Annotated in this window: 48 protein-coding genes, 3 tRNA genes and 1 other RNA gene (1 of these 52 running past the window's edge); 29 read left to right on the top strand and 23 right to left on the bottom strand. The window is 64.6% G+C overall.

Going from position 1 to position 57501, the window contains the following annotated elements; genetic code table 11:
* Window positions 1–143 precede the first annotated feature (143 nt).
* The 4 genes from OKA11_RS05905 to OKA11_RS05920 form a co-directional block, all read right to left on the bottom strand.
* Window positions 144–220 (bottom strand) — tRNA-Pro (locus tag OKA11_RS05905).
* Window positions 221–399: 179 nt separating this feature from the next.
* Window positions 400–475: transfer RNA gene (locus tag OKA11_RS05910), tRNA-Ile, on the bottom strand.
* A 45-nt stretch (window positions 476–520) separates the two neighbouring features.
* Window positions 521–1543, bottom strand: a complete 1023-nt coding sequence (locus OKA11_RS05915) for a polysaccharide deacetylase family protein (RefSeq protein WP_267219285.1) — start codon at window positions 1541–1543, stop codon at window positions 521–523.
* Window positions 1544–1588: 45 nt separating this feature from the next.
* On the bottom strand, window positions 1589–3511 hold the full coding sequence (locus OKA11_RS05920; protein ID WP_267219286.1) for a histidine kinase: 1923 nt from the start codon (window positions 3509–3511) through the stop codon (window positions 1589–1591).
* Window positions 3512–3925: 414 nt separating this feature from the next.
* Here OKA11_RS05920 and OKA11_RS05925 point away from each other — a divergent pair, with 414 nt between their 5' ends.
* The gene (locus tag OKA11_RS05925; RefSeq protein WP_142634555.1) at window positions 3926–4393 is read left to right on the top strand and encodes an Lrp/AsnC family transcriptional regulator; all 468 of its coding nucleotides are present in this window, start codon (window positions 3926–3928) and stop codon (window positions 4391–4393) included.
* Window positions 4394–4513: 120 nt separating this feature from the next.
* Here OKA11_RS05925 and aroQ read toward each other — a convergent pair whose 3' ends face one another.
* The 3 genes from aroQ to OKA11_RS05940 form a co-directional block, all read right to left on the bottom strand.
* Complete coding sequence (aroQ, locus tag OKA11_RS05930) at window positions 4514–4951, bottom strand: type II 3-dehydroquinate dehydratase (RefSeq protein ID WP_267219287.1); 438 nt, start codon at window positions 4949–4951, stop codon at window positions 4514–4516.
* 224 nt (window positions 4952–5175) lie between these two features.
* The gene (locus tag OKA11_RS05935; protein ID WP_267219288.1) at window positions 5176–5589 is read right to left on the bottom strand and encodes a holin family protein; all 414 of its coding nucleotides are present in this window, start codon (window positions 5587–5589) and stop codon (window positions 5176–5178) included.
* A 194-nt stretch (window positions 5590–5783) separates the two neighbouring features.
* Window positions 5784–5860: transfer RNA gene (locus OKA11_RS05940), tRNA-Pro, on the bottom strand.
* Window positions 5861–6202: 342 nt separating this feature from the next.
* Here OKA11_RS05940 and yajC point away from each other — a divergent pair.
* From yajC to secF, 3 genes are read left to right on the top strand one after another with little or no spacing between them, the layout of a single operon-like run.
* On the top strand, window positions 6203–6538 hold the full coding sequence (gene yajC, locus OKA11_RS05945) for a preprotein translocase subunit YajC (protein WP_142634549.1): 336 nt from the start codon (window positions 6203–6205) through the stop codon (window positions 6536–6538).
* Window positions 6539–6592: 54 nt separating this feature from the next.
* Window positions 6593–8209, top strand: a complete 1617-nt coding sequence (secD, locus tag OKA11_RS05950) for a protein translocase subunit SecD (RefSeq protein WP_267219289.1) — start codon at window positions 6593–6595, stop codon at window positions 8207–8209.
* Between the two features lie 13 nt (window positions 8210–8222).
* Window positions 8223–9209 (top strand): protein translocase subunit SecF, encoded by a 987-nt coding sequence (gene secF, locus OKA11_RS05955; RefSeq protein WP_267219290.1) that lies wholly within the window; start codon window positions 8223–8225, stop codon window positions 9207–9209.
* A gap of 108 nt (window positions 9210–9317) precedes the next feature.
* Here secF and OKA11_RS05960 read toward each other — a convergent pair whose 3' ends face one another.
* Complete coding sequence (locus tag OKA11_RS05960; RefSeq protein ID WP_267219291.1) at window positions 9318–11162, bottom strand: DUF885 domain-containing protein; 1845 nt, start codon at window positions 11160–11162, stop codon at window positions 9318–9320.
* Between the two features lie 115 nt (window positions 11163–11277).
* Window positions 11278–11748: a DUF6456 domain-containing protein gene (locus tag OKA11_RS05965; protein WP_267219292.1), complete on the bottom strand. Its 471-nt coding sequence runs from the start codon at window positions 11746–11748 to the stop codon at window positions 11278–11280.
* Between the two features lie 89 nt (window positions 11749–11837).
* Between OKA11_RS05965 and OKA11_RS05970 the strand changes: the two genes are divergently transcribed.
* Both OKA11_RS05970 and OKA11_RS05975 read left to right on the top strand, forming a co-directional pair.
* Window positions 11838–12410: a helix-turn-helix domain-containing protein gene (locus OKA11_RS05970; RefSeq protein WP_267219293.1), complete on the top strand. Its 573-nt coding sequence runs from the start codon at window positions 11838–11840 to the stop codon at window positions 12408–12410.
* Between the two features lie 23 nt (window positions 12411–12433).
* Window positions 12434–13624 (top strand): glycosyltransferase, encoded by a 1191-nt coding sequence (locus OKA11_RS05975; RefSeq protein WP_267219294.1) that lies wholly within the window; start codon window positions 12434–12436, stop codon window positions 13622–13624.
* A 49-nt stretch (window positions 13625–13673) separates the two neighbouring features.
* Here OKA11_RS05975 and OKA11_RS05980 read toward each other — a convergent pair whose 3' ends face one another.
* Window positions 13674–15455, bottom strand: a complete 1782-nt coding sequence (locus tag OKA11_RS05980; protein WP_267219295.1) for an ABC-F family ATP-binding cassette domain-containing protein — start codon at window positions 15453–15455, stop codon at window positions 13674–13676.
* A 199-nt stretch (window positions 15456–15654) separates the two neighbouring features.
* Here OKA11_RS05980 and OKA11_RS05985 point away from each other — a divergent pair, with 199 nt between their 5' ends.
* The 4 genes from OKA11_RS05985 to OKA11_RS06000 all read left to right on the top strand — a co-directional run bounded on the left by OKA11_RS05985 (window position 15655) and on the right by OKA11_RS06000 (window position 18689).
* Window positions 15655–15951 (top strand): PepSY domain-containing protein, encoded by a 297-nt coding sequence (locus tag OKA11_RS05985; protein WP_242526103.1) that lies wholly within the window; start codon window positions 15655–15657, stop codon window positions 15949–15951.
* A gap of 231 nt (window positions 15952–16182) precedes the next feature.
* Window positions 16183–16860 (top strand): response regulator, encoded by a 678-nt coding sequence (locus OKA11_RS05990; protein WP_142634532.1) that lies wholly within the window; start codon window positions 16183–16185, stop codon window positions 16858–16860.
* Between the two features lie 7 nt (window positions 16861–16867).
* Window positions 16868–18283, top strand: coding sequence for a sensor histidine kinase (locus OKA11_RS05995; protein WP_379489418.1), 1416 nt, complete (start codon window positions 16868–16870; stop codon window positions 18281–18283).
* A 202-nt stretch (window positions 18284–18485) separates the two neighbouring features.
* The gene (locus tag OKA11_RS06000) at window positions 18486–18689 is read left to right on the top strand and encodes a hypothetical protein (RefSeq protein ID WP_142634528.1); all 204 of its coding nucleotides are present in this window, start codon (window positions 18486–18488) and stop codon (window positions 18687–18689) included.
* Between the two features lie 65 nt (window positions 18690–18754).
* On the opposite strand, the gene OKA11_RS06005 is transcribed toward OKA11_RS06000, so the two are convergent.
* Window positions 18755–19054, bottom strand: a complete 300-nt coding sequence (locus OKA11_RS06005) for a chorismate mutase (protein ID WP_207078316.1) — start codon at window positions 19052–19054, stop codon at window positions 18755–18757.
* A gap of 152 nt (window positions 19055–19206) precedes the next feature.
* Here OKA11_RS06005 and OKA11_RS06010 point away from each other — a divergent pair, with 152 nt between their 5' ends.
* From OKA11_RS06010 to OKA11_RS06020, 3 genes are all read left to right on the top strand, one after another.
* Window positions 19207–20223 (top strand): polyprenyl synthetase family protein, encoded by a 1017-nt coding sequence (locus tag OKA11_RS06010; protein WP_142634524.1) that lies wholly within the window; start codon window positions 19207–19209, stop codon window positions 20221–20223.
* A 370-nt stretch (window positions 20224–20593) separates the two neighbouring features.
* The gene (locus OKA11_RS06015) at window positions 20594–21694 is read left to right on the top strand and encodes a linear amide C-N hydrolase (RefSeq protein ID WP_267219296.1); all 1101 of its coding nucleotides are present in this window, start codon (window positions 20594–20596) and stop codon (window positions 21692–21694) included.
* Window positions 21695–21789: 95 nt separating this feature from the next.
* Window positions 21790–22551: an energy transducer TonB gene (locus OKA11_RS06020; protein ID WP_267219297.1), complete on the top strand. Its 762-nt coding sequence runs from the start codon at window positions 21790–21792 to the stop codon at window positions 22549–22551.
* An 18-nt stretch (window positions 22552–22569) separates the two neighbouring features.
* Here OKA11_RS06020 and OKA11_RS06025 read toward each other — a convergent pair whose 3' ends face one another.
* Complete coding sequence (locus tag OKA11_RS06025) at window positions 22570–24522, bottom strand: putative bifunctional diguanylate cyclase/phosphodiesterase (protein ID WP_267219298.1); 1953 nt, start codon at window positions 24520–24522, stop codon at window positions 22570–22572.
* Between the two features lie 147 nt (window positions 24523–24669).
* On the opposite strand from OKA11_RS06025, the gene hrpB reads away from it, so the two are divergent.
* The 5 genes from hrpB (at window position 24670) to OKA11_RS06050 (ending at window position 30211) form a co-directional block, all read left to right on the top strand.
* A complete protein-coding gene (gene hrpB / locus OKA11_RS06030) occupies window positions 24670–27123 on the top strand; it encodes an ATP-dependent helicase HrpB (RefSeq protein ID WP_267219299.1) in 2454 nt (817 codons plus the stop codon).
* A 45-nt stretch (window positions 27124–27168) separates the two neighbouring features.
* Entirely contained in the window at window positions 27169–27447 is a 279-nt protein-coding gene (locus OKA11_RS06035; protein ID WP_267219300.1) for an ETC complex I subunit, read from the top strand.
* 254 nt (window positions 27448–27701) lie between these two features.
* Window positions 27702–27796: signal recognition particle sRNA small type (gene ffs / locus OKA11_RS06040), an RNA gene on the top strand.
* Window positions 27797–27924: 128 nt separating this feature from the next.
* Window positions 27925–29874 (top strand): DNA polymerase III subunit gamma/tau, encoded by a 1950-nt coding sequence (locus OKA11_RS06045; protein WP_267219301.1) that lies wholly within the window; start codon window positions 27925–27927, stop codon window positions 29872–29874.
* A gap of 1 nt (window position 29875) precedes the next feature.
* Window positions 29876–30211 (top strand): YbaB/EbfC family nucleoid-associated protein, encoded by a 336-nt coding sequence (locus tag OKA11_RS06050; RefSeq protein ID WP_142634514.1) that lies wholly within the window; start codon window positions 29876–29878, stop codon window positions 30209–30211.
* A 207-nt stretch (window positions 30212–30418) separates the two neighbouring features.
* Here OKA11_RS06050 and OKA11_RS06055 read toward each other — a convergent pair whose 3' ends face one another.
* Entirely contained in the window at window positions 30419–30946 is a 528-nt protein-coding gene (locus OKA11_RS06055; protein WP_267219302.1) for a GtrA family protein, read from the bottom strand.
* 223 nt (window positions 30947–31169) lie between these two features.
* Here OKA11_RS06055 and lon point away from each other — a divergent pair, with 223 nt between their 5' ends.
* The 8 genes from lon to OKA11_RS06095 all read left to right on the top strand — a co-directional run bounded on the left by lon (window position 31170) and on the right by OKA11_RS06095 (window position 41637).
* Window positions 31170–33584: an endopeptidase La gene (gene lon, locus OKA11_RS06060; protein WP_142634510.1), complete on the top strand. Its 2415-nt coding sequence runs from the start codon at window positions 31170–31172 to the stop codon at window positions 33582–33584.
* 199 nt (window positions 33585–33783) lie between these two features.
* Entirely contained in the window at window positions 33784–34932 is a 1149-nt protein-coding gene (locus tag OKA11_RS06065; RefSeq protein WP_267219303.1) for a GGDEF domain-containing protein, read from the top strand.
* A 98-nt stretch (window positions 34933–35030) separates the two neighbouring features.
* Entirely contained in the window at window positions 35031–36446 is a 1416-nt protein-coding gene (locus tag OKA11_RS06070; protein WP_267219304.1) for a DUF418 domain-containing protein, read from the top strand.
* Window positions 36447–36614: 168 nt separating this feature from the next.
* Window positions 36615–37640, top strand: coding sequence for an aspartate-semialdehyde dehydrogenase (locus tag OKA11_RS06075; protein ID WP_267219305.1), 1026 nt, complete (start codon window positions 36615–36617; stop codon window positions 37638–37640).
* A gap of 151 nt (window positions 37641–37791) precedes the next feature.
* Window positions 37792–38355, top strand: a complete 564-nt coding sequence (locus OKA11_RS06080) for a DedA family protein (protein WP_267219306.1) — start codon at window positions 37792–37794, stop codon at window positions 38353–38355.
* 68 nt (window positions 38356–38423) lie between these two features.
* Window positions 38424–38870 (top strand): GFA family protein, encoded by a 447-nt coding sequence (locus OKA11_RS06085; RefSeq protein WP_267219307.1) that lies wholly within the window; start codon window positions 38424–38426, stop codon window positions 38868–38870.
* 94 nt (window positions 38871–38964) lie between these two features.
* On the top strand, window positions 38965–39663 hold the full coding sequence (locus OKA11_RS06090) for an alpha/beta fold hydrolase (RefSeq protein ID WP_379489419.1): 699 nt from the start codon (window positions 38965–38967) through the stop codon (window positions 39661–39663).
* A gap of 135 nt (window positions 39664–39798) precedes the next feature.
* Complete coding sequence (locus tag OKA11_RS06095) at window positions 39799–41637, top strand: M2 family metallopeptidase (protein WP_267219309.1); 1839 nt, start codon at window positions 39799–39801, stop codon at window positions 41635–41637.
* Between the two features lie 66 nt (window positions 41638–41703).
* Here OKA11_RS06095 and OKA11_RS06100 read toward each other — a convergent pair whose 3' ends face one another.
* From OKA11_RS06100 to OKA11_RS06130, 7 genes are all read right to left on the bottom strand, one after another.
* Window positions 41704–42105: an RlpA-like double-psi beta-barrel domain-containing protein gene (locus OKA11_RS06100; RefSeq protein ID WP_142634501.1), complete on the bottom strand. Its 402-nt coding sequence runs from the start codon at window positions 42103–42105 to the stop codon at window positions 41704–41706.
* A gap of 172 nt (window positions 42106–42277) precedes the next feature.
* Window positions 42278–45115 carry a TonB-dependent receptor gene (locus OKA11_RS06105; protein ID WP_267219310.1) on the bottom strand — a complete coding sequence of 946 codons (2838 nt, stop codon included), beginning with the start codon at window positions 45113–45115 and terminating at the stop codon, window positions 42278–42280.
* Between the two features lie 454 nt (window positions 45116–45569).
* Window positions 45570–47000 (bottom strand): AMP nucleosidase, encoded by a 1431-nt coding sequence (locus OKA11_RS06110; RefSeq protein WP_267219311.1) that lies wholly within the window; start codon window positions 46998–47000, stop codon window positions 45570–45572.
* A gap of 278 nt (window positions 47001–47278) precedes the next feature.
* Window positions 47279–47875, bottom strand: coding sequence for a 50S ribosomal protein L9 (rplI, locus tag OKA11_RS06115; protein WP_207078329.1), 597 nt, complete (start codon window positions 47873–47875; stop codon window positions 47279–47281).
* Between the two features lie 14 nt (window positions 47876–47889).
* Window positions 47890–48114: a 30S ribosomal protein S18 gene (rpsR, locus tag OKA11_RS06120; RefSeq protein WP_142634493.1), complete on the bottom strand. Its 225-nt coding sequence runs from the start codon at window positions 48112–48114 to the stop codon at window positions 47890–47892.
* A gap of 5 nt (window positions 48115–48119) precedes the next feature.
* Window positions 48120–48482, bottom strand: a complete 363-nt coding sequence (gene rpsF / locus OKA11_RS06125) for a 30S ribosomal protein S6 (protein ID WP_142634491.1) — start codon at window positions 48480–48482, stop codon at window positions 48120–48122.
* Between the two features lie 161 nt (window positions 48483–48643).
* Complete coding sequence (locus OKA11_RS06130) at window positions 48644–51466, bottom strand: DUF3857 domain-containing protein (RefSeq protein WP_267219312.1); 2823 nt, start codon at window positions 51464–51466, stop codon at window positions 48644–48646.
* Between the two features lie 111 nt (window positions 51467–51577).
* Between OKA11_RS06130 and OKA11_RS06135 the strand changes: the two genes are divergently transcribed.
* Window positions 51578–52522 carry a cupin-like domain-containing protein gene (locus OKA11_RS06135; protein WP_288805274.1) on the top strand — a complete coding sequence of 315 codons (945 nt, stop codon included), beginning with the start codon at window positions 51578–51580 and terminating at the stop codon, window positions 52520–52522.
* Window positions 52523–52525: 3 nt separating this feature from the next.
* On the opposite strand, the gene OKA11_RS06140 is transcribed toward OKA11_RS06135, so the two are convergent.
* Window positions 52526–53761 carry a polyhydroxyalkanoate depolymerase gene (locus OKA11_RS06140; RefSeq protein ID WP_267219314.1) on the bottom strand — a complete coding sequence of 412 codons (1236 nt, stop codon included), beginning with the start codon at window positions 53759–53761 and terminating at the stop codon, window positions 52526–52528.
* Between the two features lie 125 nt (window positions 53762–53886).
* On the opposite strand from OKA11_RS06140, the gene OKA11_RS06145 reads away from it, so the two are divergent.
* Window positions 53887–54570: a glutathione S-transferase gene (locus OKA11_RS06145; RefSeq protein ID WP_267219315.1), complete on the top strand. Its 684-nt coding sequence runs from the start codon at window positions 53887–53889 to the stop codon at window positions 54568–54570.
* 82 nt (window positions 54571–54652) lie between these two features.
* Here the strand turns inward: OKA11_RS06145 and OKA11_RS06150 are convergent, their stop codons facing one another.
* Window positions 54653–55477: a flagellin N-terminal helical domain-containing protein gene (locus OKA11_RS06150; protein WP_267219316.1), complete on the bottom strand. Its 825-nt coding sequence runs from the start codon at window positions 55475–55477 to the stop codon at window positions 54653–54655.
* Window positions 55478–55728: 251 nt separating this feature from the next.
* On the opposite strand from OKA11_RS06150, the gene OKA11_RS06155 reads away from it, so the two are divergent.
* Window positions 55729–56676 (top strand): DUF808 domain-containing protein, encoded by a 948-nt coding sequence (locus OKA11_RS06155; RefSeq protein ID WP_267219317.1) that lies wholly within the window; start codon window positions 55729–55731, stop codon window positions 56674–56676.
* A 57-nt stretch (window positions 56677–56733) separates the two neighbouring features.
* Here OKA11_RS06155 and OKA11_RS06160 read toward each other — a convergent pair whose 3' ends face one another.
* A protein-coding gene (locus tag OKA11_RS06160) for a DUF6976 family protein (RefSeq protein WP_267219318.1) crosses the window boundary here: on the bottom strand, window positions 56734–57501 show its 3' portion. Its footprint extends 252 nt past the window's final position; the window shows 768 of its 1020 coding nt (coding positions 253–1020); the start codon falls outside the window, past its right edge — the gene reads right to left on this strand; it ends in the stop codon at window positions 56734–56736.

Below are 57501 nucleotides of genomic sequence, written 5' to 3' on the forward strand. Positions count from 1 at the left end.
TCGATCCCGGCGGCACAGAGCAGGGGCTCTGCGTTCGCTCACTGCATGCAGTCGCTGCAAAGCTGAGCAGAAAGGAAGCGTAACTGCGCGCGCCCTTGCCCGACCTGCGAGGCCGGACTGCAAAATCAGCGAAATGGGAAAAGTGGTCGGGGAGACAGGATTCGAACCTGCGACATCCTGCTCCCAAAGCAGGCGCGCTACCGGGCTGCGCCACTCCCCGACGCACGAGAGCCCTTAGGTTCCGCGCCTTTCCCGCGCAAGCCCCTTTTCCACCGTTTGGTGCACTCGGAAAATTTGCCGCGATCGAGGAAGGGGCGCGTCTGCCAGCCGGCTGCGCCGCGGGGCGGGTATCCGGCGCCGTATCGTTGAGGTGGCGGGTGGGCAGTTTTGACGGTGGGGTGGTAGGCCCGGCAGGATTTGAACCCGCGACCTAGCCGTTATGAGCGGCCAGCTCTAACCACTGAGCTACGGGCCCCCACCGTCGCCAAGGGCATGCGATCAAGCCCTTGGCGCAAGCGCGTTAGCTTGGAGTGTCGCTCGGTGCAAGCGCCACGCTGTCCATGATTTCGGCAACGCTGGTCGGGCGGACGCCCCGGCGTTCGAGGTGGGCGAAGAGTTGCCGCCACCAGTCGTAGAGCCCTTCGAGATCCGCCTCGGTCTGGACGTAAGGGGTGTGTCCCGGGGCCAGCGAGGGGCTGTGGAAGGAGAACACCAGCAGCGGCAAGCCATCGTCGAGCGCGATGTCGACACCGCGCAGCGCTTCCTCGGTGCTGATGCCTTCCGGGGTCAGGGCGATGCGCTCCAGCAGCCCCGCGCGGGCCAGCACCCCGCGCATCTGCGGCGTGCGCCAGAGATGGGGATAGATCACGTTGCCCATCTGCCGCAGCGGTCCCCAGTAGACGGTGGTCAGCGGCAGTTCGAGCAGGCGGCGCTGCGCGTCGATCCAGTAGGGCTTCAGCGGATGCTCGCGATAGTTGGGGCCGCCGGTGCTGCTGTAGTCGAACCGGGCGCGCACCGACGAGTCGATGGCGATGCCGAAATCCGCGAGGATCTCCGCCGTGCGCGGGCCGAGGCCGTAGCGTCCCGCCCGATAGATGCGCGGGGGCGTGCCGAACGCCGCGACGATGCGGGCGTGAAGCCGGGCGAACTTCTCGCGCTCCAGTTCGAATGGGAGGTTCCCGGCGAAGGAGTTGAACTCGTTCACCTCCTCGTCGAACGGCGGGCTGACCCAGGGATGGAGTTGCACCCCGATTTCCGCGCGGCCGGCGGCGACAGCGTCGCCGATCGCCTTGGGCGCATGCGGCGAATCGGCGACCGGATAGTCGATCAGATAGATCGGCTTGACCCCGAATCCCTCGCAGAAGTGCTGGAACTGGCGCAGCGCCGAGACCGTCGCGGTGCTGTGACCGTCACGCCTCAGCGGGGCGTCCCAGTCGAACTCCTCCTCGGTGTCGACCGTGACGATGAAGCGCGGACCGAAACCCTCGCTAAATCGCGCGGTTGCATCCGGTCCGGGCGGAATCAGGATATTGGGCCCCGGCAAAGTGGTAATTCCCCCGATCGGGTCGCATCCGGCGGGCGACGAAGTTCAGAACATCAGATTGTTGAGGCCTTGGCTATGGCTAGCACTGGCGGCGGTCAAGCCGGGAAGCCACAGCCGGATCGTGCCGCCTTCGCGCTGCAGGCCGCCACCTGCGGCAGCGGCTTCGGCGGCAGCCAGTCGCAGCGTGAAACCAAGCCCGAACATGCCGGTGGAGAGCGCGTGTCCCCGCTCGCCCGGCGCGTTTTCGGGAAGGCCGCTTTCGTTCATCGCTGCCAGCGCGGCGGGCAGTCCGATGCTCAGCGTGATCCGGCCGTCCTGGCCGCTCCACGCGAGCGGGAGCATCTCGTCGGGCGCGGTCGAGCCGGCCAGCGCGGCGAGCAGGCGCCACAGCAGGCGTTCGGTTTCGGCGCGATCGAGCGGCAGCATCAGCACGGCGCCGCCGCCGGGCGGCTGCAGCGCGAAGCCGCTGCGGCGCGGCTGGGTCCAGGCCTTGAGACGGTTGACCGTCTCGGTCAGGACCGGGATCAGATCGCATTCGCCCGCCTCGATGTTGAGCGCGCCGGTTTCGAGCCGGACCAGCCGGTCGAGCTCCTCGAAGCCGGCAAGGATGTGCGCGCAGTCGCCGGCGATCGCCGCAGCCAGCGCGCGATATTCGTGCGGGGCGGGGCCGTAGAGCTGCTGCTGGATGATCTCGGCCGCGACCTGGATGGCGTTGGCGGGGGTGCGCAGCTCATGCAGGATCTGGCGCAGGCGATCGGCCTCGCCGTGGCCTTGCATGGCGGCGCCGACGGCGGCCAGGGCGGCGGGGCGGCGCAAGCGGCCGCAATAGCCGGTGAAGCGGCCGCTCGCCGGTTCGAAGCGGGGCACCGCATCGACCTGCCAGGTGCCCTGGACGGCCGGAGCGCCGGAAATCTCGATCTGTGCGCCGCGCAGCGGCACGCGGTGGCGAATGGAAGAGGCGATGCCGGCGGAAGTCTTGACCGCGGCGTCGGAGGCGGTGAGGTCCATCCCGATCAGCGAGGGGGCGTGAACGCCGTCAGCCCAGGAAACCCGGCCTTCGGAATCGGTGGCAAAGTCGATCGCGGCAGGAATGCGCGGCAAGCCGGCGGCGGTATCGCCCAGTGGGAGGCGCGGGGCATCGTATCCGGCATCGTTGGCGGCGTGGTGGACGCCGTTTACTTGCGCTTCGCGGGCCTTGCGGAACTCCTCGATGCGGCGGACGATGGCACCGATCCCGGCTTCGGTGTTGGTTGGCGGCGGCGGGGTGCCGAGCGAGGCGGTGGCCTGTTCGAACTCGGCAAAAGGCGCCGATGTTGCGGGAGAGGGTGTCGCGGGAAGGGGTGTTGCGGGGGGCGTGGCCGGCGAAGCGGGGGCAGGGCGCGGTGCCGGGGCCAGGGCGTGAAGGGGGGAAGGCGCGGCCGAGGGCATGCGCGGGATCGGCCGGATCATCGCCGGAGCAGGGGCGGCGGTGACGGGCGGGGCTTCTTCAGCCGGACTTTCGAGCAGCGCGTCCAGCTCAAGCGCTTCGGCAGGAGGCAGGGCGCGATCCTGCACGCCCAGTTGTTCGAGCAGGGTATCGACCCGCGCCCCCAGGTCGCTGCGGTGCCGCAGGATCCCGCGCGCGCGGACGGGGAGAACGGGAACGAGCGCGAGCCAGGCCTCCTCCGTCAACTGTGCGCAGCGCACGGCGGCGGTGGCAACGGCGGGTTCTGCTTCGGCGAGATGGGCCAGCAGGCGCGCGTTGGTCAGCGGCTGGAGCGGCTGGCTGACCAGACGGGCGCGGTCGGCGGCCGGAATCGTCCTGTCGAGCTGGGCGAGCTGCGCAAAGCCGGCTGCCACGGCCCAGGAGCGCGCATTTCCCGGCAACCGGCCGAGGATGTCGACCAGCTGCCGATACTGGATGCGCGCCAGCGCCGCGCTCGAATTCGGCAGCTGCAACACCGTTGCAAGGCGATCGTCGAAATGCATTACCGCTCCAAAATCGTCCGGCCGTGCCGCATGCGTGGTTGCGCATGAACCAATGCACTGCCGACACTCAAGACTGTCAACTATGCCTGCCCCGGTACTGTCCTAAGACAAACCACTTAAGGAGACATCACCGGGGCATCTTTTTTTCTGGCGTCCGTTCTCGCGCCCGCGCCCGTGCGCGGGGCCCGCCGGTCCTGCCTTGGGCACGCCGGGGAGCGGGCTGGTAACGCGAAATGTGCCATTCGCGAATCTCCAAATGGGCTCTTCGCGCCGGATGGTTGTTTCTAGGCGTTGCAATGCCTGACGATTACGTTATGGGATAATAAAATTACAGGGGCGCAGGCGTTTTCGAGTGTAAGTTACAGCCGTCAAGGCTGGCCCGCACGCCGGGGTGTCCCGCAAGGAAAGATTCGCATGATCAATCTCGATGAAATCGACCGTCGCCTGCTGGCGGAACTTCAGAGCGAAGGTCGAATTACCAACGTCGAACTGGCGCAGCGCGTGGGGCTGACCGCGCCGCCGTGCCTGCGACGTGTCCGCAGCCTTGAAGAATCGGGCATCATCCAGGGCTACCATGCCGACCTCGATGCCTCGAAGCTCGGCTTCACCATCACCGTCTTTGCGCTGGTCAGCCTCAAGAGCCAGGCCGAAGAATCGCTCCGCGCATTCGAGGACCACATGAAGGGTCTGCCCGAAGTGCGCGAATGCCACATGCTCAATGGCGAGATCGACTTCATCCTGAAGATCGTCAGCCGCGATCTCCAGAGCTTCCAGGAATTCCTGACCAGCAAGCTGACGCCCGCCCCGAACGTGGACAGCGTCAAGACCTCGCTGACGATCCGCACCGCCAAGAGCGTGCCCGGCGTGCCGCTGGAGGGCTGAGCTTCCCGGGATCGGGCGCGGCTCGCGTTTGTCCGGGTCCGTCGGCGAACTTTCGCCTGCAACAGCGCCGCGCCTCCATCCCGGAGGCGCGGCGCTGTTTTCATGGGGCCGATGCCGCGATCAGAGCGTCGCGGCTGCTTCCAGCGCGACCAGATAGCTCTGGGCGCCGAAGCCGGCGACGGTGCCCTTGGCGGCCATGCCGACCCACGACTTGTGGCGGAATTCCTCGCGCAGGTGCGGGTTGGAGAGGTGGACCTCGATCACCGGAACCTTGATCGAGCGGATCGCGTCGTGCAGCGCGATCGAGGTGTGCGTGTAGGCGCCGGCATTGAGCAGGACGGCGTGGGCGCCGTTGTCCTCGGCTTCGTGGAGCCAGTCGACGAGGTGGCCTTCATGGTTGGACTGGCGCAAGTCGATCTCGAAACCCAGCGTCTCGCCGCGTTCGACGAGCATGGCGCCGATATCGTCGAGCGTCTGCGATCCGTAGATGCCGGGTTCGCGCAGGCCCAGCCGGTTGAGGTTGGGGCCGTTGAGCACGTAGACCAGCTTGGCTGCCATTGTTCCGTTTATCCCTCACATCTGCGGCGCGCGGGAATGCGGCCGGGCTGAGGCCGTCTAGCGCAGGTGCGCCGCTGCTGCCAAGCGCGGGAGGGGGAGTGGGAGGGGGAGCGGGAGTGGGAGTGGGAGTGGGAGTGGGAGTGGGAGTGGGAGTGGGAGTGGGAGGCTCCCGCCAAGGCGGGCTTGCCGGGAGCCGGGCCGTCTGTCGCGGGATCGGCGCGCGATCAGCGATCGGAGCCTCTGGCCTTGCCCCACTGGCGCATCGCCGAATAGCCCAGATAGCCGGTCCCGAAGAGCGCGTAGAGCGGTTCGGGAATGCCGCTGAGATAGCCGGTCATGCTGGCGGCGATCGCATGGGCGGTCTGCGGGCTGAAAGCGCCGATCAGGCCCATCGGCAGGGACCACAGCAGCAGGACGTAGATGACGTAGAGGAAGCTCGGGCGGGCGCGGCTGGTCCAGGGGTCGGATGAACCGGCCTCCGCGACGATGGCCGAGAGGCTCGCCTGGAGCATCTGCAACTCCTGGGTATTTTCCATCCTGAGCAGTTCGAGCTTCGCGCGGTCGCGGGCTTCGGGGTCGGGGATGACCTTGTCGATGATGCGGGTGACGGGACCGAGAATCGAATCGAGCAGGGGCATGGGCAGGCACTCCGTTTCGGATTGAGGCCCGAAACCAGATAGTCAAATCGGCCGATGTAGGAAAATGCGCTCCGGCGCGCGGGCCATATGCTGCGCGCGGCGTGGGAAGCGGGAAGGGCAGGCGCTAATCGTGCCGCGCTTGGCCGATACGAAAACGCCGCCTCCTGCGCGAAGCAGGAAGCGGCGGTTTTCATTGGTCGGGACGAGAGGATTCGAACCTCCGACCCCCACACCCCCAGTGTGATGCGCTACCAGGCTGCGCTACGTCCCGACCGGAGCGCGGCCTATAGGCAGGGCTTTTCGATTGCGCAAGCATCCTTTTGCGACTTTTTGCCTGGGCCCTGACACTAGGCTGTGGATGAAATGGCAAAATGCCGCTTGCGGCGCGGGGCGTCTTGAAGTGGGGGCGAGGAATGCCATTTGCCGGTGATCCGGGGCGGCGCGCCTATCTGCCTGCGTTGCCAGCCTTACGCTTTATTGCTAACCGCGCCCATCCGATGAAATCCGGCGACGGTGTTTCGGACGGGGCGCGCTGCAAATCCGGTCCATGCGGATTTATCGACGAAGGCGCGATTCCTCGCCGGGACAAAACGACAGAAGGCCTTCCATCTCAATGCAAAGCTCGATCATCAACCTGCTTGCCGCCGCCGCGCCCGCGGGCGCTCCGCCTGCGTGGATCCAGTACCTGCCCTTCGTGGCGATGGCTGCGATCTTCTGGTTCCTCATCATGCGTCCGCAGATGAAGCAGCAGAAGGAACACCGCGCCAAGCTCGCCGACCTCAAGAAGGGCGACGAAGTGCTGACCGGCGGCGGTTTTGTCGGCAAGATCGTCAAGGTCGACGATAACTATGCCGACGTCCAGCTGGCGCAGGGCCTGGTCGTGAAGGCCGTGAAGTCGACCATCGTCGACGTCATCCCGCCCGCCGGCTCGAAGCCCGCCAACGACTGAGGCGTGGGTCGAGAAGGTCTCGATCCTGCATCCAATTGAGAGAAGCCTGAGGCTATGCTCGAATTTACCACCTGGAAGAAGGCCTGGTACTGGGCGCTGACGCTGTTCTTCTGCGCCTGCGCCCTGCCTTCGCTGGTTGCGCTGACGCCGAACGTGCGTTGGCCCAGCGCTCTTCCCGATCACAAGATCAATCTTGGCCTCGACCTTGCCGGCGGCAGCCGCCTGCTGCTCGAAGCCAATCGCGACCAGGTTACCCAGCAGCGTCTGGAAGCCATGGAAGAGTCGGTCCGTACCCGTCTCGGCCAGGCCCAGCCGACCATCGCCATCGGCGATGTCTCCAGCTCGGGCGGCAAGCTTGCCTTCACCGTGCGCGATGCCTCGCAGGTCGACGCCGCGCGTGAGGCGATCCTGCCGCTGACTTCGGGCGCAGGCCTTTCCGGCCAGCGCGACTGGGACATCACCGTGGAGGACGGCAACCGCTTTGTCCTCGTGCCGACGCAGGCCGGCATCGACCTGGCAATCAGCAGCGCGATGGAGACCGCGGTCGAAGTGGTGCGCAAGCGTATCGACGCGCTGGGCACCAAGGAGCCCGACATCCGCCGTCTCGGTGGGACCCGCATCGACGTGCAGGTGCCCGGTCTGCAGGACCCGCAGGCCCTGAAGAACCTGCTCGGCCAGACCGCCAAGCTCGAGTTCAAGATGGTCGACGAGACCGCCGTGCCGAGCGAGCTTGCCAAGGGCGCGATCCCGCCGGGCGACGAGATCGTGCCCTGGGCCGATCCCAAGGATGCGGCCGCGCAGGGCGTGCCCGTGCTGGCGGTCAAGCGGCTGGGCGGCATCAAGGGCGACGAACTGACCGACGCCAAGCAGCAGTTCGAGCAGAAGACCAACGCCGCGGTCGTCTCGATCACCTTCAACCAGCAGGGCGGCGAGAAGTTCGCCAAGCTGACCACCGACAACGTCGGCAAGCGCTTTGCGATCATCCTCGACGGCAAGGTGCTCTCGGCGCCCAGCATCCGCGAGCCGATCCTGGGCGGCGGTGCGCAGATCTCCGGCAGCTTCACCGTGCAGTCGGCGACCCAGCTGGCCATCGCACTGCGTTCGGGCGCGCTGCCGGTCGACCTCACCGTGGTCGAGGAACGCACCGTCGGTCCCGACCTTGGCGCCGATTCGATCCAGAAGGGCATCGTCGCCATGGCCGTCGGTACCGGCCTGCTGATGATCTTCATCCTCGTCACCTACGGCCGCTTCGGCGTCTACGCCAATGTCGCGCTGGTGGTGAACGTGTTGATGATCCTGGGCGTCATGGGCCTTGCCGGCACCACGCTGACGCTGCCCGGCATCGCCGGCTTCGTGCTGACCATCGGCGCCGCGGTCGACGCCAACGTGCTGATCAACGAGCGCATCCGCGAGGAACGCCACCGGGGTCGCCGCGTCGTGCAGGCGGTGGAGCTGGGATACAAGGAAGCCAGCCGCGCGATCTTCGACGCGAACCTCACCAACGTGATCGCGGCCGTGCTGATGGCAGCCTTCGGCACCGGCCCGGTGCGCGGCTTCGCGATCGTGCTGCTGATCGGTATCGCCACTTCGGTGTTCACCGCCGTGACCATGACCCGCATGTGGGTTGCCGGCTGGCTGCGCAAGGCGCGGCCGGCGGACCTGAACCTGTAAGAGGAGAGGACAGATGAAGCTCCTCAAGCTCGTTCCCGACCACACCAACATCCACTTCCTGCGCTGGCGGGTGCCGTTCTACGTCATGAGCTTCCTGCTGATGGCGGCGTCGATCGGCCTCATCGCGACCAAGGGTCTCAATCTGGGCGTCGACTTCGTCGGCGGCCAGGTGATCCGCGTGACCTTCGCGGAAGGCACCGAGGCACCGGTCGGGCCGCTGCGCACCGAGATCGAGAAGCTGGGCTACGGCGAGCCGATCATCCAGCGCTTCGGCAAGGCGAACGAGATCTCGATCCGCATGAAGCTGCCCGAAGGCGCGGACAAGAATCCCAAGCTTTCGGACGCGATGGCGGGCAAGATCACCAGCGACATCCGCTCGCACCACAGTGACGCGCGGATCGACGGGGTCGATTCGGTCTCGGGCAAGGTCTCGGGCGAACTCGGTCACAGCGCCATGCTGGCGCTCGGCCTCGCGGCCCTGGCGGTCGCCGCCTACATCTGGATCCGCTTCGAGTGGCAGTTCGGTGTCGGCGCGCTGTTCAGCCTTGTCCACGACGTGACGCTGACGCTGGGCATGTTCGCGCTGACGCAGATGGAGTTCGACCTCAACATCGTGGCCGCGTTGCTCACGCTGATCGGTTATTCGCTGAACGACACGATCGTCGTCTACGACCGTATCCGCGAGAACATGAAGAAGTATCGCAAGATGCCGATGCCCGAGCTGCTCGACCTGTCGGTCAACGAGACGCTGGCGCGTACCATCGTGACCTCGCTGTCGATGCTGATCACGCTGGTGGCGCTGCTGCTGATGGGCCCCGACGTGATCTTCGGCTTCACCTCGGCGATCGTGCTGGGCATCTTTGTCGGCACCTACAGCTCGATCTACATGGCGGCGCCGATCCTCATCTGGCTTGGCGTGAACAGCGAAAGCTTCGTCAAGACCGAGAGCGAGATCGACCGCCAGGAACGCCTCGCGCGCGAGCGCGGCGCGCGCCCCTGAGGCGTATTTCGTACACCACAATAGAAAGGGGCCGCTCCCGCGAGGGAGCGGCCCCTTTTTATTTGCTAGCCCGGGTTCAACCCCTGTCAGGTGCGTTTCAGGTGTGCCTCAGGCCTGCTTGAGGCGTTCGGCGATGCGTTCGTCCACGCGCTTGTCGAGCATCGAGAGCGGCATCACCCCTTCGGCCAGAATCGCGTGGAACCAGGGCAGGGTGAACTTGTCGCCCAGCGCCTTTTGCGACCTGGCGCGCGCGCGCATCCAGGCGGTGTGGCCCATCTTGTACGAGCAGGCCTGGCCGATCATCGTGCAGTACCGCTCGACCTCGCGCTGCGAGCGCGGGCGGGCGAAGCCGACGGTCTCGACCATGTAGTCGGTCGCCTTCTCGCGGCTCCACTTGTAGTGGTGGATGCCGGTGTCGATCACCAGTCGGGCGGCGCGGAACAGGTAGCTCTGGAGATAGCCCGCGCGTTCCAGGCCGCTATAGGCGCCGAGTTCGTCCGCCAGCTGCTCGGCATAGAGCGCCCAGCCTTCGCCATAGGCCGAGATGAAGCTGTTCTTCAGCATCATCGGCAGTTCGCCGCCGGTCTGTGCGAAGCCGCCCTGCAAGTGATGGCCGGGCACGCCTTCATGATAGGTGAGCGAGGGCAGGGTGTACTTCGGCCAGTCGGCCACGTCCTTCAGGTTGATCCAGTAGATCGCCGGACGCGAACCATCGAGCGGGGCGCGGTAGTAATAGCCGTTGGGCGCGCCGTCCTGGATCTCGGGCGGGACGCGGCGGATCTCGAGCGGCTGCTGCGGCGGATTGTCGAAGACCTGCGGCAGCCGGGTGTACATCTGCCGGATGCCCTCGTTGAGCGAAGCGATGAGATCGCTGCGCCCGGCATCGGTATTGGCGTAAAGCTGTTCGGGCCGCTTGTTGAGCGCATCGAGCCGCGCGCCGACGGGGCCGGTGGTGAGTCCGGCGGTCTTGAGAATGGCGTCGAGCTGGGCGGTCAGGTCCGCCACCTGGTCGAGGCCGATCTGGTGGACCTGTTCGGGGCTGTCGTCGGTGGTGATCGCCTGCCTCAGTGCCTCGGCATAGATCTCGTCGCCGCGCTGCAGGCGCCATGCGCCGTCACCGGCGGGCGTGGTCTGGCGCTGGGCCTTGATGAGCGCGATCTGGCGGTCGAGCGCGGGATAGACGTCCTTCTCGACGATGGCGGTAGCGCGCGCTGCCCAGTCGCCATCGATGGCCTTGGCCGCAGCGCGCTTGACCAGCGAGGTGACGAGGCCGCTTTGTGCCGCAGCTGCCCCGCGCAGCTTCTCCATCTGGCCGAGCGCGAGGTCGAGCGACCAGCCCGGTGCGACGATGCCGCGCGCGCCGTAGTCCTTCTGCTGCAGGGTCTCGTCGTCGAGCGCGGTCCTGAAGGCGGACAGGCGCGCGAGATAGGCCTCGGCGTCGTTCTTCGTCTCGATGGTGTGGCTGCTGTTGAGGAAGTCCGGCAGCGAGAAATAGGCGCCGCCCTGCTGCGAGATCAGGTAGGGCCGCTGGGCGCTGTCGATCTGGAACTTGTCCTGCGAGACCGTGCGCTGGCGCAGCTGGTAGAGCGCGAGGTCGCGGTTGCGCTTGCCGGTGGCGCTGAGCGGGGCGGCGTCGACCGCCTCGACGGCGGCGATTGCCTTGTGCCCCATCGCCAGGCTGGCGGCACGGCCCTTGGCACTATCATCGGACAGCTTGAACTTGAGCCCGGCGTACTGGCCCTTGTCGAGCCCGAGCGAGCTGGCCATCTCCGGGCTCTGCGCGAGCGATTCGTAGAACAGCGCGTCGAGCCGGGCGTAGAGCGCCTTGTCGGCGGCATTGAGCGCGGGAACGGAGGCGGACGAGGCCGTGGCGGCAGCGATCGCGCTGCGCGATGTCAACAGCCCCCAGGTCAGCGCCGTCGCTGCGCTGGCCATGAATTCTCTACGAAGCATTGTGATCTCCTGGATGCACCCCTGTCGGACGGCCCTTTCGGCCAGCCCTGCCGGATGGCGGCAAGTTGCCGTTCGTTTCCCGGGGCTGCAACAGGAGAGTCACAATCTGCGCGATCTATTTCGCGATTTTATAATAATCCGCCACCCGGTCGAGCGCGATACCGAGCACCAGTTTGCCGCTGCGGATCGGCCAGCCCAGTGCCTTTTCCGCTGCGGGCAAGGCTTCGTTGGCGCAGGCCACCCGCCACAGCACGTCGCAGAGGCTGGTTCCCGCGGCAGCGATGGCGCCGTCGAACCGGGCCTTGGCCGCCAGCTGCCGTTCGCCATCCGTGAGGCCGGCGGACCCTCCGCCATAGCGAGCCGGCTCCCATCGCATGGTCGTGCGCGGATTGAGCTGGGCGCGCTCCCAGTCGCTGCGGAGCAGTTCGCCGGCAGCGAAGCGGCGGTCGCACAAGTGGCCACGGGCGTGCAGCCAGGTGAGCGAGGATTCGGCGAGGTTCACGGTCACGCTGCGGCGCTTGCGGGCTGCGTTGCCCCGGACCGGGCCCTCGCTGGTGACTTCGCGTTCGACAAGCTGCTGTTTCATCGGGTGCCTCCTGATACCGTAGGCGCAACTTGCCAAAACGGATTGCTTGTAGGAAAGCGATAACCAGTCTGGTTATTCGAAGGCCGCCCGTGATCAACCGCATCCGTGACATCCGCCAGCAGAAGGGGCTGACATTGGCCGATGTGGCTGCTGCCTGCCGCCCGGCAACCACGGCTCAGACCATCGGCCGGCTCGAGACCGGGATGCGCACGCTTTCGCTGGGCTGGATGAACCGCATCGCTGCGGCGCTCGATGTCGCTCCGGAACTTCTGCTGCGCAGCGAAAGCCGCGAACCGGCGATGATCGTTGCGGTTCTCACCGAGGATGGCGTCGAGGCGCCGCACATGCAGCGCGAGGCCGTGCTGCCCAGCGAGCTTGCCGCCGAAGCGCCCTGGCTGGTGCTGGAGGTAGAAAGCTCCGCCGGAGACTACCGGGCAGGCGATCAGGTTTGGCTGCGCCAGCATCCGCCCGCGCATGCGGCGCGGCTGCTCAACCGCGACGTGCTGGTGCCGCGCCCGGCCGGGCGTTTCGCATTCGGCCGTCTGATCGGCTGCGAAGAGGGCGGCATCGTGCTTTCACCCCCGGCGACCGGGCGGCAGCAAGCCCGGGTGGAACATCCGCAGTGGCTGGCCGTTGCCGAAATGCTGGTCAGAAAGCTCTAACTTCTGCCGCGTAGAGGGCCTTCATGCGCATCCTGTCGATAGCCACGCTGTTTCCCAATCCCGCCAAGCCGTCCTTCGGGATCTTTGTCGGCAACCAGATGCGCGCGGTGGTCGCCGATGGCGCCGTCGATCTCACGATGGTGAGCCCGATCGGAGTGCCGCCTTGGCCGCTGTCGCGGCGTAGGCCTTATGATGCCCTTTCGGCATTGCCTGAGGAAAGTGACGCATCGGGGATCGCGGTTCAATATCCTCAGTTCACCCTGATCCCCAAGCTCGGCGGCGACAGCAATCCCGCCCGGATCGCACGAGCGGTGCTGCCGCTCGCCCGCCGTCTTCATGCCGAACAGCCTTTCGATCTGGTGGACGCCCAGTTCTTTTTCCCGGACGGGCCGGCGGCCGCTATCGTTGCGCGTGCGCTGGGGCTGCCGCTGACCATCAAGTCGCGCGGGGCGGACATCCACTATTGGGGCAAGCGACCGGCGGCCCTGACGCAGATGCTTGGCGCCGCGCACCAGGCTGTGGGATTGCTGGCGGTGAGCGAGGCGCTGCGGGCGGACATGATCGCGCTGGGCATGCCGGCAGACCGGATCACCGTGCACTATACCGGCCTTGATCGGGAGCGTTTCCATCCGGTCGAACGCGGCGCCGCGCGGGCGCTGGTCTCGGCGGTGCCGGAGCTGGGCATCTGGTCGCAGGGGCCGCTGATCGTGACGCCCGGTTCACTGATTCCCCGCAAGGGCCAGCGGCTGGTTATCGAGGCCCTGCCGCAGCTTCCCGATGTGCGCCTTGCGCTCGCCGGGGTGGGCGAGGACGAGCGGGCCTTGCGGGCGCTGGCGGAGTCGCTCGGCGTGGATGAGCGCGTGCATTTCCTCGGGCAGGTCGGGCATGACCTGCTGCCTCATCTGCTCTGCGCCGCCGATGTGCTGGTGCTGCCTTCGGCAAGCGAGGGGCTGGCCAACGTCTGGATCGAGGGGCTGGCCTGCGGCACGCCCATCGTCATCCCCGATATCGGCGGTGCCCGCGAAGTGGTGCAGGACCCCAGCGCGGGCCGCCTTGCCCAGCGCACGCCGGCGGCCATTGCCGAGGCGGTGCGCGACATTCTTGCCGATCCGCCCGGCCAGGAGCAGGTCTCGGCCAACGTGACGCGGTTCTCCTGGGGCGTCAACGCCGCGAACCTCGTGCGCTTCTGGCGTGCGGTTCTGGATGGCGATTGAGCAAGGGCCGGACGCGGACGTGCAGGACGCCCCGGCGGCGTCCTGACGCTCAGCCCTCTACCTGTTCGGCGAGTTCGAGCCAGCGTTCTTCGGCGGCATCCTTGTCGCTGCGCGCCTTTTCGATGGCGGCGCTGAGGCTGGCGAACTTCGCGGGATCGCGGGTGTAGAGCGCGGGATCGGCCAGCGCCTGCTCGTCGCGGGCGATCAGGATCTCCAACTCCTCGATCTTCTTGGGCAGCAACTCGTAGTCGCGCTGGTCCTTGTAGGAGAGCTTGCCCTTTTTCGGCGGCGGCGGCGCGGCCGCATTGGTGCTTTCCTTGGCCTTGGCTTTGCCCGCGCTGGTGCGCTCGCGGCGCTTGGCTTCCCAGTCGGCATAGCCGCCGGCGATGACGTCGATATGGCCGGAGCCGTCAAGCCCGAGCGTGACGTTGACGGTGCGGTCGAGGAAATCTCGGTCGTGGCTGACGATCAGCACGGTGCCGTTGTAGTCGGCGATCACTTCCTGCAGCAGGTCGAGTGTTTCGAGGTCGAGGTCGTTGGTCGGCTCGTCGAGCACCAGCAGGTTGGAGGTGCGGGCGAACTCGCGCGCGAACAGCAGGCGCGAACGTTCGCCGCCCGAAAGCGTGCCGACTTTCGCCTCGACCAGGCCGGGATCGAACAGGAAGTCCTTGAGGTAACCCTGGATGTGCTTGCGCACGCCGACCACGTCGATCCAGTCGCCGCCTTCGGCCAGCACGTCGCGGATGCGCAGTTCCGGGCTCATGCGGCTGCGCTGCTGGTCGATCACCGTGGCATCGAGCGTGGCGGCCCGTGTCACCGTGCCGGAATCGGGTTGCAATTCGCCCATCAGGATCTTGAGCAGGGTGGTCTTGCCCGAGCCGTTGGCGCCGACCACGCCGATGCGGTCGCCGCGCTGGATGCGCAAGTTGAAGTCCTTGATGATCGTGCGATCCGCAAACTTCTTCGTTACGTGTTCGGCCACGATGACCGACTTGGTCTTGCTGTCGTCCGCCACCACGGCCAGCTTCGCGGCGCCTTGCGGGCCCATCATCGAGGCCCGCTGGGCGCGCATTTCCCAAAGCTTGGCAAGGCGGCCCTGGTTGCGCTTGCGGCGCGCGGTGACCCCGCGTTCCAGCCAGTGGGCCTCGATCTTGAGCTTGGCGTCGAGCTTCTGCGCAGCGCGGGCTTCCTCGGCGTAGACTTCGTCTTCCCATGCCTCGTAGCCGCCGAAACCGATGTCACGGCGGCGCAGGCCGCCCCGGTCCAGCCAGAGCGTGGCGTTGGTGAGCCGGGTCAGGAAGGTCCGGTCGTGGCTGATCACCACGAAGGCGCCGTTGTACCGTTGCAGCCAGGATTCCAGCCAGTCGATCGCGGCAAGGTCGAGGTGGTTGGTCGGCTCGTCGAGCAGCAGCAGGTCCGGTTCCGAAGCAAGCGCGCGGCACAGGGCGGCGCGGCGGCGCTCACCGCCCGAGGCGCTTTTGGCCTCGCGCGAGAGGTCGATGCCGAGCTGGTCGGCAATCGCTTCCACTTCGTGCTGCTGGGGCGCGTCGTCACCATGGATCGCGAAGTCGAGCAGGGTGTCGAAACCGGTGAAGAACGGGTCCTGCTCCAGCGTAACCACGCGCATGCCCGGCTGGACCGAGCGGGTGCCCTTGTCCGCGTCGACGGTGCCCGCGATCAGCTTGAGCAAGGTGCTCTTGCCCGCACCGTTGCGGCCGATCAGCGCCAGCCGGTCGCGCGGGGCGATGTTGATGTCGAGGTCCTGGAAGAGCCAGCCGGAGCCCTGGATGAGGCCGAGGCCTTCCCAGCTGAGAATAGGTGCGATTGCCATAGCAGCGCGCCCTACAGGCAGTGGCGACGGGCGGCAAGCGGGGGTAGGGCCGTGCAGAGCGCTGCGGCTCCGGGTAACTGCGTGGGATTCCTGCAACACATTTCAGCCAGTGCCACCTTCCTGCCACATTCAGGACTTGTTCAAGCCCCGTCGCTTAGGCACCCAAGTCATTATGAAACGGCTTGTCTCCTCTCTCGCGATGACTGGCGCACTTTTCGGCGCAGCGGTCGCATTCGTCGCTCCTTCGGTCGTTGCGCAGGCTGCCGATCCCGGCGGGGATCAGGGCGAGGCACGCCGCGAGCGCAAGGCCGGCAACATCCTCTCGATCCGCCAGATCGAACAGATGGTCCTGCCGCGCATGAACGGCATGCAATATCTCGGCCCTGATTACGATCCGGCGGCGATGGCCTACCGCCTCAAGTTCATCCAGAACGGCAAGATCTTTTTTGTCGATGTCGATGCCCGGACCGGGCGCGTGATCGGACAGTCGCATTAAGCCGTCCAGTGCCCGGCCCGGATTGGCCGATGACCGCAAAATGCGTGGCAAGACGGGTGCCTGGTCCGGCCAGCCAGGCCGCTCGGGATCACAACCCGGGCCCGTGCGTTTCACCTCTGTGCGCAGCTGTTGGTCAGTCACCCTGCCTTGCTTGACGCACCGGGGCTTTCGCCCCATTTCCAACCCTGATTTCGCCGCCCGTTCCTGGGCGCCCCCGAGGGAGAGACCGAATTGCGCATCCTGATCGTCGAGGATGAACCCACGCTCGGCAACCAGCTGAAGACCACGCTCGAACAGAACGGCTATGCCGTGGACTTGTCGACCGATGGCGAGGACGGGCACTTTCTCGGCTCGACCGAAGAGTACGATGCCGTGATCCTTGACCTCGGCCTGCCTGAAATCGATGGCCTGACCGTGCTGGGCATGTGGCGCCGCGAGGGACGTACGTTCCCGGTGCTGGTGCTCACCGCCCGCGATTCCTGGTCGGACAAGGTGGCCGGGCTCGATGCCGGTGCCGACGATTATCTCGCCAAGCCGTTCCAGACCGAGGAACTGATCGCCCGTCTGCGCGCGCTGATCCGCCGCGCCTCGGGCAATACGTCCAGTGAACTGACCGCGGGCGACGTGCGTCTCGACACGCGTTCGGGCCGCGTCACGCTGGCCGGCGAACCGGTCAAGATGACCGCCCAGGAATACAAGCTGCTGTCCTACCTCATGCACCACAAGGGCAAGGTGGTCAGCCGCACCGAATTGATCGAGCATATCTACGATCAGGATTTCGACCGCGATTCGAACACGATCGAGGTCTTTGTCACGCGCATCCGCAAGAAGCTGGGCGCCGACGTCATCACCACGATCCGCGGACTTGGCTACAGTCTCGACGACCCGGCCGAGCCTGGCCGCGGCTGAGGTTTCCATGACGCAAGCGCCGACCAGCGGCGCCGCAGAACCCGCACCCGAAAAGCGCGGGGCGGGTTTTGCGCACGAACGGTCGACCGGCTCGCTGGCCCGGCGCATGATGCTGATCGCGGCAGGCTGGATCTCGATCCTCCTGCTGGTGGGCGGACTGGCGCTCGACCATGCGCTGAGCGGTATCGTCACGCGCAATTTCGACGAGCAACTGGGCTACATGCTCACCGGCATGATCGGGTCGGCCGAGATCGGCCCCGACGGCGAGGTGTTCTTCAACCGTCCGCTCGGCGACCAGCGCTTCCTCGAACCGAACTCGGGCCTCTACTGGCAGATTCGCGGCAAGGGGCACGAGGACTTCCCCTCCCGCTCGTTGTGGGATCGCAGTCTGGCAGTGCCGGACGACCACTTCGACGCGCAGTTGCACGTCTACGATTCGAACCAGTTCCCCGGTGAGCCGCTGCGCGTGATGGAGCGGTCCATCATCCTGCCGGGCAGCAATACCAAGTGGATGTTCACGGTGGCGGCGAGCCGTGCCGAGAACAACGAACAGATCAAGATGAACCGCGCGATCCTGCTCTACAGCTTCGTCGCGCTGGGCTTCGGGCTGCTGCTGATGGCGGGCATGCAGACCTGGTACGGACTGTTCCCGCTTCGCCATATCCGCCGGGCGATCCAGCGGTTGCGCACGACCGGCTCGGCGCGGGTCAGCGGCCCGCTCCCGCGCGAGGTGGAACCGCTGGTCGAGGAACTGAACGCATTGCTTGCCCATAACGAGCGGCAGGCGGAAGAGGCGCGCACCCATGCGGGCAATCTCGCCCATGCGCTCAAGACGCCGCTGACGGTCGTGATGAACGCGGCTACCGCCAAGGCGCCCGATCTGGCCGACACGGTGATTCGCGAAGCGGCGGTGATGCGCCGCCAGGTCGATCATCACCTTGCGCGGGCGAGGGCGGTGGGCCGGCGTGCGGCGGGGCAGTCGCGCGCCGACGTCTGGCCAAGCCTCGAGGCGGTCCTTCGCGCGGTCGAGCGGCTCTATGACCAGACCCGGTTCGACCTCGACGGCAATCACGATGCGGTGGTGGCGCTGGAAAAGCAGGATCTCGAGGAGATTCTGGGTAACCTTATCGAGAACGCGGCCAAGTACGGCGGCAGTAGTGTTTTTGTCACGGTCGATGCCGTGCGGGATTCGTCTCTTTGCGAAATATGGATCGAGGACGATGGCATGGGCATTCCCGAAGCCGAGAGGATCCGAATCTTCGATCGCGGCGCCCGGCTCGACACCGGCAAGCCCGGCACCGGCCTCGGTCTTGCCATCGTGCGCGACGTGGTGGAAATCTACGGCGGCACCGTGATGCTCGATGAAAGCGAGGATCTGGGCGGCCTGCTGGTCAAGCTGGCGGTGCCGCGCGCCAGCAGCTGACCCGGTCGTTTTTTGGGCCCGGCATTTCTTACCGAGGCGTGGCGGCGGGCCGGCAAGGCTTCTGCCATAGTGCCCTTCGTGGTACAGCCTGTTCAAAGGTGATCCGAAAGCGGGGGGAAGCGGTGTGCCGCGCCTTGCGGACCCCGGCATTCGTCCCCATGGCCGGCGCTTCAGATTCGCGACCTAATTCGAGGATACCCCCATGACCGATTCCATCTCCCTGACCCTGTCGCCCGACGAAGTCGAAATGCTCGTTGACGCGCTCGAAGCCGATCTTGAAGGCTACGTCGAAGCCGCCAAGGAAGCGCGCGAGGATGGCAACAAGGAAGATCTGGAAACCTTTGCCGAAGCGGCCACGCGCATCCAGGGCCTGCTGACCCGTCTGCAGGACCTCGTCGAGGGCTGAAAAGACTGAAAAGGGGGAAGGCGGTGCGCCGCCTTCTTCCTTATTTCCTGCCGGATGTCAGCGGTTCAACCCGCCTTGGCACGCTCGTGATGGCGGATCACTTCGTCGATGATGAAGCGGATGAACTTTTCGCCGAAATCGGGATCGAGGTGCGCGTCCTCGGCCAGCTTGCGCAGGCGTACGATCTGGCGTTCCTCCCGGCCCGGATCCGAGGCGGGCAGGTTCTTTTCCGCCTTGTACGTGCCCACGGCCTGGGTGATGCGAAAGCGCTCTGCCAGCATGTGGATCAGCGCGGCGTCGATATTGTCGATGCTGGAGCGGAATGCGGCCAGTACCGGATCGGAGGAGGGCGTGGTCTCGGTCATCGGATCGGTCCGCTAGCACGGCTTGCCTGCCGGTTCCAGCCCGCCTGCGGCCTTGGCGGCAATGCCTGTATGCTTCAGCAGTCCCGAAGTTTGACCGGCCGGTGGCATTGGCTCTTGCCTAAACGCCTGCGAACGCGCAATGCGCCGGAACGATGAGTGCCGATGTCATACCCCTGCGCACGCGCGGATCGCAACCTTCCCTCGCTCCCATGCTGGCGCTTACCGCGTCCGGCATGAATAGTGTCAATGCGGTCATCCTTGACCGCATGCAGAGCGAGATTCCCCTCATTCCGGCGCTGGCCGGGCACCTGATCTCGGGCGGCGGCAAGCGTATGCGCCCGATGCTCACGGTCGCCGCGGCGGAGCTGTGCGGCTATCAGGGCACACGCCATTACAAGCTGGCGGCAGCGCTTGAGTTCATTCACACCGCCACGCTGCTGCACGACGACGTTGTCGACGGTTCGGACATGCGCCGCGGCAAGGCGGCTGCCAATATTGTTTTCGGCAATCCGGCCACGGTGCTGGTCGGTGACTTCCTGTTCACCCGCGCCTTCGAGCTGATGGTCGAGGATGGCAGCATCCGCGTTCTCAAGATCCTATCGCGTGCCAGCTCGATCATCGTCGAGGGTGAGGTCGACCAGCTGACCGCCCAGCGCAAGATCGAGACGAGCGAGGAGCATTACCTCGGCATCATCGGTTCGAAGACGGCTGCGCTATTCTCGGCCGCCACCCGCATCGCGGCTGCGGTGGCTGAAAAGAGCGATGCGGAGGAGCAGGCGCTCGATACCTTCGGTCGCAATCTTGGCATCGCCTTCCAGCTTGTCGACGATGCGATCGATTACGATTCGGAAGCGTCGGAGTCCGGCAAGGACAAGGGTGATGATTTCCGCGAGGGCAAGATGACCTTGCCGGTGATCCTGGCCTATGCGCGCGGCACTGCCGAGGAGCGCAAGTTCTGGGAGGATGCCATCGCCGGTTTCCGGACCGAGGACGAGGACCTTGCCCATGCCGTCGAACTGATCAATCGCCACGGCTGCGTCGAGGCGACCCGTGAGCGGGCCCGCCTTTACGGCCAGCGGGCGATTGATGCGCTGTCGATTTTCCCGGCTGGCGCCGCGCGCGATGCGATGTGCGAAGCGGTCGAGTTTGCGATCGCGCGCCGTTACTGAAACGACCGCAGCATCGTTGCACACAATGAAAGCGCGCCGGTATCCGGCGCGCTTTTTGTTTGCCCGGAACTGTTGATGCGGCAGCCGTGGCGATGCGAAATGTCTCCACGTTGCCTAGATTTCTCGGTGTATTGGATGAAACAATCAGAATCGTGTCGTGATGGTCGATGTTCTTCCGGCGTTGAGCGACTTATTTGATCTGCATTATCGTTTTGGTTGAATAAATTGTTCGGATTGTGAAAGTATCGCGAATGGTGCTGCAGGCATGGTGCGATTGGCATCTGTTTTTGCGAACACGTTGTCGGTTTCCTGCGAAGGCGGCGACTGCTTGCGGATGGCCCTTGACCGTTCCGGCACGAGGAGAACTCACATGTTGACCCTGAAATTCGCCAAGGCGCCTTCCGCGAGACACGGTTTTCGTTTGTGTGCCTCCGTCTTGGCGCTGTCCGCGCTGCTTGCGGTGGGGGGCGCGGCCGAGGCCTGCACCCGTGCGGTCTATCTCGGCCCGAACGGCAACGTGATCACCGCAAGGTCAATGGACTGGAAGAGCGATATCCTGTCCAACTTGTGGATCCTGCCGCGCGGGATGGCGCGCAGCGGCGAAGCGGGGCCGAACTCGGCCAAGTGGACCTCGAAATACGGCAGTGTCGTTGTCAGCGGTTATGACGTCTCGACGACGGACGGAGTCAACGAAAAGGGCCTGGAGGCGAACCTGCTGTGGCTGGCCGAATCCAAGTACCCGCATTTCGATGGCAAGGGAAAGCCCGGCCTCACGATCGCCGCCTGGGCGCAATATGTGCTCGACAATTTCGCCACCGTCGATGAAGCGGTGGCCGCGCTGCGGGGTGAGCCTTTCACCATCGTAACGGACAACGTTCCGGGGGAGGACCGGCTGACGACCGTGCACCTTTCGCTCTCCGATGCGAGCGGCGACAGCGCGATCATCGAGTATATCAACGGCAAGCAGGTCATCCACCACTCGCGCGATTTTCAGGTGATGACGAATTCGCCGACCTTCGACCAGCAGCTGGCGCTCAATGCCTACTGGAAGCAGATTGGCGGTACGGTGATGCTGCCAGGTACCAATCGGGCGTCGGATCGCTTCACGCGCGCTGCTTTCTATATCAACGCGATTCCGAAGTCCGAGGATCCGGACAAGGCGCTCGCCGCTGTTTTCAGCGTTATTCGCAATGCCTCGGTGCCATATGGTATCACCACGCCAGGCGAGCCGAACATTTCCTCGACCCGTTGGCGCACGGTGTTCGATCACAAGCGTCAGCTTTATTTCTTCGAGTCCGCGCTGACGCCCAACACCTTCTGGGTCGATCTGAAGAAGATCGATTTTGCGCAGGAGACCGGCAAGGTGAAGCTGCTCGATCTCGGTCCCAATCAGGATCACACCTTTTCGGGAGAGGTGTCAGGCCAGTTTACCGACCATGCGCCGTTCCGTTTCCTCGGTCTGCCGGGCTGAGGCTGCGCCAAAAGCGCCACACTTGTGCGCTGCAATGAAATGGCAACAATGCTGCAATTGCCGCGCGCCGGTCGTGAGTCTATCCAGTGCCCGCCATGCACCCCGAATCCGAGCTGGCTGCCACGGGCTACCAGCCCGGGTCGCCGCGCCAGCGCATCGTCTCTTCCGTGCTGTCCGCGGCCATCATTCTGGCTGCGATGCTGCTTGTCATCACCCAGACCGGCCTCGTGCCCGATCTTGTCAAGAAGACGTCTTCGCTGACGACCTTCGATGTCGTCGATCACGACAAGGAACAGGGCGGCGAAGCGCCTGAAAAGCCCAAGCAGCAACAGGCCAAGCATGTCGAGCACAAGGCGGCGGTGCCGGTGGTTGCGCCGGACAAGCCGGTGGAGCAGCCTGCCGCTGCGCCGAAGCAGGCTTTCTCGTTCTTGCGTATGTCGAGCAGTGATTTCGCGGCGGCCGATATCGGCAAGATGAAGGGGCAGTCCTCGGCCTCCGGGGATCAGGCACCGGGTGGCTCGGGCGGCACATATGGGCCGGGCGAAGGGCCTGGCGGGGTAGTGCTCTACAATGCTGCATGGTTCCGCGAACCGACGGATGCGCAATTGGGTGGCTATCTTCCCGAGCGTCGTCCGGACAGCGGTTGGGGCGAGATCGCGTGTCAGACCCAGCCGCACTACAAAGTCGACAATTGCCAGATTCTCGGTGAATCACCGCGGGGCTCGGGCTTCGGCCGCGCCGTGCTCAATGCTGCTTGGCAGTTCCAGGTGCAGCCGCCCCGCGTCAACGGCAAGCCGCAGATCGGTACCTGGGTGCGCATCCATATCTCTTACGGGGTGCGGGGCGCCTCGATCTGATTCGGGTGTTTGCGCCGCTCAGGCGGCGTTGAAGGAACTGTGCGCGACGCCGGCATAACGCTCCAACAGTTCCGGCAGCGGCATCGGCATGGCCATGTAGTAGCCCTGTGCGAGTGTGAATCCCGCAATGCGTGCGCTGAGCAACTGGTCCTCGGTCTCAATGCCCTCGATCACGCAATCGAGCGAAAGCGAGCGGGCGAGATTGCGGATCGCCGCGATCAGCCGGCGGCCGCGCGTCTCGTCGAGACGCGGCGCGAAGCTGCGGTCGATCTTCACCATGTCGAGCGGCAACTGGTGCAATGCGGAAAGGCTGGAGTAGCCGGTGCCGAAATCGTCGAGCGCAATCCGGGCGCCGATCTCGCGCAGGCCTTCGAGCGCTTCGCTGGCACTGTCGAATTTCGAGATGAGCGATGTTTCGGTGATTTCGAAGACCAGCCGGTTGGCGGCAATGCCGGATCGTTCGATCAGCGCGATCAGGGCGGCGATCGTCTCCGCGTCGGAAATGTCCTGGCCTGAAAGGTTGAAGCAGACCGTCATCGGCTGGGGGAGCTGGGCCAGCGCATCGAGCGCCCTGCCGAACAGGGCCAGGGTCACTTCCCGGGCACGGCCCAGTCGCTCGGCGGTAGCAATCAGCAATTCCGGATTGACCGAACCCAGAGATGCGGAATGCCAGCGGGCGAGACACTCGACGCCTATTGGCGTGCGGGTTTCGGTGGCGACGATCGGTTGGAAGACGACCGACAGTTCGCGTGTGAGATCGGCAGTCTGGAGGGCGGCATCGAGGGCTTGCTCGGTGCGGATCATTTGTTCCAGCTTGCTTGAGAAGCGAACGCATTGGCCGCGCTTTTCGTTCTTGGCGTGATAGAGCGCAAAATCGGCCCTATCGAACAGGTCGTGCGCGTTGCGGCCGCTGGCGGGGTAATCGGCAAGGCCTGCCGAACAGCCGACCGAGACCACGATGTCTGCAATGCGGGCCGGGCGGCGGATCTCGGTGCAAAGCGTCTGGGTGACGGCTTCGGCTGCTTCCAGCGGGCCCTGCACGATGATGCCGAATTCGTCACCGCCGAGGCGCGCCATCACCGCATCGTCAGGAATGGCGGCCAGGATCCTTTCGCCCAGTACGTGGAGCAGGCGGTCTCCTTGGGCGTGCCCGTAGGTGTCGTTGACCGGCTTGAATCGATCGAGGTCGATCAGGCCGACGCAGAACACGTCCTCGCTCCCGGCGTTCGCCAGCAAGGCTTCCAGGCGGGCGAAGAAGTAGCGCCGGTTCGGCAGTCCGGTGAGCGCATCAGTCTCGGCCAGCCGGGCGTTTTCCTCGCTCAGCGCCTGGGCCTGACGGCGCTCGTTGGCGAGGGCGTGCTGCGTGTTCTCCAGTGCGATGAACGAATCATAGGTATCGCGCAGGATCTTGAGGATCACGATCGCGACCAGTGCGATGTTGATTGCGATCGCGACTTGCACGAAGGGCCCTCTTATCATGCTGTAGCACAGGAAAGTGCTGAGCACGGTCACGCAGACGAGGGTCGCCGCGGTGGGTAGGAAGGTCAGGCAGAAGGTGCAGCCAAGCACCGTGACGGCCACGAAGATGGCGACATGGCCGTGTTCGTAGGGACCGCCATACTGGTCCAGGCATAGCGCCCATGCCACGAAAGCGAGCGCCATGAACACAGCGAGGACGGTGGTGCGCTGCATGCGGCGCAGGGCGATCTCCGGGTCGAAATCGGCAGGGTTGGGAACCCGCAGCCAGGCGAACATGCGCATTAGGCAGGCTGCGATCAGCACCGAAGGGACAATCAGCGTCAGCGAGACCGGCGCGATCGTCCAATGCGTGTAGCCCAGGATGGCGGCGTTGACCGAGAGCAGTCCGTAAAGCGGGGGAATCCTTTCCCGCAGGCGCAGGAACTGGGCTACCGGCAATGGAAACTGCCCGGCGCGATAGGTCTTGCTGAGAGGGTGAGTAGTTTCGTGCAAGGTCCTGAACTCCGGAACCTGACATAGCCTGCAATTCTTGAAGAAGAATGGATGGTGCTACGAACTGCATCCGTTCTGGAGTGAACTTGCGGATCGCGGCGAAATTCATCTTAGGCGAATTTCCAAAGCGCCTCTAAGGAGCCCCGCGTGAGCCAGCTTCCGATCCATGCCGTCCTGCCCGATCTTCTTGCCGCGCTGCGGGCAGAGCCGCGTGCCGTGCTGATCGCACCGCCGGGCGCCGGCAAGACAACAGCCCTGGCGCCCGCATTGCTGGGTGAACCCTGGTGCACCGGCACGGTCATCCTGCTCTCGCCCCGGCGTGTCGCTGCACGCGCGGCGGCCGAGCGCATGGCGGCGCAGCTGGGTGAGCAGGCGGGCGAGACTATCGGTTACGTCACCCGTCTCGATGTCAAGCGCTCGGCGCGCACGCGGGTCGTGGTGATGACCGAGGCAATCTTCGTGGCGACGATTCTCGCCGATCCGGAGCTATCGGGCGTTTCGGCGGTCCTGTTCGACGAGGCGCACGAGCGGCATCTCGACAGCGATCTGGGGCTGGCGCTGGCGGTGGAGGCCGGGGAAGTGCTGCGCGAGGATCTGCGGATCGTCGTGATGTCGGCGACGATCGACGGCACGCGTTTCGCGCGTCTGCTGGGTGTGGAGACCCCGGTGATCGAGAGTGAGGGCAAGGCCTGGCCGCTCTCCATGCGCTGGCTCGGCGGTTCCCCGGATGCGCGGATCGAGGATGCCATGGCCTCCGCGATCCTTACGGCATGGCGCGAGCAGGAGGGTGATGTGCTCGCCTTCCTGCCGGGTGTGCGCGAGATTGACCGCGTTGCGGAGCGGCTGGCGGAGAAGCTGCCGAAGGCGCTTGTGCTGCCGCTTCACGGGCAATGCGAACCGGCCGCCCAGCGCGCGGCGATCCGCCGTGATGGCGAGGGCCGCCGACGGATCGTGCTGGCGACGGCGATTGCCGAAACGTCGCTGACGCTGGACGGCGTATCGGTGGTGGTCGATGCCGGGCTGTCGCGCAGGGCGGAATTCGACAAGGCGGCGGGTGTGACCCGGCTCGTTACCCACCGTGCCAGCCGGGCATCGGCCGCGCAGCGCGCAGGCCGTGCGGCGCGGCAGGGGCCGGGCGTTGCCTACCGTTTGTGGGAAGAGGCAGCCCATCCGGGACGGCCCGAGTTCGATCCGCCTGAAATGCTGACCAGCGATCTTGCGCCTTTGACGCTGACGTTGGCGCAGTGGGGCGCGGGCGATCCGGCGGCGATGGCCTGGCTCGATGCGCCGCCGGTGCCCGCGCTCGATGCGGCGCGGCGGCAGCTCGAAGCGCTCGGCGCGCTTGATGGGGAAGGGCGGATCACCGCGTTCGGCCGCAACGTCGCCAGCCTGCCCATGGACCCGGCGCAGGCGGCGATGATCCTCCACGGCACGGAACTCGGGGCGGGTGGGACTGCCGCAAAACTGGCGCTGCTCTTGCAGGAGCGCGGTCTTGGCGGGCGTAGTGAAGACCTGTCGCAGCGTCTATCCCGATGGGACGGAGATCGTTCGCCCCGCGCCGATGCCTCGCGCAAGCTGGCCGGGGGGTGGGCGAGGCGTGCGCGCACGCTGGTCGAAAACGCCGAGCAGGGCGACGATGTGCCTGCGGGCGTGCTGCTCGCGCTCGGGCGTCCGGACATGCTGGCGCGCCGCCGCGATGCCAGCGGCGAAAACTGGCTGTCGGCCGGGGGCAGGGGCTATGTGCTCGACCCGGCCTCGCCGCTGGCCGCGCGCGAGTGGATGGTGATCGGCGACGCACAGGGCCAGGCGCGCGGTGCGCGTATTCTCTCCGGCGCGACGCTGGAGCCGGCTGAAGTGGAGCAATGGCTGGGAGAGCGCATCGAACGCCGCTCGGTGCTGCGCTGGAACGAATCGGAAGGCCGCGTGGAAGCGCGGCTGGAGCGGCGGATCGGGGCGATCACCTTGGCGAGCGGACCCGATCCGGCGCCTGACCCGGCGGCGATCTCTGCTTTCCTGCTGGAGCGTGTGCGCGAGAAGGGGCTCGATCTGGTGCCGTTCGGCAAGGGCGCCCATGCCTTGCTGCGGCGGGCGCGCTATGCCGGGATCGAGGCCCTGTCCGACGCGGCCCTGCTGGCCGACCTCGACGACTGGCTCGGCCCGCTGCTGGGGCGGCGGCTGGATGCGGTGGACAAGGGGGCGCTGGCCGAAGCCTTGCGGGGGCGCATGACCTGGGACGACCAGCAGGCGCTGGAAAAGCTCGCTCCGCCGGAATTCCGCAGCCCGGCGGGCACCAGCCATGCCATCGATTACGAGGATGAGGGCGGCCCGAGCGTGGAAGTGCGCGTGCAGGCCCTGTTCGGGTTGGACCGTCATCCGACGTTCGGTCAGCCCCCGCAGCCGCTTTTGCTCAAGCTGACCTCGCCTGCGGGACGGCCGATCCAGACCACGCGCGATCTGCCCGGTTTCTGGCGCGGATCGTGGCGCGACGTGCAGCGCGACATGAAGGGACGCTACCCCAGGCACCGCTGGCCGGACGCGCCGTGGACCGAAGATCCCAGCCTCAAGACGAGAAATGCATTCGAAGCATCACGCGGCAAATGATTTGCGCTTGATTCTCTCCCCGATTCGGCGCCAAAGCGCTTGGCTATGAGTGCACGCATCTATCAGCGCCCGAAGAACGCCATGCAGTCCGGCAAGGCACTGCTGGATCAGTGGATCCTCGAATTCGTCCCGGCGGAGGCGAAGAAGCCCGACCCGTTGATGGGCTGGGCCGGTTCGGGTGACACGCAGCAGCAGGTCACCCTGAAGTTCCCGACGGTGGACGAAGCCAAGGCTTACGCCGATCGTTACGGCATCGAAACGGAAGTTCACGCAACCCCGCCGCGCCGCCTCAAGATCCAGGCTTACGCCGACAACTTCCGTTGATCCCTCGCGCTGGACGCGCGGTTTAGAGCGATCGATCCGACTGCATCGGATCGATCGCTCTCAGTTTTTTGGTTTGTCGCATTTTCTTAGTCATCAGGTGATCCACCTGATTAGAAAATGCTCTGCTTCAGCAATCGGCCCGCGTTTCCATGGAGGAAACGCGGGCCGATGCCGTTTCGGAGGCGGCGAATCGCCATGCGAATTTCCTCCGCCTCGGGGCTGGACAAACCGGCGGCACCCCGCCATATGCCCGCCCGGGAGTCGGGTGGACGTTTGCGTTCGCCAACTTGGTCAGGTCCGGAAGGAAGCAGCCACAACGGATTGCGGCGGGTCGCCCGGCTCCTTCTCTCAAGCTTGAGAGATTACCCTGTAAGAGGGTTCGAAATGCCGCCTCAGGGCGGCATTTTTTGTGCGCGGCTGTGGAGCAAATCGCTTTCCTCCTGACAATTCGGCCCCCAGCGCCTAGTTTGGCAGGCGATGGACGATTCACCAGACATGTTCGGCGACAGCCCCCCCTGGAACGACGGGGACGAGGAAGAGGCCGCAGCGACTTCGGCGGAACTGGAAGCGGCCGGTCAGGTCTCGCTGTTCGGTGACCCTGAACCTGCGCCCCAGCCTGAGCCTGAACCACAGTCCGAGCCTGTTGCGGCAGAGCCCGAGCCAGCGGCTCAGGCCGAAGCCGCGCCGGAGCCCGAACCTGTTTCCACTCCACCGCCGGTCGCAGCCGCTCCCGCGTCGGCACCTGCGGCTCCGGCCCCGGCTCCAAAGGCCACCGCCCCGGCGAGCGCCGCTGCGCAGCCCTATCGCGTGCTGGCGCGCAAGTATCGTCCGCAGAGCTTCGGCGAACTGATCGGACAGGAAGCGATGGTCCAGACCCTGGCCAACGCCATAAAACGCGATCGGCTGGCTCATGCCTTCCTGATGACCGGCGTGCGCGGTGTCGGCAAGACCTCGACCGCGCGCCTCATTGCCAAGGCTCTCAACTGCATTGGTCCGGATGGGCAGGGCGGCCCGACGATCGACCCTTGCGGCGTTTGCGAGCCCTGTCAGGCGATTGCCGAGGGCCGTCATATCGACGTGATCGAGATGGACGCCGCCTCGCATACCGGCGTCGACGACGTGCGCGAGATCATCGAGGCGGTGCGCTATGCCGCCGTTTCGGCGCGCTACAAGATCTACATCATCGACGAAGTTCACATGCTGTCGCGCAATGCATTCAATGCCTTGCTCAAGACACTCGAGGAGCCTCCCGCGCATGTGAAGTTCCTTTTCGCGACGACCGAGGTCGATAAGCTGCCGGTGACGGTGCTGTCGCGCTGCCAGCGGTTCGACTTGCGCCGCATTCCCGCGCCGATGCTGGCGGAGCATTTCGCCAAGGTCTGCGGCCTTGAAGGCGTGGACGCGGAAGCCGAGGCGTTGGCGATGGTTGCTGCTGCGGCCGAAGGGTCGGTGCGCGACGGCCTGTCGATTCTCGACCAGGCGATTGCCCATGCCGACCTTGACGGCGAAGGGCAGGTCCGTGCCGAAAAGGTGCGCGACATGTTGGGCCTTTCCGACAAGAGCGCGCAGCGCCGTCTGATCACCGCGATCCTCGACGGCAAGGGCGGCGATCTGCTCGAACTGGTTGCCCATCAATTCGCGCTCGGTGTCGAACCGATCTCGATCCTGCGCGGCTTGATGGCACTGACCCATCGTATCGCTGTCGCACAGGTCGCCGGGGGCGCGCACGATGCCCATTCGGCGGAGGAGCGGGAGGCGATCGAGGGCTGGGCGAGGGCGCTCAAGGCCGGGCAGGTTCATCGTCTCTGGCAGCTTCTTCTCAAGGGCCATGATGAAGTGAAGTCCGCGCCTGATCCGTTGGTGGCCACGCAGATGGCGCTCCTGCGGATCATGCATGCGGCGGACATGCCCGATCCCGGCTCTTTGGTGAAAAAGCTGGAGGAGTTGGCGGCCCGTGCTCCGGTTGCGGCTCCGGCTGGCGACAGTTCCGGTGCCGTCGCTCCGGCACCGGTGGCCGTGGCGACGCCGGTCGTGGTGGCGCGGCGCTGGGTAGAACTGGTCGACGATGTCGAGCATGCCGGCGAACTTTCCACTGCCAACACCATGCGCATGCAGGTCCGCGTCGTGGAACTCGGAACGAGCATGCTTCGTTATGCGCAGCCGCCGGGGTTCAGCGAGGACATCACCGCGATCCTGCGCAACGCTCTGGGCAAGGCGACGGGCGAGCGCTGGGAAGTGTTCAAGGTCAGCGAAGGGGGCGCACCGACGCTCGTCGAACTGGCCGAGGCGGAAAAGACGGCGGCCAGCGATGCCGTCAGCCAGCACCCGCTCGTGTTGGCGACCAAGGCGGCCTTTCCAGAGGCCCAAGTGATCGAGGATGACCGTCCGCTCGCCGTTGGCGGTGGCGGGCGCAATTGGAGACGTTGAGATGAAGTCCATGGAAGAGATGATCCAGGCGGCGCAGCAGGCCGCCGAGACCATCCAGAAGCAGATGAACGACACCCAGGCCAAGCTCGACACGCTGGAAGTCGAAGGGCTTTCTGGGGGCGGTCTGGTCAAGATCCGCTGCTCGGCCAAGGGCCGTGTGATCGGCGTCGCTATCGATGACAGCCTGCTGCAGCCCGGCGAAAAGCAGATCCTCGAAGATCTCGTGGCCGCTGCCTACAACGACGCGCGCGTGAAGGCGGACTCGGTGGCGGGAGAGGAACTTGCCAAGGCGCAGCAGGGCATGGGCCTGCCGCCGGGCTTCAAGATGCCGTTCTGACGACGGGCCGCCGCCGAGGCGGCGCATTGTCGTGAAGACGAACGCGAGCCGCTCGAGGGGCGCGTTGCGGATGTTCCGCGACGGCCTTTCGGGCGGCTTTGTCGTTTTCGCGGGTGCCGTGCCGGATTGCTGCGGGTTAAAACTTTGAAAGTCCGCTGGAGGAGCGCGTGTTTCTGCCGATCCGGTTTGGCCGGGGCGGTGGCCTGATTAGGATGGACTTTTGCCCGGCGCGCCGGACTTCCCTGATGGAATGGCCACGAAGCGGCTGAGGACACAGAACTGCAGCAGCGTGGAAAACACGGTGGTTGCCACGCCGGCAATGTAGGGATCGTGCTGCAATGTCAGTGCTATATCGAGAAATGCGACGCTGGCCAGATAGTTGAGGCCATAGGCGAGGAGGAACCGGCTCAGTGGGAAGTTCGAATTGCCGAAGACCAGGCTTCGGTAGGTGAAGAAGTTGAACATGATGCCAGCTATGCGGCTGAGTAATTGTGCGGTTTGCGGGTGCAGTCCCAGCGTGATCATCATTGCGTATAGGCCGTAGCCGAAGGCCGTATTGATCCCGCCGGTAACGTAGAACCGGGCTAGCCTGGCCAGGGCCTGGTATCTTTCCGGTGCGGCGTTCCGCCAGGACGCGGCAGTCGGCGCGGGGGGCAGCGTGCCCGATGCGGAACCGGCCTGCGTGGCGGAATGCAAGTCGTCTTTCGTGCCTGGCGGTGGGCCGGCGGCCGGCATGCTTCCTCCTGATATCCCGTTGTTCCTCTATAAGGTAAGGACCAAAAGAGGTGGGGTCGTCCGGAATTGTCTCCAGAGTGGAGAGAAGGCGGTTTGTCAGGACAAGGCGGGGGCGTTATGACAATCGCTTCCACAGTCTTTCGCGGTTAGTGCATTGCGTCCGCGCTGGATGACACCATATCTACGGGCAATGGCCGGGATTTCCGTTAGGCACCTGGCAAGTATGGAATTGGAAAAGCTCTTGAACCTGCTTCCGCTGCTGCCTCTGCGCGATATCGTCGTGTTCCCCGGCATGGTTGTGCCACTTTTCGTGGGGCGCGAGAAATCGGTGGCCGCGCTCGAAGCGGCCATGGCCGGTGAAAAGGATATTTTCCTGCTCGCCCAGCTTGATCCCGGCTGCGACGATCCCGAGCGTGACGATCTCTATGATACCGGCGTAATTGCCAGTGTCCTGCAATTGCTCAAGCTGCCCGATGGAACCGTGCGTGTGCTGGTGGAGGGCCAGGATCGTGCTCGCCTCGAAATGCTGCAGACGGAAACCGGGGCCGAGGGCGAGATGCTCGTGGCGCAGGTTGAGCGCATTGAATCGAGTGAGGCCGAAGGCACCGAAGTGGCCGCGATGATGCGCACGGTGGTCGAGCAGTTCGGCGAATATGCCAAGCTCAACAAGAAGCTGTCGCAGGATGCCGGTGAACAGCTGGGTGACATCGATGATGCCGCGCGCCTCGCCGATACCGTGGCCGCACAGCTTTCGGCCAAGGTGGCCGACAAGCAGGCCGTGCTGTCCGAACCCGATCCGCTCAAGCGGCTTGAAATGGTCTACTCCTTCATGGAGGGCGAACTCGGCGTCCTGCAGGTCGAGCGCAAGATCCGTGGCCGTGTGAAGCGCCAGATGGAAAAGACCCAGCGCGAATATTACCTGAATGAACAGCTCAAGGCGATCCAGTCGGAGCTGGGCGGTGGTGACGGCGAGGAAGCCAACGAACTGGCTGAACTCCAGGACAAGATCGAAAAGACCAAGCTCTCCAAGGAAGCGCGCGAGAAGGCGACCGCCGAACTGAAGAAGCTCAAGTCGATGCAGCCGATGAGCGCGGAAGCGACCGTCATCCGCAACTACCTCGATGTGCTGCTGGGCCTGCCCTGGGGCAAGAAGAGCAAGTTGAAGCGCGACATTTCCGAAGCGCAGACGGTGCTCGATTCCGACCATTACGCGCTCGACAAGGTCAAGGACCGCATCGTCGAGTATCTGGCGGTGCAGGCACGCACAAACAAGCTCAAGGGGCCGATCCTCTGCCTCGTCGGCCCTCCGGGCGTCGGCAAGACCTCGCTCGGCAAGTCGATCGCCAAGGCGACCGGGCGCGAGTTCATCCGCCAGTCGCTGGGCGGTGTGCGTGACGAGGCTGAGATCCGTGGTCACCGCCGCACCTATATCGGCTCGCTGCCAGGCAAAATCGTCACCAACCTGCGCAAGTCGGGCAAGTCCAACCCGCTCTTCCTGCTGGATGAGATCGACAAGCTGGGTCAGGATTTCCGTGGCGATCCGGCCTCGGCGTTGCTCGAAGTGCTGGATCCCGAACAGAACGCCAAGTTCCAGGACCACTATCTGGAACTCGACATCGACCTGTCGGACGTGATGTTCGTCTGCACCGCGAACAGCCTGAATCTGCCCCAGCCGCTGCTGGACCGCATGGAGATCATCCGTCTCGAAGGTTATACCGAGGACGAGAAGGTCGAGATCGCCGAGCGGCACCTGATCCGCAAGCAGATCGAGGCGCATGGCCTGAAGAAGGGTGAGTTCACGCTGACGCAGGACGGCCTGCGCGACCTCATCCGCTATTACACCCGTGAAGCGGGCGTGCGTACGCTGGAGCGCGAGATTGCCCGGCTGGCGCGCAAGTCCCTGCGCCAGATCCTTGAAGGCAAGGCCAAGGAAGTGGTCATCACGCCCGAAAACCTGGCCGACTTCGCCGGTGTGCGCAAGTTCCGCCATGGCGTGGGCGAGGAAGAGCATCAGGTCGGCGCCGTCACCGGTCTCGCCTGGACCGAGGTCGGCGGCGAACTGCTGACGATCGAAAGCGTCACCGTGCCTGGCAAGGGCGCCATCAAGGCGACCGGCAAGCTGGGCGAAGTGATGAACGAGTCGATCCAGACCGCGTTCAGCTTCGTGCGGGCGCGTTCGCCTGCCTATGGCATCAAGCCTTCGATCTTCAACAAGAAGGACATCCACATCCACCTGCCCGAGGGTGCGGTGCCCAAGGATGGTCCGTCGGCGGGTATCGGCATGGTCACCTCGATCGTCTCGACGCTCACCGGCGTGCCGGTGCGCAAGGACGTTGCGATGACCGGTGAAGTCACGCTGCGGGGCCGCGTACTGCCGATTGGCGGTCTCAAGGAGAAGCTGCTGGCGGCGCTACGCGGCGGCATCACCACCGTGCTGATTCCGGAAGAGAACCGCAAGGATCTTGCCGAGATCCCGGATAACGTGAAGCAGGGGCTGGACATCATTCCGGTCAGCCATGTCGACGAAGTTCTGGCCAAGGCGCTGGTCGATCCGCTCACCGCGATCGAGTGGACCGAAGCGGACGAACTGGCGGCGGCGCCGCCGCAAACGCCCGCTCCGTCGGCCACGGCGCACTGAGGCGCGGCCGTAATTCGCAAAATAGGAGGGGCGCCGGGCTATCCGGCGCCCTTTTTCTTGAGGCCGCACGTTTGATGGTAGCATCGGCGTAACGGCGCGCCGGAAGCGCTGAAGATTTCGGCTCGGGCGAATTACCGGCGATAACGGCTGGGAAAATTCCATATTGTGGTTAAAGGGCCGGAAACCTTCGGTGCCTGCGATGCGGTTTGATCTCCCCACTTTGTACTTCCTGGCTATCGGCACGCTCGTGCTCAGTTCGCTCATGACGTTCTGGGAGCGATACGCGCGTCCGCTTCGCCGGCACGAACTGGGGATGCTCGCGGGCGCATACGCGACGCTCGCAGCCGGTTGCGGGTTGGCCTTGGGGCGATCGCTGTTCCCTGGTGCCATTGGCGCAGGCCTGGCCAACATCGTGATGCTTTGCGGGTATCTTCTGGTGTTCCAGGCAGCTGCGCGGCTTGCCGGGCGCTCGCATGTCCCCATGATCGGCGTCATTCTGGGGTTCCAGGTGTTGGTATGGGCAGTCGGCGGCGCGCGCTGGCAAACGGTGATCTGGACATACGCCAGTGCCTTCCCAATCGGGCTGGTTAGCGGCCTGACGGCGTGGGAATTGCTGCGCAATGGCCGTTTGCGCGTCTTGCGCTCGCACCGCATCGCGGTGGCCTTTGCTGCCATGCATTGCTTCACGTATATGCTCCGCGCCATTGTCCTGCCGGTGCTGGAGCCGCAGGGCGGGGCGGGGCTGCTGGCGCTGTCGAGCTTCGCGACGATGTACGAAGGCGTGCTCTATTCTGTTGGATTGCCCATGGCATTGCTGGCACTGGTGCGAGAAGAGGCGCACGATCAGTTGCTTCAGGCTTCGCACACCGACTATCTGACGGGGCTGGGGAACCGCCGGTGGTTCTTCAAGGAGGCTGAGCGTCGCATAGGCAGCATGGGCGCCGACGGGCGGACATTCATGCTGGCGTTCGATCTTGACCATTTCAAGAGCATCAATGACCGTTTCGGCCACGCGACAGGGGATGAGGTGCTCAAGCGGTTTGCCGGTTTTGTCCGCCGCAGCGTCGGGCCTTCCGCAATCCTCGCCCGCATCGGCGGAGAGGAATTCGTAGCCCTTTTGCCTTGCAGATCGGATGTCGAGGCGGCGGCGATTGCCCAGCAAGTGGTCAACGGTTTTGCCGCGATCGACATCGGCGGCGAGTATGGTGAGGACGTCAAGGCGACGGTCAGTATCGGTATCGCCGAACTGGGCTGCGACGGGGATACACTGGCCGAACTGCTGGCGGCAGCCGACGCGGCGCTCTACCGGGCCAAAGGCAGCGGTCGCAACCGGGTGGAGCCCGCATAGTCGGCCGTTTGCCGGCCCAGATGCATTCCGATTCTCCCGAATTGACGACAAGCCATAAGAGGGCGCATTCTTCTGCCAGCAGCGGTGTGAGGGGCCCCATGGCGACGATGGTGGACACGCATGTTCCCTTGGATCTGGCTCCCGTGCGGGGGCGGCAGCGCATCGAGAGCCTCGATGTGCTGCGCGGCATTGCGATCCTTGGCATTTTCTACATGAACATCCCTTTCATGGCGACCAATGTCACGGCTTGGCTGCCCGACCCGCGGCGTCTGTCGTGGAGCGCAGCCGACCAGATGAACTGGGCGGCGATTCGCATCTTCTGGGACGGGACGCAGCGCGGTCTGTTCGAATTCCTGTTCGGTGCGGGCGTGCTGGTATTCACCGCGAAAGCGATGAAACCGGACGATCCGGTGGCCGTTGCCGACTTGTTTTTTCGCCGCAATCTCTGGCTGATCCTGTTCGGCTTGGTCGACATCTTCGTGGTGCTTTGGATCGGCGATATCCTGCTGGTCTACGGGCTGTCGGCGCTGTTCCTCTTCCCGTTCCGCAAGCTGCCGCCGCGCGCGCTGCTGGCGATGGGTCTGTTGTTTGCGCTCGTTTGCGCCATTGGCTGGCCGGGCGGCGGCGGCCTCGTGGGGTATGGCGAGCGGGTCGACATGCTGATGGAAGCCTCCCGGATCGAGGCGAAAGCGCACTCCGGCGCCAGGCTCACGAACAAGGAGAGCGAGACGCTCAAGGCCTTTCGCACGCGGCAGGACGCCATCGACCTCTCCAAGCCGCTGCCCAAGGAACGGCAGGAAAAGATCGCGGAGGAGCGCAGGGCGTTCAACGGCACGCCGATGGACATGGCGCGGTTCAACTGGGGCGCCTGGAACAAGATCTTCGGTGCGGGCAACGGCACGTTCTTCGGCGTGCTGGAAGCGGTCTGCGCGATGTTCCTCGGCATGGCGCTGTTCAAGTGGGGGGTGATCCAGGGCAGCCGGTCGCCGCAGTTCTATCTGGTGCTGGCGATCTGTGCCTATGTGGTGGGCTGCGGACTGCGGGCGTGGAGCGTGCATGAAATCTTCCGCTTCTCGCTGGAGCCCAAGATCGGCTGGATCACCGACGAGTTCGCGCGCCTCTGCGTGACGCTTGGGCATGTGGGGCTGTTCAACCTGCTGCTGCTCACCCGGTCAGGGCGGTTCCTGCTCGCGCCGTTCAAGGCGGTGGGGCGCATGGCCTTCACCGTCTACATTACCACCAGTACGGTGATGATCTGGTTCGTCTTTGCCCCTTGGGGACTGGGGCTGTGGGAACGCTTCGGCTGGTCCCAGTTGATGGTGGCGGCGAGCCTGTTCAATTTGCTGATGCTGATCGCCGCGAACCTCTGGATGCGCTTCTTCGTCAGTGGTCCGCTGGAGTGGGTCTGGCGCTCGCTTTCCTATTGGAAACGCCAGCCCTTCGTACGCCGCAGGGCAGGGGCGCTGACACCGGCTGCGCCGGGCGGTGCAGGCGAGGTGGTGCTGCCAGTGTAATGCTCATTCTGTTTCATGAGGAGCGTTGAAACGGCAATTTTCGGTCGAAACATAATCTCTTTGCGCAAGCGGTTTGCGCAGTCTCTTGCCATGCGTGCGCTCAGCCTGTAACGGGCCGCTTCCCGCGCCGCGACCTTGCCGCGCGGGATTTGCATGAAGGATCTTGAAATGGGTTACCGGGTTGCCGTCGTCGGCGCGACCGGAAATGTCGGCCGCGAAATGCTCAACATCCTCGCCGAGCGCGAATTCCCCTGCGACGAGATCGCAGCGGTGGCTTCGTCGCGTTCGACCGGGACCGAGATTGAATTCGGCGAAACCGGCAAAATGCTCAAAGTAAAGAACATCGAGCACTTCGATTTCACCGGCTGGGACATTGCGCTCTTCGCGGCAGGTTCGGAGCCCACGAAGATTTACGCGCCCAAGGCTGCGGCTGCCGGCTGCGTGGTGATCGACAACTCGTCGCTCTACCGCATGGACCCGGACGTGCCGCTGATCGTGCCGGAAGTGAACCCCGACGCCATCGACGGCTACAAGGCGCGCAACATCATCGCCAATCCCAACTGCTCCACCGCGCAGATGGTCGTGGCGCTGAAGCCGCTGCACGACAAGGCGACGATCAAGCGCGTCGTGGTTTCGACCTACCAGTCGGTTTCCGGCGCGGGCAAGGCGGGCCTGGACGAACTGTTCGAACAGAGCCGCGCGATCTTCGTCGGCGATCAGGTCGAGAAGCGCAAGTTTACCAAGCAGATCGCCTTCAACGTGATCCCGCACATCGACAGCTTCCTGGACGACGGTTCGACCAAGGAAGAGTGGAAGATGGTGGTCGAGACCAAGAAGATCCTCGATCCCAAGATCAAGCTGCAGGCCACTTGCGTGCGCGTGCCGGTCTTCGTCGGCCACTCGGAATCGCTGAACATCGAGTTCGAGAACGAGATCTCGGCCGAGGAAGCCCAGAACATCCTGCGTGAAGCGCCGGGCATCATGCTCGTCGACAAGCGCGAGGACGGTGGTTACGTCACCCCGATCGAAAGCGTGGGCGACAGCGCGACGTACGTCAGCCGCGTCCGCGAGGATCCGACCGTCGAGAACGGTCTGGCGCTGTGGTGCGTTTCGGACAACCTGCGCAAGGGCGCTGCCCTGAACGCGGTGCAGATCGCCGAACTGCTGGGCCGTCGTCACCTCAAGAAGGGCTGACGCGGCGGGCCTTGCGCCCGAACCGAACACGAAAGGGTCCGCGAGGCATTGGCTTCGCGGGCCCTTTTCGTGTGCGGCGCGGCTTGAAACGTATTGGATTTCGGCGCGTTTTGAGGTTCTGTCGCGATAGTGCTGAAAGGAGCCATTCTTGTTGTCGGTCGAGCATCTGATCGCGCAGTACGGCCTTGCGGGCCTGTTTCTCGGCGCGGGATTCGAAGGCGAGACCGTTACCGTGATCGGCGGGGTAATGGCCCATCATGGGCTGCTTTCCTATTGGCCTGCCGTGCTGGCGGCGGGGGCCGGATCGTTCGTGGCGGATCAGGTGTTCTTCCTGATCGGACGGCGCTTTCGTGGGCATGGACTGGTGCGCAAGGCACAGGCCAGGCCTGCATTCGCCAGGGCGCTGGCGGCGTTCGAGCGGCATCCGGTGATTTTCACGTTCGCGTTCCGCTTTCTCTACGGCCTGCGTACCGTCAGCCCTATAGCCATCGGCACCACGCGGCTGCGGGCGACAACCTTCCTTGCCATCAATGCCCTGGCGGGGGCGGTGTGGGGGTTGGCCTTCGTTTCGCTCGGCTATTTCTGCGGGCAGGCGGCGGAGGCGCTGTTCGGGCGTATCCACGCGCTGGCGCCGCTGATCTGCGGAGTCGCAGGGGCGGCGGTGCTGATCGGTCTGGCGGTTCATTTCCTGCACACGCGGGGCAAGGATGCCTGAACGCTTGTCCAAGCCGCCTGTGGAGAGCATTCAGAGCCTATCCAGCCAACTGTAATGGAAGAGGGCATATGACGGTTTTGATGACTGGCGGCTGCCAGTGCGGCCGCATTCGCTTCACGGCCGAAGTGGAGCCGGAAAAGGCCTACCTCTGCCACTGCAAGATGTGCCGCAAGGCGACCGGGGGTGTCTCCATCGCCTTCATCAACCCACCGCGCGAGAATGTGACGTGGCACAGCGAGCCGGACTGGTATCAGTCCTCTGCCATCGCACGGCGGCCGTTCTGTTCGCACTGCGGCACGCCGCTGGGGTTCGAGTTTCTGGAAGGCGCGAAGGCCATCGACCTGACCGTCGGCAGTTTCGACGATCCCACGCCGTTCCGGCCGGAGCACAACTATGCCACTGAATCCATGCTTCCGGCATGGGCTGACGTACGGCATCTGCCCGGCTACACGAGCGCGGAGAATCCCAATGTGATCGATCGCTGGAAGGCGGCCGGCATGGAGCCGCCCGAATGATCGATCGTCCCCAAAAGCAGGCGAATGTGCAGTGAGCGAAGCGAAGACCGAATATCTCGAAGGTTATGCCGGCACGCGGCTGGCGGTCCATGTCATGGGCGATCACGGCGCGCGCCCGCTGCTGCTGCTGCACGGACTGTTCTCCAGCGCGGACGTGAACTGGATCAAGTACGGCAATGCGCAAATCCTGGCCGATGCCGGGTTCGAGGTGTTCATGCCGGACTTGCGCGCCCACGGGCAGAGCGGGGCGCCGCACGATGCGGAAGACTACCCTGGCGACGTGCTGGTGCGCGATCTTCAGGCGACGGTCGATCAGCTTGGCCTCGGCGATTTCGATCTTGGCGGGTTCTCGCTGGGCGCGCGCACAGCGGTGCGCGGCGTGCTGGCGGGGCTCATGCCGCGCAAGCTGATCCTGGGCGGCATGGGCCTGACCGGCCTGTCTGGCTGGGCGCGGCGTTCGGCGCATTTCGTGGATGCCATCGACCGTTTCGGCACGATCGAGCGCGGCGACAAGGCGTTCGTGGCGCAGGCCTTCATGAAGTCCATGAACATCGACCGGGTGGCAGCGCGTCTGCTGTTGCAGTCCGTGGACGATACCTCGGCGGACGCCATCGCGCAGATCGCCATGCCCACGCTCTGCGTCTGCGGCAAGGACGACCATGACAACGGCTCCGCGCCCGAACTGGCGGCGGCGCTGCCCGATGGCCACTATGTGGAGACGCCGGGCAATCACATGTCCTCGGTGACGTTCAAGGACATGGGCAGGGCCATGGCGGCGTTCCTGCTCGATTGAGGGGGGATTGCGCACAATTGTGCAATTGTGTGCCGGATGCGAAATAATCCGGCACCACCCGCCCCGAAACGGTTGATCTGACGGCAGGCCCGGCTAGTCTCCGTCGCCATCAGAACATACCAAGAGGGCACCCCCATGAAATTCGCATCCACCGCGCGTGCGGCGCTGGCCGCCGGGCTTTGCTTCGGCCTTGCGGTTCCGGCTTTCGCCGAGGAAGCCAAGGCAGACTATCCCGTCACCGCCGCCGGCGCCGCGCAGTTCATCGCCGACGCCGAAAAGGATCTGTTCCCCGCCTCGGTGGACAATGCGCGGATCAACTGGGTGAACTACACCTACATCACCGACGATACCGATGCGCTGGCGGCGCAGTCGAACGCGGCCATCACCGAGAAGCAGGTGGCCTACGCCGTTGCCGCAGCGAAGTTCGCGAACATTCCGGGTCTCGATCCCGATGTCGCCCGCAAGCTCTCCATCCTGCGTCAGGGCATCGTCCTGCCCGCGCCGACCAAGCCCGGCGCGGCCGATGAGCTGAGCACGATCTCCACCCGTCTTGCCTCCACGTACGGCAAGGGCCGCGGCACGCTGGACGGCAAGGAAATCAACGGCTCGGATATCGAGGCGGAGATGGGCAACCTTGCGCACACCCCGGCCGAATTCGCCGAGATGTGGACCAGCTGGCACAACAACGTCGGCGCGCCGATGAAGAACGACTATGTGAAGATGGTCGGCATCGCCAATCAGGGTGCCAAGGAACTCGGCTATGCCGACGTCGGCGCCATGTGGCGTTCGGGCTACGACATGAGCCCCGAGCAGTTCTCGGCCGAAACGCAGCGGCTGTGGGAAGAAGTGAAGCCGCTCTACCTCGCGCTCCACACTTACGTGCGCCACAAGCTGAACGAGAAGTACGGCGATGCGGTGCAGCCCAAGACCGGCCCGATCCGCGCCGACCTGTTGGGCAACATGTGGTCGCAGGAGTGGGGCATCATCTACCCGCTGGTCGCTCCGGCGGGCGCGGGCGATCTTGGCTATGACATCGGCGCGCTGCTGAAGGCCAAGGGCAAGACCCCGCTGGACATGGTGAAGTATGGCGAGGGCTTCTACTCCTCGCTCGGCTTCGCGCCGCTGCCGGAGACGTTCTGGAAGCGCTCGATGTTCGTGAAGCCCGCCGACCGCGAGGTGATCTGCCACGCGTCGGCCTGGGATATCGACAACAAGGACGATGTGCGCATCAAGATGTGCACCAAGGTGAATTCGGAAGACTTCGTCACCATTCACCACGAACTGGGTCACAACTACTACCAGCGCGCCTACAACCAGCAGCCTTACCTCTATCTCAACGGCGCCAACGACGGTTTCCACGAGGCGATCGGCGACTTCATCGCGCTGTCGATCACCCCGCAGTACCTCGTGCAGATCGGCCTGCTCGACAAGGACAAGGTGCCGAGCGCCGACAAGGACATCGGCCTGCTGCTGCGCCAGGCGATGGACAAGGTGGCGTTCCTGCCGTTCGGCCTGCTGATCGACCGCTATCGCTGGGGCATCTTCGACGGTTCGATCCAGCCTGCCGACTACAACAAGGCCTGGACCAAGATGCGTCAGGACTATCAGGGCATCGTACCGCCTTCGGCCCGCCCGGATGACGGCTTCGATGCCGGCGCCAAGTTCCACGTGCCGGGCAACACGCCCTACACGCGCTACTTCCTGGCTCGCATCTTCCAGTTCCAGTTCTATGAAGCCGCGTGCAAGCAGGCCGGCTGGAAGGGCCCGCTTCACCGTTGCAGCTTCTACGGCAACAAGAAGGTGGGCGAGAACCTCGATCGCATGCTGAAGATGGGCATGTCGAAGCCCTGGCCGGAAGCGCTCAAGGCCTTCACCGGCAGCGACAAGCTGAGCGCCAAGCCGATGCTTGCCTACTTCGCGCCGCTCAAGAAGTGGCTCGACGAGCAGAACAAGGGCGAGAAGGCCGGCTGGTAACGGCGGCCACAGCCTGAAAAGGGAAGGGGGCTCTCCGCCGCAGGGTGGAGAGCCCCTTTTTCGTGTCTATCGAAGCTTGGGCATCCACGAGGGGCCGGTGTCGCTGGCGGCAGCATTGGTGAGATTGCCGATCCAGAGCGACGGATGGCCGGAGCGCGGCAGGATGTGGCCCGAGAAGCGGAAAGTCACGAAGCGCGGATTTCCGGCCAGTACCTGGGTCAGCGCATCGTTGGCATCGCGCGAAAGCTCGAAATGATTGCGGCCGGTGTGATCGTCGCATCCCGGCGCCTGGAGGGAGAAACCATCCACGCTGGAGACGAGTACCGCCTGGCCTTGCACGGGGCCGAATGAGGAGCTGTTGACGTTCCAGCAGGAACCGAGATCGGCGGCGGGCTTCAGTTCCGAGCAGCCTGTGGCTGTCAGCAGAAGCAGGCTTGCAAGAGAAAATCCGGCACGGGCAGCTTTCATAAGCAGTCTTGTCCTCTTCCCAACTTACCGGCCGACTTTCGCGGCCTTCTTACGGCGAGGATGACTTGCATTTGCCGGTCTTGCAACCGGGCTGTTGAAATGGCCCGTCCGGGCACGAAAAAGGGAGCCGGTTTGACCCGGCTCCCTTCCCCGTGACGAAACGGTGTTTCGATCAGAAGTCCATCTTGATGCTCGTGAAGAACGTGCGGCCATAGACGTCGTAGGTCGAAGGATAGGTGTTCGACTGTTCCTGGTTGTCGCCGAGGATCGGCGGCTTCTTGTCGAACATGTTGTTCATGCCGATCGACCAGGTGAAGCGCTTGGCGACGTCGACCGTCGCGGTCAGGTCGAAGTAGTCGTAGGCCTTGATCTTCTCGACTGCGTAAGGCGTCGAATCGTCGTCGTCCTTCACCGCCGAAAGGTGGCGCCAGGCCAGCGACAGGCCGAAACCGTCAGTCTGCCAGGTCGCGCGGCCATTGAGGCGCCACGATGCGTAGACGTTGCCGCAGTTGAGGCCGAACTTGCCCGCGCAGTTGTAGACGATGTCCGGGATCGAGGCGAGCGGGTGGAACGCCCAGTTCATCAGGTACGTGCCGGCGAGACGCAGGTTCAGCTTGCTCGCATTGTTCGCACCGAATGCCAGCGGGATCGAGTACTGGGCGTCGAAGTCGATGCCGTCGGTTTTCACACCGCCAGAGTTGGCGAGCGTGTCGATTGCGCCCGTGATCGTGCCCGAACTGTCGCGCGGCAACAGCGAGCAGGCGCTGCTGTCATACGAAGTCCAGCCATTGTTTTTATCGCCGTAGCAGGCCGTCAGGATGCTGCCGACGCCGGCCGAGGTGATGTAGTTGTCGATCTTGATGTGGTAGTAGTCGACGGTGATCGACAGGCGGGGCAGGAACGAGGGCTGGAGCACCGCACCGAAGGTGTAGGTGTTCGCGGTTTCCTCGCGCAGGTCCGGATTGCCGCCGCTATAGGTCTGGATCTGGCTGGCACTGGCGTTGTAATCGCCAGAGCCGACCGAGGCAGCCGGAACGCCGTCGCGGACGCAGGCATCGTAGAGGTTCTGGCTGAAGTCCGAAGAGCTTGAGTTCGCGTACTTGGTCGAGCAAGGATCCGTCGCGCTGGGATAACCTTCCGACTGTCCGGCGTAGAGATCGCTGACCGTCGGAGCACGGACCGCGCGCGAATACTGCGCACGCAGGCTGATGTCCTTGATCGGCGCATAGACGAGGCCTGCCGAGAAGGTCCCGACCGACTTCGCCGCCGTCGAGTAGTACGAGTAGCGGGCAGCGCCGTTGAACTCGAGGCGATTGACGAAGGGTTTGTCGGCGAGCAGCGGCACGTCGATTTCGGTGAAGAGTTCCTTCACATTGTAGCCGCCCGAGGTCGGTTCGCTGCCGTTGAAGCCGACAACGTCGCCCGAGGACAGCAATTCGTCGGGCTCGTAGCTGCCGTGCTCGTTGCGGTATTCGCCGCCGAACACGATACCGGCCGGGCCCGCGCCGAGGTCGAACAGGTTGTTGTTCGTGATGGCGCCCGAAACGACCTTCTCGGTGATCGTCGAACGGTTGACGGTGTCGACTTCCAGGAAGTCCACCGCAGCCTGGCTCAGATTGCCTGCGCCGAAGATGTTGGCGGGAACGCAGCCGTTGCTGGTGTCGCTGCACACCAGGTTGCCATCGGCATCGTAGGTGGTCTTGAGGGCCTGTTCGAGGCGACTGCGCGAGATGTTGCCGTACTGGTGCTCGACCTGGCGGGTACGCGCATAGCTGCCGTAGACGTCGTAGCTCCAGCCGCTCCCGATGTCGCCACGGGCGCCGAACACGCCGCGCAGGGCCTTGCTGTCCATCACCGAGATGCGGTCGCCCACTTCCGAAAGGCGGCGATAGATGTTGGCGGTGGTGTAGCCGTCGCCATCGGTGTCGTAGCTTTGCAGCAGCGCCTGGCTATCGGCCGAGAGGAACGAGGAATCGTTGTCGATCTCGAAGCTGCCGGTAACCGGGGTCGGTGCGAGCTGGTTCTTGACGCGGTTATGGACGTACTGGCCTTCGGTGTAGAAGGTCAGCGCATTGCTGACGTCAAAATGGGCCTGTCCGAAGAACAGCTTGCGGGTCTGCGGGACCTGCAGATAATTCTCGGAGGCGTAGTTGTAGGCGTCTGACGACGTATAGTCGGAATAGCTGCCGCTCTCGTCGAACTTGTAGTTCTTGCCGCCGATGTTGAGGCGGGTCGAGGGGATGCTGGCCGATCCACCATTGGTGAGGTAGTAGTTGATGTCATCATCGGTGGCGTCGGTCTGCGTCGTTGCCGTGTACGACCGGGCGGACTGCTTGATCGCCTTGCGCTTGCTGTATTCGCCGTAAAGCGTGATGTTGCCGCGGCCGTCTGCGAAGTTCTTGCCGACAAGGACACCGCCCGTCCATTGCGCGCCGTCGCCGGAATCGGTCAGGCGGTAGTCGGCATTGGCCTGAACGCCTTCGAAGTCCTGCTTGGTGACGAAGTTGATGACGCCGCTGATCGCGTCGGAGCCGTAGACGGCCGACTTGCCGCCAGTCACCACGTCAGCGCGCTCTATCAGTGCGGTCGGGATGGTGTTGAGGTCGACGATCTGGTTGGTGTCATACGAGACGTAGCGGCGGCCGTTGACCAGCACCAGCGTGCGCTGGGCGCCAAGGCCGCGAAGGTCTGCCGTGGCAACGCCGCCGCCCGGGTTGTTCGAGGCGCCGCCGGAGCCGGGGAGAACCTGCGGCAGGTCCTTCAGGATCGCTTCGATGTTCTGCTGGCCGGTGAGCGCGATCTCTTCCTTGCTCATCGCCATGATCGGCGCGGCCTGTTCGAGATTGGCATTGTGCAGACGCGAGCCCGTGACGACGATCGCTGCACCGCCAGAACTGTCGGCGGAAGAGTCGGAGGTGGAATCCGGGGTGGTGTCCTGGGCCTGAGCTGCGACCGGCAGACCCATGAGGAGCGTGGACGCCAGCAGAAGGCGCTTCATCTCGGTTTGCATTGATTACTCCCTATTGCGGATCCCGACGCGGGAGAGGGTGTGCGCGTCGAAATCAGGCCGCAGATGTGCGAGGGAGTCCCGCATTTGTCATGCGGGTTTAATAGTTATGATTGATTGATTCGGCTTCAGTTGTAGAACTGTCACAACTATTTCACGCAATGAAAATAACATGAAAAGTTAAAGAAATTGTTTGAAATATGGATGAAATAAGATCTGTTCTAGATTTTATTCCTTATTTTGTTTGCCGCTATTTGATTTATCGTCGACCATCAAGATAAAATTGCTCATAATATCGTATAATGTGGAATATAATTCCATGAATGGGCGATTGTTTAACGGCAATGTGCGTTGCTGCGGTTTCGTCACCATGGAGCTGCCACAAAAAACGCCGCCTTCGGCGAAGGCGGCGTTTCGTGGTGGATCAAGAGGCGGCGCGTGGGCGCGTCGCCGCCGATCAGCGGAAGGGAGGTTCGTTGAAGGCGCGCAGCTTGCGGCTGTGCAGGCGCTCGCCTTCCGCACGCAGCAGGTCGCAGGCCTGAAGGCCGATCTTGAGGTGGCTGGCGATCGCCTCTTCGTAGAAGCGGTTGGCCTGACCCGGCAGCTTCAACTCGCCGTGGATCGGCTTGTCCGAGACGCAGAGCAAGGTGCCGTAGGGAACGCGGAAGCGATAGCCCTGCGCGCTGATCGTGGCGCTTTCCATGTCGATGCCGATGGCACGGCTGAGGCTGAAGCGATGCGCGGACTCGGTGTAGCGCAGTTCCCAGTTGCGATCGTCGGTGGTGACGATGGTGCCGGTACGCATGCGCTTCTTGAGATTGGCGCCGCCTTCGCCGCTGACCGTTTCGGCCGCACTGGCGAGGGCCTGCTGCACTTCGGCAATCGCCGGCAGCGGGATCTCGGGTGGCAGCACGTGATCGAGCACATGGTCGTCGCGCAAGTAGGCATGGGCGAGGACGTAGTCGCCGATGCGCTGGCCTTCGCGCAAGCCGCCGCAGTGGCCGATCATCAGCCAGACTTCCGGACGGATCACCGCGAGGTGGTCGGTGATGGTCTTGGCGTTGGACGGGCCGACGCCGATGTTCACCAGGGTGATGCCCGACTTGTCCGGACGGATCAGGTGGTAGGCGGGCATCTGGTGGCGGCGCCATGCGGTATCGGACAGGCGCTCGCGCGCATTGTCGACCGGCGCGTCGAGGTAGAGGCCGCCGGCGCCGGAAAGTGCGGTGTACCCGTCCGTGCCGATCTGCTTACCGGCCCAGTCCACGAACTCGTCCACGTAGCGGTGGTAGTTGGTGAAGAGGATGAAGCGCTGGCAGTGCTCGACGCTGGTGCCGGTGTAGTGCTGGAGGCGGGCCAGGCTGAAGTCGGTGCGAAGGCCGTCGAACAGGGCCAGCGGCAGCGGTTCGTCCTGGGGCTGCAGGAACACGCCGTCGGCGATCTCGTCGCCGATCATGGCGAGTTCGGTGGTCGGGAAGTGCGCGGCGAGTTCCTGCGGCGTCACGCTGCCCATGCCGATGCCGTCAAGCACGTAGGGGAAGGGAATCTCCTGGGTGGAGCGGCTGACCTCGATCTCGACCTCGTAATCCTCGTGGAGCAGGCCGAGCTGTTCCTTGAGGTAGTCCGCGAAGAGGCGCGGGCGGGTGATCGTGGTGACGTAAGTGCCTGCGTCGTTCAGGCGGCCGAACGAGCGGCTATAGAGCGAGCCGCGCTCGACACCTTTGTAGGTGATGCGCAGTTCCGGATAGCACCATGCGTGCGTCTCGCGGCGTTCGGACGGGGGAAGGGTGCCGTGCTCGACAAAGGCGGCAATGTCGGCCTTCAGGGTGGTGACGGCGGTTTCGTAGACGCGGACCAGTTCCGCGACGGTGCTTTCTATCGTTTCCATCTCCCACACTTACGCGATTCGTATTGCAGTGCAATAGTCACTGCGCACGTTCGCGGGCGAGGCAAGAGAACGTCTTGCCATTGCCATTGCCACATCGGGCTTCGTTCATCTGCAGGAAGCGGAAAGCGCGGCGACGAAGGCACGTTCCACCGGCATGTGCCTGGCGCAAGTCGCTCCGGATGTTGGCCGTCATCGAGCTTGCAGGCAAAAGAAAAGCCCTCGTTCCACAGGGGAGCGAGGGCTTTTCCGAAACGCTTTGGTCAAGCGGAAGGGGAAGCTCAGGCTTCCTCTTCGCCTTCCACTTCAGCTTCTTCAACCGCGATTTCGCCGGGTTCGGCGTTCGGGTCGTAAGCTTCGGTGAAGCCCGAGACGTCCTGTTCGAACATCGCGGCCATGACGTCGACGCCCTGCGACTGCAGGTCGGCTTCGTCAGCCGAACGCGCCACGTTCACCTTGACGGTGACGGCGACTTCGGGGTGCAGGTTCACGCGAACGTCGAACACGCCGATGGTCTTGATCGGGCGTTCGAGCACGATCATGTTCTTGGCAACGCCAGCGCCCTGTTCGTTGAGGGCGTCGACGATGTCGCGAACCGAAACCGAACCGTAAAGCTGGCCCGAGTTCGACGAGGCGCGGATCAGGACGACCTGCTTGCCTTCGACGTTGCCCGACTGGGCTTCGGCCGACGAGCGACGCTCGGCGTTGTCAGCTTCGATCTTCGCGCGGTTGGCTTCGAAGACCTGCTTGTTCTTTTCGTTGGCGCGCAGCGCCTTCTTGTTCGGCAGCAGGTAGTTGCGTGCGAAACCGTCCTTGACGGAAACGACGTCACCGATGTTGCCGAGCTTCTCGACGCGTTCGAGGAGGATGATATCCATGAGGTTCGTCCCCCTTACTTGACGATGAAGGGCAGGAGGCCGATGTGCCGGGCGCGCTTGATCGCCTGGCTCAGCTCACGCTGCTTCTTTGCGGAAACCGCGGTGATGCGGCTCGGAACGATCTTGCCACGCTCGGACATGAAGCCCTGAAGCAGACGGACGTCCTTGTAGTCGATGACCGGGGCGTTCTTGCCCGAGAAGGGGCACGACTTGCGGCGACGGAAGAATGCACGTGCCATGGAAATCAGTTCCCTTCACGTTCGCGACGGCGGCTACGCTCGCGGTCGGTCTTGCGCATCATGACCGACGGACCAGCTTCGTGCTCGTCGACGCGAATGGTCACATAGCGGATGATGTCTTCGTTGATCTGGGTCTGACGCTCGAGCTCGGCGACGACGTCGCCCGAAGCTTCGATGTTCAGCATCACGAAGTGCGCCTTGCGGTTGCGCTTGATCTTGTACGCGAGATTCTTGAGGCCCCAGGTCTCGGTCTTGGTGACCTTGCCCTGGTTCGACTCGACGATCTCGGTGGCGGCGGCGGCAAGCGCGTCGACTTGCGCCTGGCTGAGGTCCTGGCGTGCCAGGAACACGTGCTCATAAAGAGCCACGGCAGCTTCCTTTTCTCAATCTAACCGATCGCTGGCTTGTCCGCGGGATTGCGGGGCCCCTCCGGCTTTCGTCCTTTCCGGCTTACTTGCGTGAAGACGGAAGGCGCGCCCTTATGCGCGGCGCGCCGCAATTGCAAGCATGAACTGGATCATTGCATCCGTCAGGGCTTGATGCCGAGCTTCGTGTAGAGGGCGTCGACCCCTGGGTCGAGGCGGCGGGCGAGGGCGATCTCGCTCTTGCTTTCCGAGGCGCGGCCGAGGTGGGCAAGCACTACGCCGCGCATGTAGCGGCTTTCTGCCTGGCTAGGCGCTTCGCGAATGACCGCGTCGAGATCGTGGAGGGCATCGTCGAAGCGGCCGAGGCGGAACCATACGACGGCGCGGCTGTCGAGCGGGCCTGTCGGACTGGCGGCCAATTCCACCGCGCTTGAGCATTGGCGCACGGCGGCTTCCACGTCGATGCCGCGCATGCCCCTGATCCAGCAGGCGAGGTTGAGCAGGTCGGGGCTCTGCGGTCGCTGGGTCATGAGTGTGTCCAGCATCGACAGCGCCTCGGCCGGATCGGCGTAAAGGCCGATCTTCTCGACCTTGGCCATTTCCCAGAAGCGCTTCCCGTCGCCGCCGAGCGCGATCTTTTCATCGAGCAGGCTGCGGGCGTCGTCGGTCTTGCCGTCCTCGATCAGCAGGGTTGCGACGAGATCGGCTGCCGGATCCGAGGAAGGATCGAGTTCCTGTGCCTTGCGGGCATCGGCCATCGCCGCGATCCGGTCACCAAGTGCCCGGTTGGTGCGGGCGCGGGTGAGGTAGGAATCGGCGTCGTCGGAAAGCGCGATCGCGCGGGTCAGGTCATCACGGGCGCCCTTGTAGTCGCCGATGCCGCGCCTCAGGCTGGCCCGGGCGAGCCACGGCTGCGCTTCGGGTTCCTTGGCGGCCATGGTCTTGGCGAACACGGCGTTGATTCCGGCCATTTGCGTGGAGTTGCTGGCGGCGCTCGAAAGATCCCACCGGCGGGTGGCTTCGGCGGGGGCGAGCACTTGCGGTAACTGGGCCTGTGCCTTGGCAAGCAGAGCGCGGTCGGCACTGATGCGGGCTGCAGGCACTTCCATGCCGGTGGTGTCCTGCCGCTCGTCATAGGTGAACACACCGCCGGCCAGACTGGCCTTGCCGACGAAGTGCGCTCCGCCGACGGAGGTGTCGAAGCTCGGCGTGCCTTCCAGCGTGTAACCCTTGCCGGCGTCGGGCAGCTTGACCGTCACGTGGTAGACGACGCTGAACGGTTGCTGCGTGACGACCGGGATTTCGCGCCACTCGGCGCGGGCGCGGTCGGGCGCGAAAGCGAAGTTCCCAAGCAGGCTTCGCACCCGGCGCTGCATCAAGCGGTCGCGCGGGCTCCATGCCGTGGTGAGGATACCGCGGCCTTTCAGAACGGTGGTGGCGGTGTCGGTCGAGGTTTCGATGGCGAAGTCGGTGTACTGACCTTCACCGAGCAGGTTCGTGAGTTGTCCGCGCACCATCTCGTCACGCTGCTCGGCGTCGAGCGTATTGACCGCAAGGCCGATGCCGAGTGCGCTCGCCCCGTGCATGGTGATTTTGGCGGTGGCCACCGCCGGCAGGTCGAGGCTGGTGCTTTCGTCGTAATCAATGGCCATTTCCAGCGTCGGGCGGGCGTTGGCGTGTGTCTCGATCAGTTCCGGTTCGGCGCCGCCGCTGCGCAGCGGCAGGACATAGCCGAGGTCGGGTGTGTCATGGATGTCCTCGATCCGCGCGCCGATGCCGGTGCCGTCGAGCCAGAGGTTCTGCCCGCCCAGTTTCGCGCGGACCAGCACATGGTCGAACACGGCGGCGCTGGGGAGGTGGCGCGGCAGGTCGAAGGCGCCGCCGCTGGCATTGGCGGTGACCGCTTCGGCCTCGATTCCCAACCGGTCCAGCAGGGCCAGCAGCAACAGGGTCTTGGCCTTGCAATCGCCATACCGCAGTTGCCAGGTTTCCTCTGGCTTCTGCGGCGTATAGTTGCCGCCGTTCATCGACACGGCGAGATAGCGCACCTTGTCCTGCACCAGTTGCAGAGCGGCTTGCGTGCGGGTGAGCGGATCGGTGGAAGCGGCGGCGATGCGGTCTGCCTCTGCCGCGAGCGGGGTGCCGTCCGCAATCAGCCCCTTGGCCGCGTAGAGCGGGGCGAAAGTGCGCGAAACGTCAGCCCAGTCCTTGAAGGTGGAGAGTTCGAACACGGTCAGCGGGCGGAAGCGCGCTGGTGCGTCATCCGGCATTTCCGGCTGCTTGGCGAGCGGCAGCGGCAGTTCGAGTTCCATCGTGTCGCCCCGGCGCACCGGGGTGGCGGAAACGTCCTTGGCCAGCACCTGCCACTTGGCATTTTCGGCAACCGGCCAGATCGCACGCAGGCGGGCCGAGCCGATCCGCAGCGGCCGCGCGGGCAGGCCGACCACGCTCTGCACCCTTTCGCCCAGCACCTTGTCGTGCTGGGTGATCGAATAGCGCAGGCGGAAGGTATCCCCCACACGCAGGCCCTGGATCGCCGCGGTTGCGCTCAGCACGCCGTTGAGCTGGCGCTGTTCGAGCATTTCCTCGCGCCGCAGCACGTCGAGCTTCATGCCGCCCTTGACGAGGTCGATCGTTTGGCCGTCGCGGATGATGGCAATCTCGTGGATGATGAGATCGCCCTGATCGGGAGACCACTGTGCGCCCACGGTCGAGAACTGGGCCAGCATTTCCGGCGAGGTAATCCGCATGGCGGTGTCGAGATAGCGCCAGACTTGCCCGCCTTCGACTTTCTGCTGCGAATCGAACACGGAGAACGGCGGCGCGTCGGTGGCGGGCGAGGTGCCCGTGGCAGGGGGAAGGGCGGCGATCTTCACCCACGCGGGGGAGGGTTGGTACAGGATCGTCTCGCCGGCGAAAGCCGGATGCGGAGCAGACATGACGATGGCACAGGCCAGTGCGGCCCGCGAGACTTTGCCCAGATACACCTGAATTCCCCCGGTTCGAATGCGAAGAGTGTTAAGCCATTGCCATCGCGGTGCAATAGCGCTCTGCAAGGTGACAGGTCTTTTAATCCGGCCATTCGGAGCCTTGGGAGCATGAGCGTGGCAGGTGGGAACGAAAAGCTGGATGCGGCGCTGCGAGCCATGGGCCTGGGAGGGCTTGATGCACCGCGCCCTTACACCGGCGGGCCACGTGCGTCCGCGCCGCCTGTTGGCCTGCCCGATGCGCTGACGGCGGCGCGCCGGGACTGGATCCTGCAGGTGCAGGAGCGCCAGCGCGGTCTGTCGATGCAGGCGAGCGCGCTGATGCGTTGCCGCGATCTGCCCGGGCAGGCCTTCCTCGACCATTTCTATGCCCCGGCGCGTCCGGTGGTGATCGAGGGGGCGATAGCCGGTTGGCCGGCGCTGGCCAGGTGGACGCCGGACTATCTCGTCCGCAAGGTCGGCAGCGCGCAGGTCGAGTATCAGGGCGGGCGGGAAGGCGCGGAGGACTTCGAACTCGCCAAGGATCGCCACAAGCGGCGCATGGCATTCGATGCCTTCATGGCGATGATCGCCGATGGCCCGGGCAACGATGCCTACATCACGGCGTATAACAGCGCGACCAATGCCTCGGCCTTTGCGCCGCTGATGGCCGACGTGGCGCCGGTCTCTGCCTATCTGACCGCAGAGCCCGGAATGCTCTGGGTCGGGCCGGCCGGCACGTTCACGCCGCTTCACTTCGATCTCACCAACAACCTGCTGATCCAGATCACCGGGCGCAAGCATGTGCGCATGGTGCCGCCGTCGCAGACACGGCTGCTGTACAACCACCGTCACGTGTTCAGCGCGGTGCGCGATCTCGACGATCCTGCGCGCCTTGCTGCTTATCCGCTGGCGCAGCAGGTGGCGAGCTACGACGTGACGTTGGAGCCGGGGGACATGCTCTACATCCCGATCGGCTGGTGGCATCAGGTGCGCTCGCTGGAGTTCAGCGTGATGATGACTTGCACGAACTTCCTCTGGCCGAACCTGGGGCACGAGGAGTTCCCGGAAGGATAGCGTTCAGTTCACCGCGAGAACCAGGTTGTGGACTTGCGGATAGACCTGGTTTTCCCAGCGTGATCCGGCGAACAGCCCGTAATGGCCGACTCCGGGTTGGAGGTGGTGGCGTTTCAGGTGCGGGCGCAGGCTCGAGCAGAGGAAGTGTGCTGCGGCCGTCTGGCCGACGGCGCAGATATCGTCGCGTTCGCCCTCGACGGTGAGCAGCGCGGTCTTGCGGATCGCGCCGCAGTCCACCTTGCGGCCCCGGTGTTCGAGCTCGCCCTTGGCCAGCAGCGCGCGCTGGAACACTTTGTCGATGGTTTCGAGATAGAATTCGGCGGTGAGGTCGAGCACGGCGAGATATTCCTCGTAGAATGTCTCGATCTTTTCGGCATCGGCCTTCCGGTCGTCCGCAAGCGATTGGTAGAGCTTGCGGAACTGGCCGAAGTGGCGACCCATGTTCATCGACATGAAGGCGGTGAGCTGGATGAAGCCGGGATAGACCTTGCGGCCGCCGCCCTTGTGGCGCCACGGCACTTCGTGAATCATCTGATCCTCGAACCAGGCGAAGGGGTGCTCGGTCGCCAGTTCGTTGACGGTCGTCGGGCTTTCGCGGGTGTCGATCGGGCCGCCCATGAGTGTCATGGAGCGTGGCTGGCAGGGATCGTCGTCCTGCGCCATCAGCGCCACGGCCGCCAGCACCGGCACGCAGGGCTGACAGACCGCGAGCACGTGGGCGCCGCGCCGTTCCGCCGGATCGCCGAGGTCCTGCAGGAAATGGATCACGTAGTCGATGAAATCGTCGAACCCGAAATCGCCTGCGCTGAGCGGAATGTCGCGGGCGTTCTTCCAGTCGGTGATGTAGACGTCGTGATCGCGCAGCAGCGTGAACACGGTGTCGCGCAGCAAGGTCGAGTAGTGACCGGACAAGGGCGCGACGACCAGCATCTTGGGTTGCGGCACTGCAACATCGTCTTTCGCGAAGTGCAGAAGATTGCCGAAGGGCATGTCGACCACGACTTCCTCGCGCACCGCGACCTCGCGGTTTCCGGTCATCACCGAGGTGATGCCGTAAGCCGGGCGCTCGTGCGTGATCGTGGCTTTCTCGAAAGTTTCGGCAAGTGCGAAGAAGCGGCGCATCCAGGGCATTTCATGGGCGCCGCCGAAATAATCGTCCCGCATGGCCACGGTCTTGCGAGCGGCCCAGCGCGGAAGTTCCAGCAGGTCTGAGTAAGCCTGATACGCCTGGTAGAGCATGCGCGATCTGTTCCCTGCGGCAATCCGATGCGCGATTCGCCGGAGCGGCTCATTCGGCGCTGGATTCATGCTGCGCTGCATCATAAGCTGATGCAAGCAAAAGCACACTTAATGCGGAGACGGCAGTGAGCGAGTCGGCGGTAGACAAGTCGGAGCCGGGCGGAGCCAGGCTGACGATTTCGAGCAAGACTTACTCGGCCTGGTCGCTGCGGGGCTGGCTGCTGTGTCGTCTGGCGGGGCTCGACGTCGAGGAACAAGCCGTCGTCAACGATGCGGCGAACCGGCGGGAACTGCTGTTACTGTCGCCCTCGGTGCTGGTGCCGCGCCTCGATCACGACGGCGCCAGTGTCTGGGATACGCTGGCCATTGCCGAATATCTCAACGAAAAGTTCCCTGATGCGGGAATGTTACCTGCCGATCCCATCGCGCGGGCGCACTGCCGGTCGGTTGCGGGGGAAATCCACTCCGGCTTCACGAACTTGCGCTCCGCGCTGCCGATGAACCTCAAGGTCACGCATGAGAGCTTTCCGATCTTTTCGGGCGCGCGGCCGGACATCGAGCGGATCGAGGCGATCTGGACGGAATGCCTCGATACCTATGGCGGACCTTACCTGTTCGGCACCCGGCCGACGGTGGCCGATGCCATGTATGCGCCGGTCACCCGGCGTTTTCTCAGCTATGCCGTGCCGATGAACGAGAAGATCCAGGCCTATTGCCAGGCCATCGCGGCCTGGGCGCCGATGGCGGAATGGCTCGCGGCGGCGCTTGAGGAACCTGAGGATATCGAGGAACTCGACGTCGAGTTCTGAGCGGCCCGGCATGAAATTGACCCGGCGGGCATGGCGCCCGCCGGGTGCTTTCGGGACCTCGTGAGGCCTCGCTGGGGATGGTTCAGCGCAGCAGGGTCAGGACGTTCTGCTGGGCCTGATTGGCTTGGGCGATCATTGCCGTCGATGCTTGCGAAAGGATCTGTGCCTTCGCCATCTGCGTCGTTTCGTACGAGTAGTCGGCATCTTCGATCCGTGAGCGGGCGTCCGACAGGTTGGTGACATTGCTGGTGAGGTTGTTCACCGCCGATTCCAGCCGGTTCTGTCCAGCGCCGAGCGAGGCGCGGCAGGCATTCACTTCGACCAGTGCGTCGTCGACATTGTCCAGTGTGGTCGAGGCGGCGGTGCTGGTCGACACGTCGAGCGCGGTGGCATCGATGTTGGTGCCGTCGATGGCGATCGAGGTCAGCGTAACCTTTTCACCCGAGTTCGCACCGGTCTGGATGTCGAAGCTGACGTCCGATCCCGACGTGGTCGAGAACAGCGAGTTGCCGTTGAAGGTCGTGTTGGTGAGGATGGCGTCGATCTGGTCGGTCAGCGCGGTGACTTCCTGCTGCATCGCATCGCGGTCGGCGTTCTGATAGGTGCCTGACGCCGACTGGATCGCCAGTTCGCGGACCCGCTGCAGCATGTTGGAGACTTCGTCGAGAGCGCCGTCGGCGGTCTGGGCGAGCGAGATGCCGTCGTTGGCGTTGCGGATGCCCTGGCTCATGCCGCGGATCTGCGAGCTCATCGAGGTGGAGATGGCGAGGCCTGCGGCATCGTCCTTGGCGGAGTTGATGCGCTTGCCGGTGGAAAGGCGCTCCATGGCGATGCCAAGCGTCTTGTTGGCTGCGATCGAGGCGTTCGAAGCGCGGATGGCGCTGATGTTGGTGTTGATGACGGCCATGATAATTCCCCAGTTTCAAGAAGTTGGAGGGTTGCGATCGTGGCATCCTCCGGACAGGGCTCAGAACGGTTGGCATGCCGGGGCATTAAGGGGAGGCATTTGAAGGCTGGCCGCAGTGACCGGAAATCCAGCCGGGGAACCGCTCCAAGTTCCTTTGTTCATGAGGATTTTGTGGGATTTGCTTGATCGCTGAAAAATTCCCCCGCATGGCTTGGGAAATTGGTTCCAACGATCAAAGGATAGTATTTTCGATGCCTTCCGGCCTCGTCGCCCTGCTTGATGACGTCGCGGTGATCGCGCGTGCCGCTGCCGCTTCGCTCGACGATGTCGGCATGGGGGTCGCCAAGGCCGGGAGCAAGGCCGCCGGCGTGGTGATCGACGATGCCGCGGTGACGCCCGGCTATGTCACCGACTTCACGCCCGAGCGCGAACTGCCGATCATCTGGAAGATCACCAAGGGCAGCCTGTTCAACAAGCTGGTCATCCTGTTGCCGATCGCGCTGTTGCTGAGTGCGTTCCTGCCCTGGTTGATCACGCCGATCCTGATGCTGGGCGGCAGCTACCTCGCCTTTGAAGGGGCCGAGAAGGTCATCGAGAAGTTCGGCGGTGCCCACCATGGTGAAACCCTGGAAGACCCGGTGAGCGATGTTGCGGTCTTCGAGCAGGCCCGCGTTTCCGGCGCGATCCGCACCGATCTGATCCTCTCTGCCGAGATCATGGCGATCGCGCTGGCGCAAGTCGCCGACTCGACGCTGCTCACCCGCGCCGTGGCGCTGGCGCTGGTCGGTATCCTGATTACCGTCGGCGTCTACGGGGCGGTGGCCCTGATCGTGAAGATGGATGACATCGGCCTGCACCTCGCGAAGAAGCAGGGCAAGGGCACGCAGGCCTTTGGGCGCATGCTGGTGAACGGCATGCCCAAGGTGCTGACGGTGCTGGCCTCGGTGGGGACGCTGGCGATGCTGTGGGTCGGCGGCGGCATCATCCTGCACGGGTTGGAAGAACTTGGCGTGCCGGCTCCGGCGCATCTGGCGCACGGTTTCGAGCATTGGCTGGCCGCGCTGGCCGGACCGCTGGGTGCGGTGCTGGGCTGGATCGGCTACGCGCTTGCTTCGGCCGTTGTGGGCCTGGTGCTGGGCGCGGTGATCGCGGTGCTGGTGCATGCCATCGGCAAGCTGCGCGGCGCGAACGTCCACTAATCGTGCAATGACTTCCAGGAGCATGGCGACCCGCAGGATCTGCGGGCCGCCACGTGCTCAGGCCTTGCGAACGAGGACCATCGTCTGGTTGAGCAACTGGTAGGCGATTTCACCGAAGGTCACTGGCCCTGCGGCGCCGCCGATCGCGACACCCTCCAGTTTCCCGAACAGGAAATTGAGAATGCAGTTGCAGGACCATAGCGCATCGTCCGTGGCGCGGGTGGCCAGGGCCCGGCGGAAGGCCTGGGCATAATCGCCGACCGGACCGGCGAAGGCGTAATCGACGCCGGGGAACACCGGGGCATAGAGTTCGACAAGCCCCTTTGCCGTGTCGATCGACTTGAGCGAGGCGTTCACTTTCGCGCCGCCAAAGTCACCGACCAGCGGCAGGTCGCCACCTTCGCGGCCGCGTTCGACGACATAGTCGCAAAAGCGTTTGCGCTGTCCGTTCACCTGGCACCACTCAGGCGTAAAGCCGGCTTCCTCGAAATGGATGACGTCGCCGCCATCCGGACCGAAGATGTTGACGATCTCGAGAAGGGCGTCGGTGTCGTCGGTGAAGGTCACGTGGGCGACGGCCACCGCGTCGCTGAGTGCCTTTCCTGCGCGGCCGTCATAGACGAAGGCCTGGGCGCCGGGCTCGGCAAGGTCGTAACCGGCAATCCAGCCGATTGTCGGGCGCATGAATGCCATCGGATAGGCGGCCGCGTTCTGGGCGAATTCGGTGTGGCAATGCGATCCGGCAGGGATGACCGCGAGGGCAAATCCCTGGTCCGGGGCCTCACCCGAGATACAGGCGAGTTCGTGGGCGCTGTACGTGCCGAT

It is taken from the genome of Novosphingobium clariflavum (assembly GCF_026420865.1).
In the GTDB taxonomy this organism is placed as follows: Bacteria; Pseudomonadota; Alphaproteobacteria; order Sphingomonadales; family Sphingomonadaceae; genus Novosphingobium; species Novosphingobium clariflavum.

Bases quoted from the DNA above. Each gene is read 5' to 3' on its own strand.
- OKA11_RS05920 (WP_267219286.1), bottom strand. From the start codon at position 3,511: ATGCATTTCGACGATCGCCTTGCAACGGTGTTGCAGCTGCCGAATTCG.
- OKA11_RS05925 (WP_142634555.1), top strand. From the start codon at position 3,926: ATGATCAATCTCGATGAAATCGACCGTCGCCTGCTGGCGGAACTTCAG.
- aroQ (WP_267219287.1), bottom strand. From the start codon at position 4,951: ATGGCAGCCAAGCTGGTCTACGTGCTCAACGGCCCCAACCTCAACCGG.
- OKA11_RS05935 (WP_267219288.1), bottom strand. From the start codon at position 5,589: ATGCCCCTGCTCGATTCGATTCTCGGTCCCGTCACCCGCATCATCGAC.
- yajC (WP_142634549.1), top strand. From the start codon at position 6,203: ATGCAAAGCTCGATCATCAACCTGCTTGCCGCCGCCGCGCCCGCGGGC.
- secD (WP_267219289.1), top strand. From the start codon at position 6,593: ATGCTCGAATTTACCACCTGGAAGAAGGCCTGGTACTGGGCGCTGACG.
- secF (WP_267219290.1), top strand. From the start codon at position 8,223: ATGAAGCTCCTCAAGCTCGTTCCCGACCACACCAACATCCACTTCCTG.
- OKA11_RS05960 (WP_267219291.1), bottom strand. From the start codon at position 11,162: ATGCTTCGTAGAGAATTCATGGCCAGCGCAGCGACGGCGCTGACCTGG.
- OKA11_RS05965 (WP_267219292.1), bottom strand. From the start codon at position 11,748: ATGAAACAGCAGCTTGTCGAACGCGAAGTCACCAGCGAGGGCCCGGTC.
- OKA11_RS05975 (WP_267219294.1), top strand. From the start codon at position 12,434: ATGCGCATCCTGTCGATAGCCACGCTGTTTCCCAATCCCGCCAAGCCG.
- OKA11_RS05980 (WP_267219295.1), bottom strand. From the start codon at position 15,455: ATGGCAATCGCACCTATTCTCAGCTGGGAAGGCCTCGGCCTCATCCAG.
- OKA11_RS05985 (WP_242526103.1), top strand. From the start codon at position 15,655: ATGACTGGCGCACTTTTCGGCGCAGCGGTCGCATTCGTCGCTCCTTCG.
- OKA11_RS05995 (WP_379489418.1), top strand. From the start codon at position 16,868: ATGACGCAAGCGCCGACCAGCGGCGCCGCAGAACCCGCACCCGAAAAG.
- OKA11_RS06000 (WP_142634528.1), top strand. From the start codon at position 18,486: ATGACCGATTCCATCTCCCTGACCCTGTCGCCCGACGAAGTCGAAATG.
- OKA11_RS06005 (WP_207078316.1), bottom strand. From the start codon at position 19,054: ATGACCGAGACCACGCCCTCCTCCGATCCGGTACTGGCCGCATTCCGC.
- OKA11_RS06010 (WP_142634524.1), top strand. From the start codon at position 19,207: ATGAGTGCCGATGTCATACCCCTGCGCACGCGCGGATCGCAACCTTCC.
- OKA11_RS06015 (WP_267219296.1), top strand. From the start codon at position 20,594: ATGTTGACCCTGAAATTCGCCAAGGCGCCTTCCGCGAGACACGGTTTT.
- OKA11_RS06020 (WP_267219297.1), top strand. From the start codon at position 21,790: ATGCACCCCGAATCCGAGCTGGCTGCCACGGGCTACCAGCCCGGGTCG.
- OKA11_RS06035 (WP_267219300.1), top strand. From the start codon at position 27,169: ATGAGTGCACGCATCTATCAGCGCCCGAAGAACGCCATGCAGTCCGGC.
- OKA11_RS06045 (WP_267219301.1), top strand. From the start codon at position 27,925: ATGGACGATTCACCAGACATGTTCGGCGACAGCCCCCCCTGGAACGAC.
- OKA11_RS06050 (WP_142634514.1), top strand. From the start codon at position 29,876: ATGAAGTCCATGGAAGAGATGATCCAGGCGGCGCAGCAGGCCGCCGAG.
- OKA11_RS06055 (WP_267219302.1), bottom strand. From the start codon at position 30,946: ATGCCGGCCGCCGGCCCACCGCCAGGCACGAAAGACGACTTGCATTCC.
- lon (WP_142634510.1), top strand. From the start codon at position 31,170: ATGGAATTGGAAAAGCTCTTGAACCTGCTTCCGCTGCTGCCTCTGCGC.
- OKA11_RS06065 (WP_267219303.1), top strand. From the start codon at position 33,784: ATGCGGTTTGATCTCCCCACTTTGTACTTCCTGGCTATCGGCACGCTC.
- OKA11_RS06070 (WP_267219304.1), top strand. From the start codon at position 35,031: ATGGCGACGATGGTGGACACGCATGTTCCCTTGGATCTGGCTCCCGTG.
- OKA11_RS06075 (WP_267219305.1), top strand. From the start codon at position 36,615: ATGGGTTACCGGGTTGCCGTCGTCGGCGCGACCGGAAATGTCGGCCGC.
- OKA11_RS06085 (WP_267219307.1), top strand. From the start codon at position 38,424: ATGACGGTTTTGATGACTGGCGGCTGCCAGTGCGGCCGCATTCGCTTC.
- OKA11_RS06090 (WP_379489419.1), top strand. From the start codon at position 38,965: ATGGGCGATCACGGCGCGCGCCCGCTGCTGCTGCTGCACGGACTGTTC.
- OKA11_RS06095 (WP_267219309.1), top strand. From the start codon at position 39,799: ATGAAATTCGCATCCACCGCGCGTGCGGCGCTGGCCGCCGGGCTTTGC.
- OKA11_RS06100 (WP_142634501.1), bottom strand. From the start codon at position 42,105: ATGAAAGCTGCCCGTGCCGGATTTTCTCTTGCAAGCCTGCTTCTGCTG.
- OKA11_RS06105 (WP_267219310.1), bottom strand. From the start codon at position 45,115: ATGCAAACCGAGATGAAGCGCCTTCTGCTGGCGTCCACGCTCCTCATG.
- OKA11_RS06110 (WP_267219311.1), bottom strand. From the start codon at position 47,000: ATGGAAACGATAGAAAGCACCGTCGCGGAACTGGTCCGCGTCTACGAA.
- rplI (WP_207078329.1), bottom strand. From the start codon at position 47,875: ATGGATATCATCCTCCTCGAACGCGTCGAGAAGCTCGGCAACATCGGT.
- rpsR (WP_142634493.1), bottom strand. From the start codon at position 48,114: ATGGCACGTGCATTCTTCCGTCGCCGCAAGTCGTGCCCCTTCTCGGGC.
- OKA11_RS06135 (WP_288805274.1), top strand. From the start codon at position 51,578: ATGAGCGTGGCAGGTGGGAACGAAAAGCTGGATGCGGCGCTGCGAGCC.
- OKA11_RS06140 (WP_267219314.1), bottom strand. From the start codon at position 53,761: ATGCTCTACCAGGCGTATCAGGCTTACTCAGACCTGCTGGAACTTCCG.
- OKA11_RS06150 (WP_267219316.1), bottom strand. From the start codon at position 55,477: ATGGCCGTCATCAACACCAACATCAGCGCCATCCGCGCTTCGAACGCC.
- OKA11_RS06155 (WP_267219317.1), top strand. From the start codon at position 55,729: ATGCCTTCCGGCCTCGTCGCCCTGCTTGATGACGTCGCGGTGATCGCG.